Source organism: Mycobacterium sp. E3305 (genome assembly GCF_001666785.1).
GTDB lineage: Bacteria > Actinomycetota > Actinomycetes > Mycobacteriales > Mycobacteriaceae > Mycobacterium.
Genome location: NZ_LZJA01000159.1, coordinates 1 through 44046 on the forward strand (window position 1 = coordinate 1; position 44046 = coordinate 44046).

Here is a 44046-nt window from a genome sequence, read left to right on the forward strand (position 1 = left end):
GGCAATCCGCTCTGAGCGCAATGGCCTGGTCAGAGGGCTGCCTGACGCCGGCTCCGCGACACTTGTCGGTGCGCGGTTCTAACCTGGTGGCATGGCTTTCGCCACGGAACATCCCGTAGTCGCACATTCGGAATACCGCGCGGTCGACGAGGTCGTGCGCGTCGGCGGCCACTTCGAGGTCGTCAGCCCGCACGCGCCCGCCGGCGACCAGCCGGCCGCCATCGACGAGCTGGAACGCCGCATCAGGGCGGGCGAGCGCGACGTGGTGTTGCTCGGCGCCACCGGTACCGGGAAGTCGGCCACCACCGCCTGGCTCATCGAGCGGCTGCAACGGCCCACGCTGGTCATGGCGCCGAACAAGACGCTGGCCGCCCAGCTTGCCAACGAGTTGCGAGAGATGTTGCCGCACAACGCGGTCGAGTACTTCGTCTCGTACTACGACTACTACCAGCCGGAGGCGTACATCGCCCAGACCGACACCTACATCGAGAAGGACAGCTCGATCAACGACGACGTGGAGCGGCTGCGGCACTCCGCGACGTCGTCGCTGCTCTCGCGGCGCGACGTGGTCGTGGTGGCCTCGGTGTCGTGCATCTACGGCCTGGGCACCCCGCAGTCGTACCTGGACCGCTCCGTGGAACTCAGCGTCGGCACCGAGGTGCCCCGCGACGCGCTGCTGCGGTTGCTGGTCGACGTGCAGTACACCCGCAACGACCTGTCCTTCACCCGGGGCTCGTTCCGGGTGCGCGGCGACACGGTCGAGATCATCCCGTCCTACGAAGAGCTGGCGGTGCGCATCGAGTTCTTCGGCGACGAGATCGAGGCGTTGTACTACCTGCACCCGCTGACCGGCGACGTGATCCGCCAGGTCGACTCGCTGCGGATCTTCCCGGCCACCCACTACGTCGCCGGTCCGGAGCGGATGGCCCATGCGATCTCGACTATCGAGGAGGAGCTGGCGCAGCGGCTGGCCGAGCTGGAGGGCCAGGGCAAGCTGCTGGAGGCGCAGCGGCTGCGCATGCGCACCAACTACGACATCGAGATGATGCGCCAGGTCGGTTTCTGCTCGGGAATCGAGAACTACTCGCGCCACATCGACGGCCGCGGCCCCGGCTCGCCCCCGGCGACCCTGCTCGACTACTTCCCCGAGGATTTTCTGCTGGTCATCGACGAGTCGCACGTCACGGTGCCGCAGATCGGCGGGATGTACGAGGGCGACATGTCCCGCAAGCGCAACCTGGTCGAGTACGGGTTCCGGCTGCCGTCGGCGTGCGACAACCGCCCGCTGACCTGGGAGGAGTTCGCCGACCGGATCGGGCAGACGGTGTACCTGTCGGCCACCCCGGGCCCCTACGAGCTGAGCCAGGCCGGCGGCGAGTTCGTCGAGCAGGTCATCCGGCCGACCGGCCTGGTGGACCCGAAGGTGGTGGTCAAGCCCACCAAGGGGCAGATCGACGACCTGATCGGGGAGATCCGCAAGCGCACCGACGCCGACGAGCGGGTGCTGGTCACCACGCTGACCAAGAAGATGGCCGAGGACCTCACTGATTACCTGCTGGAGATGGGCATCCGGGTGCGCTATCTGCACTCCGAGGTCGACACGCTGCGCCGGGTGGAACTGCTGCGCCAGCTGCGGCTGGGGGACTACGACGTGCTCGTCGGCATCAACCTGCTCCGCGAGGGCCTGGACCTCCCCGAGGTCTCGCTGGTGGCGATCCTGGACGCCGACAAGGAGGGCTTCCTGCGGTCCTCGCGCAGCCTGATCCAGACCATCGGCCGCGCAGCCCGCAACGTCTCCGGCGAAGTGCACATGTACGCGGACTCGATCACCGACTCGATGAAAGAGGCGATTGACGAGACCGAACGGCGGCGGGCCAAGCAGATCGCCTACAACGAGGCCCACGGCATCGACCCGCAGCCGCTGCGCAAGAAGATCGCCGACATCCTCGACCAGGTCTATCGCGAGGCCGACGACACGGAAACGGTGGGGGTCGGCGGGTCCGGCCGCAACTCCTCCCGGGGCCGGCGCGCCCAGGGCGAACCGGGCCGCGCCGTCAGCGCCGGGGTCTTCGAGGGCCGCGACACGACCAGCATGCCGCGCGCCGAATTGGCCGACCTGATCAAGGACCTCACCGAGCAGATGATGGCCGCCGCGCGAGACCTGCAGTTCGAGCTGGCCGCGCGCTTCCGCGACGAGATCGCCGACCTGAAGAAGGAACTGCGGGGGATGGACGCCGCCGGCCTGAAATGAGTTTGCTGGCAGCGCATCTCCGATTTGCACCCCTGAGGCACCCCATACGGTAGAAGGGTGACCGACACCGCGACCGTGACTGGCGGCTGGCGCCAGCTGCTGGGCGCCAGGTATCTGAGGACCTCCATCCTGCTGGCGGGTGGGGTGTGTCTTTACGCCACGAACGAGTTCCTGACCACCAGCTTGTTGCCGAACACCATCGCCGAAATCGGCGGCAGCCGGCTCTACGCCTGGGTCACGACCCTGTACCTCGTCGGGTCGGTGGTGGCGGCCGCGATGGTCAATCCGATGCTGCTGCGCGTCGGGGCGCGCTCGTGCTACCTGACCGGTCTCGCCGTGTTCGGCACCTCCAGCCTGGTTTGCGCGGCGGCGCCCAACATGGAGGTTCTGATAGCCGGGCGCGCCCTGCAGGGTGTCGCAGGCGGGCTGCTGGCCGGCCTCGGGTACGCGCTGATCAATTCCGCTCTTCCGCGCATGCTGTGGACGCGCGGCTCGGCGCTGGTGTCGGCGATGTGGGGCGTGGCGACGGTGGTCGGCCCGACGACGGGCGGCCTGTTCGCCCAGCTGGGCCTGTGGCGGTGGGCCTTCGTGGCGATGGCGGTGCTGACCGCCCTGATGGGCCTGCTGGTGCCCGTCGCGCTGGCCCGCGTCGAGCACACGCCCGTCGTGGCGCCGATGAAGGTCCCGGTGCGGTCGCTGCTGCTGATCGGTGCCGCCGCGCTGGCGGTCAGCGTCGCCCAGATTCCGAGCAACACGCTGGCGACGTTCGCCCTGCTCGCCGTCGGCGTCGCCCTGGTGGGAGCGTTCGTGCTCGTCGATTGGCGGACGCACGCGGCGATCCTGCCGCCCAGCGTCTTCGGCCCCGGCCCACTGAAGTGGATCTATCTGACCATGGGCGCGCTGATGGGCGCCGCGATGGTGAACACCTACGTGCCCCTGTTCGGCCAGCGGCTGGCGCACCTGACCCCGATAGCGGCCGGATTCCTGGGGGCCGCGCTGGCGCTGGGCTGGACGGTCAGCGAGATCCTCAGCGCGTCCCTCGAGAGCCCCCGCACGATCGCGCGGGTCATCGTGGCGGCACCGATCGTGGCCGCCTCCGGCCTGGCCCTGGCCGCGGTCGCCCGCCGCGGGGACACGTCCCCGTGGACGGCCGCGCTGTGGGCGATCGCGCTGCTGGTGGCGGGCACCGGGATCGGGATGGCCTGGCCGCATCTGTCGGCGCGCGCGATGTCCTCGGTCGACGACCCGGCCGAAGGCGGCGCCGCCTCGGCGGCGATCAACACCGTCCAGCTGATCTCCGCGGCCATCGCCGCGGGTCTGGCCGGCGTGGTGGTGAACACCGCCAAGGGCGGCGACGGGATGGCGGCGCACTGGCTGTTCACGGTGTTCACCGCGCTCTGCGCGGCCGGGGTGGCAGTGTCTTACGGCGCGACCCGCCCGCGCCAGGTGCAACCCGTCGGCTGACCCGCGGCGGCGTCAGTCCGGGTCGTCGTCGGCCTGGAAGACGGCCACCACCCCGTCGACGTCGCCCAACACCTGTCGCGCGCTCGCGATCCTGGTGCCGGACAACGTCATCGCCACCCGCACCTCGCCGTCGTCGATGTCGTGCGCGTCCGCGTCGAGCTCGGCCAGCTGCCAGTTCTGCTGCCCGCAGATGCGCAGCACCTCCCGCAGCATGCCGCGACCGTTCTCGTAGATGATCTGCACCCGGACGGTGCCCCGCAGCTGGGCCGTCAGGTGGCCCTCGACCGCCTTGAAGACGAGCGCGCTGACGAAGTGCAGGGCCACGACGGCGCTGGCGAGCAGCAGCAGGCCGGCGCCCACCGCCATGCCGACCGCGGCCGATTCCCAAACCGCGGCCGCCGTCGTGAGCCCGTGCACGGCACCACGCCGGGTGATGATGATGCCGGCCCCCAAAAAGCCGACGCCGGAAACGATTTGGGCCGCGACGCGGGATGGGTCCAGTGCGACCGCGCCGGGCGACAGGACGTCGGCGAAGCCGTACTTGCTGACCAGCATGATCAACGCCGCCGACGTCCCGACGATCGTCTGCGTCCGCAGCCCGGCGCTCTTGCCCTGGATGGTGCGTTCGAAGCCGATGAGCGCGGTCAATCCGAACGCGGCGAACAGCTCGACCAGGTGTCGGAGACCCTGCACGTTGCCGCCCAGCAGCGGTGCGGCCAGCGAGCTTTGCATACCCCGTCAACTACCCAACAAATGGCGGTTCATGCCGCCGGCAAAGCGCGAATCAGCGCGTGGACTTCACCACCTGCGAGTAATGGAACTGCCAGCGTTCGACAATGCGGAACCCGAGGTAACTCGGGAATCGATAGGCCGGGGCGCGGCCGAATGCGGGCCCGGGTGGCAATGACGCCCCGGATTGGTGGTCGGGCAGCGACGTTTCCTTATTGGTAATGGTCCAGATCGCGGGGCATTTGTTGATTTTTGCGGTGGTGAGCCACACGGCGACGTGCCCGTCCCACAACGACCCGACCTTCGGCCCGTACGCGCCCCGTTCGACGTCGATCAGGGACCGGAAGGCCGCCGGCCGGGTGGCCAGCAGGGCGCGGATCGGGCCGGGCCGCCACGGCACGGTGTTGTCGACCATCAGGCAGTCACCGGGGGCGGCGTGCGAGCTGATCAGATCGGCGACCTGGCTGTAATCCCAGCCCTCCTTGGCGTACGGCCACCGCTGGACGAACAGGTAGTTCGGCACCGCGGCCACGGCGCAGACCAGCACCACACCGGCGATCGGCCAGGGTTTGCGGGCGAGCGTGACGATGCACACGGCCAGCACGACGGCCATCGCGGGCGCGGTGAAGATCAGGTAGCGCGGGTAGTAGATCGGTTCGCTGACGGCCGAATAGACGACCACGAGCGCGGTGGGAATGACCAGCCAGGCCGAGCAGGCGATCAACAGGCGGCGCACGTCGCCGGCCGGTGGCCGGACCCCCGCCAGCCGGGCGGCGATCGCCGCCACGACGAGGACCGCGGACAGGATCGCGAACGGAACGCTGTGGTCGAAATACTGGCGCAGGACGATGTCGAACGCGTAATGCCAGCTGACCGGGTAGATCCAGTTGACCTGCCAAACCTGGGCGTGGGCGAACAACATGAACGGCGTCATGGCAGCGACCGCGACGGTCGAGCTGCCCGCCCACCAAATCAGCGGGGATTTGCGCGCTTTCTCGGGCGCCAGCAGAGGCACCATTACCGCATAAACCGGCACCAACAGCACCATGTTCAGATTCAGCAGAATCGACAGCATTAACGCCAGCGCGTAGCAAATCCACAATCGCGGTCTGTTGCGCCGGACGGCGGCGACGAGCAATACGGTGAGCCAGACCGCCGCGGCGGCCGCGAAGGCGTAGGGTCGCGCCTCCATGCCCGCCCAGGTGGTGCGCGGCAAGATGGCGAACACGACGCCCGCGCACACGGCGACCGGCCGGGTGGAGAACCGTCTGGTGAACACCGTGACACCCGCGGCGGCGGCGCCGATCGCGAGGGCGCTGGGCGCCCGCGACCAAAATTCGGTCGGCGGAAAAACGGCGAACCAGCCGTGCATCAGCAGGTAATACAGCCCGTGTACGGCGTCGATGTGGCTCAGCAGGCGCCACAGCTCGGCCAGAGTCCGGCTCGCCGCGGCCGAGATGGTCGCCCCCTCGTCGAACCACAGCGAGGGCCGGCAGGCCCAGGCGCCGCTGACGACGGCCGCGAAGACGGCGATGGCCCACGGGTCGAGCAATCTCCCGGGCGGACGCGCGGGTGCGGGCTCCTCGACGTGGTCCGCGACGCGCTGCTCGACGGTGGGCATTGACATGATGCTTGTCACTGTAAAGCGGAATCGCCGGGACGGGTCACAATACCGCCCCGGGCTATTCGACCCCGCCGTGCGCATTCCACGAAAAGCGGCGTTATGCAACGCTTTCCGCCGCCGGCCAGAGCATTTGAATGTTTTGTCATCGGCGATATTCTCCGTTGCCGCGGCGCGACGCCGCAAATTGTCGACACGCCCGGCCATGTGGTGTCGCTAATCTCTTCCCTGTGCAACGGGCAAACGCGATAGTGTCTTGGGTTGGCTGACCAACCGAATCAGGGAGGGTAAATGGGCGCCTATCGGACTGTGGTGGTGGGAACCGACGGCTCGGACTCGTCAATGCGCGCGGTAGACAAGGCGGCGCAGATCGCGGGGCCGGACGCCAAGCTGCTCGTCGCGTCGGCATACCTGCCCCAGCATGAGGACGCCCGGGCGGCGGACGCCCTGCGCAACGAGAGCTACAAGGTGTCCGGCACCGCGCCCATCTACGCGATCCTGCAGGATGCCAAGGAGCGGGCGCACAAGGCCGGGGCCAAGAACGTCGAGGAGCGCCCGATCGAGGGCGCCCCGGTCGACGCGCTGGTCAAGCTCGCCGAGGACGAGAAGGCCGACCTGCTGGTCGTCGGAAACGTCGGCCTGAGCACGATCGCCGGCCGGTTGCTGGGATCGGTGCCCGCCAACGTCTCACGCCGGGCCAAGGTCGACGTGCTGATCGTCCACACCACGTCCTAACGCAGGGCCGCCCTACCAGCCCCGCTCGCGCCATTCCGCCAGGTGGGGACGCTCGGCGCCCAGCACCGTGTCGTCACCGTGACCGGGGTAGATGACGGTCGAATCGTCGTACACGTCGAACACCCGCGTGGTGACGTCGTCGAGCAGCTGGGTGAAATCGCCAGGCTGCCACGTCTTGCCGACGCCGCCCGGGAACAGGCAGTCGCCGGTGAACAGCTGCGTGACCCCGCCCGTCGCGGGCCCGTCGAGGGCGAGCGCGACGGAGCCCGGCGTGTGGCCGCGCAGGTGGATGACCTTGAACTGCAGCTCGCCGATTTCGACGGTGTCGCCGTCGGCCAGCAAACGATCCGGTTTGACCGGCAACGGCTCGGCGTCGATCTCGTGGGCTGCGGTCGGTGCGCCGGTGGCCTCGGCCACGGCCTGAAGCGCGTGCCAGTGGTCGAAATGCTGATGGCTGGTCACGATCAGCGCCACCTTGGGGGCGTTCTGCCGGATCAGGTCGATCAGGACGTCGGCGTCGTTGGCGGCGTCGATCAACAACGTTTCGCCCGTGGCGGAACAAGTCACCAAATACGCATTGTTGTCCATGGGGCCCACCGACGCCTTTAGGATCGTGGCGCCGGGTAGGGTCCGGCGGGCCGCGGTACCAGGGTCGACGTGTCCGGTGTAGTTGTCGTCCAGGGCAGTCATAGCGGCCACGTTACTGGTCAAACGTTGCTTGTCGGTATGGGCACATAGCATGGAATGCGCCGTGCGCATCTACGGCTACAGCACGTCAAAGATTCACTGAAAGAAGGCAGCGTGGCTGACCGCCTGATCGTCAAGGGCGCCCGCGAACACAACCTGCGCGGCGTCGACCTCGACCTGCCGCGCGACGCGCTGATCGTCTTCACCGGGCTGTCGGGATCGGGCAAATCGTCGCTGGCTTTCGACACCATTTTCGCCGAGGGCCAGCGCCGGTACGTGGAGTCGCTGTCGGCCTACGCCCGCCAGTTCCTGGGGCAGATGGACAAGCCCGACGTCGACTTCATCGAGGGCCTCTCCCCGGCGGTGTCCATCGACCAGAAATCGACCAACCGCAACCCGCGGTCGACGGTCGGGACGATCACCGAGGTCTACGACTACCTCCGGCTGCTCTACGCGCGCGCCGGAACGCCGCACTGCCCGGTCTGCGGCGAGCGGATCGCCCGGCAGACGCCCCAGCAAATCGTCGACCAGGTGCTGGCGATGCCAGAAGGCACCCGGTTCCTGGTGCTCGCCCCGGTGGTGCGCACCCGCAAGGGCGAGTTCGCCGACCTGTTCGAGAAGCTGAACGCGCAGGGCTACAGCCGGGTCCGGGTCGACGGCGTGGTGCACCCGCTGACCGACCCGCCCAAGCTGAAGAAGCAGGAGAAGCACGACATCGAGGTGGTGGTCGACCGCCTCACCGTCAAAGCCAGCGCCAAGCAGCGGCTCACCGACTCGGTGGAGACCGCACTGAACCTGGCCGACGGCATCGTGGTGCTGGAGTTCGTCGACCACGAGCACGACGCGCACAACCGCGAGCAGCGGTTCTCCGAGAAGCTGGCTTGCCCCAACGGGCACTCGCTGGCGGTCGACGACCTCGAGCCGCGGTCGTTCTCGTTCAACTCGCCCTATGGCGCCTGCCCCGAGTGCACCGGCCTGGGCATCCGCAAGGAGGTCGACCCCGACCTGGTGGTGCCCGATCCGGAGCGCACGCTCGCCGAGGGCGCGGTGGCGCCGTGGTCGACGGGCCACACCGCGGAGTACTTCACCCGGATGATGGCCGGCCTCGGCGACGAGCTGGGCTTCGACGTCGACACGCCCTGGCGCAAGCTGCCGGCCAAGGCGCGCAAGGCGATTCTCGAGGGCTCCGACCACCAGGTGCACGTGCGCTACCGCAACCGGTACGGCCGAACCCGTTCCTACTACGCCGATTTCGAGGGCGTGCTGGCGTTCCTGCAGCGCAAGATGGCGCAGACCGAGTCCGAGCAGATGAAGGAGCGCTACGAGGGCTTCATGCGCGACGTGCCCTGCCCGGAGTGCGAGGGCACCCGGCTCAAGCCCGAGATCCTGGCGGTGACGCTGGCCGCGGGGCGGCACGGCAAGAAGTCCATCGCCGAGGTGTCCGAGCTGTCGATCTCGGACTGCTCGGACTTCCTGAACGCGCTGACTCTGGGCCCCCGCGAGCAGGCGATCGCCGGGCAGGTGCTCAAGGAGATCCAGTCGCGGCTGGGCTTTCTGCTCGACGTGGGGCTGGACTATCTGTCGCTGTCCCGCGCCGCGGCCACGCTGTCCGGCGGTGAGGCCCAACGCATCCGGCTGGCCACCCAGATCGGGTCCGGACTGGTGGGTGTCCTGTACGTGCTCGACGAGCCGTCCATCGGGCTGCACCAGCGCGACAACCGTCGGCTCATCGAAACACTCACGCGGCTAAGGGATTTGGGCAACACGCTGATCGTCGTCGAGCACGACGAGGACACCATCGCCCACGCCGACTGGATCGTCGACATCGGCCCGCGGGCGGGCGAGCACGGCGGCCAGATCGTGCACAGCGGCACCTACGCCGAGCTGCTGGCCAACACGGAGTCGATCACCGGGGCCTTCCTGTCGGGCAAGGAGGCCATCGAGATGCCGGCGATCCGGCGTCCGATAGACCGCAAGCGTCAGCTCACCGTGGTGGGCGCGCGCGAGCACAACCTGCGCGGCATCGACGTCTCGTTCCCGCTCGGGGTGCTCACCTCGGTGACCGGCGTGTCCGGATCGGGCAAGTCGACGCTGGTCAACGACATCCTGGCCACGGTGCTGGCCAACCGGCTCAACGGCGCCCGGCTGGTCCCGGGCCGGCACACCCGGGTGACGGGCCTGGACCACCTCGACAAGCTGGTCCGCGTCGACCAGTCGCCGATCGGTCGCACGCCGCGGTCCAACCCGGCCACCTACACCGGCGTGTTCGACAAGATCCGCACGCTCTTCGCGGCCACCACGGAGGCCAAAGTCCGTGGCTACCAACCGGGCCGGTTCTCGTTCAACGTCAAGGGCGGCCGCTGCGAGGCGTGCACGGGCGACGGCACGATCAAGATCGAGATGAACTTCCTGCCGGACGTGTACGTGCCCTGCGAGGTCTGCCACGGCGCACGGTACAACCGGGAAACCCTGGAAGTGCACTACAAGGGCAAAACGATCTCCGAAGTGCTGGACATGTCGATCGAGGAGGCGGCGGAGTTCTTCGAGCCGATCACCGGCATCCACCGTTACCTGCGCACGCTGGTCGACGTCGGCCTGGGCTACGTCCGGCTGGGCCAGCCCGCCCCCACGCTGTCCGGTGGTGAGGCGCAGCGCGTCAAGCTGGCCGCCGAGCTGCAGAAGCGTTCGACGGGGCGGACCATCTACATCCTCGACGAGCCCACCACCGGGCTGCATTTCGACGACATCCGCAAGCTGCTCACCGTCATCAACGGGCTGGTGGACAAGGGCAACACGGTCATCGTCATCGAGCACAACCTGGACGTCATCAAGACGTCCGACTGGATCGTCGACATGGGTCCCGAGGGCGGCGCCGAGGGCGGAACCGTTGTCGCCGAGGGCACCCCGGAGGACATCGCCGCCGTGCCGGAAAGCTACACCGGAAAATTCCTCGCCGAGGTGATCGGCCGCGCCGCCCCGCCGCAACGGTCGAAGCGGCGACGCAAAGTCACCGCCTGATTCTCAGCCGGGGATCTTGGTCGCCATCTGGTTGGCGATCAACCTGGCCTGGTTGATGATTTCGGGCCCGCACACGTCGACATCGAGGACCACATTCGACACCGCCTCCAGGACGTGCTGGCACACCACCGGGCTGTTGGCCAACGTGTGCTGCAGCGCGATGTTGGGCGGATTGCCGCTGACTTGCCCGAAGGTCCATTCGAATGGGGCTTTGTCGCTGGGCTGGGTCACGGTCTTCCCGCCGCAGTCCCGCCATTGCGGCCATTGGTTGTTCACGAATCCCCGGGCCTGGTCGGCGGACGCGAAGATCACCGCACCCTGAACGACGACGTATCCGGGGTGGCTCGGCGGTTTGTTCATCAGCTGGGCCAGCATCGCGGTGTAGCCGCTGCTCTTGTACGTCCGGGTTTGGAAACCGATGAACGCCCCGGTGCACTTGTCGTCGGACACGGTGCTGGCCGGGTCGGGGTCCGTCATCTCGCCCGTGCTGCCGTCGACGATGATGCCGGTGGTGCCGACGAGGGTGTTGATCTGGTCGACGGGAAGCAGCAGCGAATCCAGTTGTGCGGGAGCCACCGTGGGGGAGGCGCTGGTCGTCACCGCGCTCGTGGTCGAGGGCGCGGCGGTCGCGCCGGTGGTGGGGCTCTCGGGTTGTGCGGCCCCGGACTTGTCGACCGCCAGCCACACCCCGGTGCCCGCGATCACCGCGATGACGAGCGCGAGGGCGCCGATCACCAGCCCCAGCCTGCGCCGCGGCGGCGCGGGCGGCGCCCACGGCGGGGCGGGCGGAGGCGCGAACCACGCCGGGTGCTGCGGCGCGGGCTGGGCGGCAAAGGGTTCCACGCGCGGCGGCGGCGCGAAATGTTGGCTGTGCTGGATCAATTCGGTCGCCTCGCGTTGGTCCGGCGTGCTCAGCGCGTGCAGGGCCGCCTTCGCCAGATCGCCCGCGGTGAGGTAGCGGTCGTTTGGGTCTTTGGCCATCCCGCGCGCGATGACCTCGTCGAACGCGGCGGGGACGGCGGGATTGCGCCGGCTCGGGCGCGGCACCGGTTCCACCAGGTGTGCCGCCATCAGGCTGCTGAGGCTGGTGCTCTGGAAAGGCCTTGTGCCCGTGAGGCATTCGAAAAGGAGACAGGCCAGGGCGTAGATGTCGACGCGGTAGGTGGGGTCGTCGTTCCCGAAGCGCTCGGGCGCCATGTAGTTCCAGCTGCCGATGGCGGCGCCGGTCTTGGTCACCCGCTCGTCGGTGGCCGCGGCGGCGATGCCGAAGTCGACCAGGTAGGCGAAGTCGCCCCCGGCGAGCAGGATGTTCTCGGGTTTGATGTCGCGGTGGATGACCCCGGCGCGGTGCGCGGCATCGAGGGCGGCGGCGACCTGCTCGACGATCGCGACCGCGCGCGGTGGCGGTAGCGGCCCGGTGCGGCTGAGCACCGTCCCCACGTCACGCCCCTCGATGAGGCGCATGTCGATGAACACCTGACCATCGATTTCGCCGAAATCGTGTATCGGCACGATGTGCGGTTCCTGAAGCCGGCCCGCGGTCCGGGCCTCGCGTTGCATGCGCCGCCGAAAGGAGTCATCGGAGCTCACCTGCTCGGACATCAGCTTCAGCGCCACCACGCGGTCCTTGACGGTGTCGTATGCCTCGTAGACCTCGCCCATCCCGCCGCGACCCAGCAGTCGCCGTAACTGGTATGGCCCGAACCGGCTCCCGATCCGCGGACCGGGCTGCGTTTCACTCATCGACGTCCCCCCGACGCCAAGCCGCTTCCCTAGCCCTCGTCCGCGCGCATCGACTCGCGGATCTGGGCCAACCGCTCGGCGGCGGCGCGCTCGCGCTCGTCGTATTGCTCGGCGACGGAACGGCCCTCGGGGGAGTCGGCGTCCAATTCCGCGTCACCCAGGGACGTCGCGTAGCGGTTTTCGATCTTCTCGCGCACGGACTCGAAGGTCGGCACGCCGGCGCTGTCGTACCCGGGATCAGGCGGGGTTGGTTCGTCGGGCATGGTCGTTACGCTACTGAAGCCCCGGCCGGTCCCGCCGCTCCCGCTCCCAATAGCGCACCATTTGCTGCCAGTACACCAGCGTCAACGTCATCTGCACCCCAGCGGCGATCGCCGCCGGCCGCGCCCGGCGGCGCCAGGCGGCCACGACGGCAACGACCGCGGCCACCGATGTCAGCGCGCTGACCGCCATCGCGCCATCGCGCGGGCGGCGGCTGATCCACAGCTCCTCGCCCAGCATGGCCCGCGTCGACCACGCCCGCTGGTGACCCGGCGCGCCGAACACGAACGGGTTCACGGCCAGCCACAGCGCGATCCACGCCGCGTGGCTCCAGCGCCGCGTCCACGGCGGCACCAGGATCAGCGGGGTGCTCGCCCAGCGGGTCCAGGCGCTCCACGGATTGCAGTGCCGCGCAAAGATCGCGCGCCGAACCCGGGCAATGGAAGGCACCCGCGGCTACCGCCGGGCGGGACTGGAGTGGTCGGCCGGAACGACGACCGGGGCGGCGGCCGCGGGCGGGGCGGCGGCGCCGGGCAACGGGGTCCGCGGAATCCCAGGCGTGCCCAGCCGGCCGGCCAGCCACGGCAGCGCGGCGGCGAAGGCCCGGTCGGCGAACGGCCAGTCATGCTTGCCGGGCTGCGCCAGCACCGCGCAGTCGATGCCGTTGGCACGGCCGAGCGCGCACAGCGAATAGGCGGCCGCCGTCTGGTTGCCTGGGTCGGCGGCGGCCTCCCGGCCGGCGAGCCGAATCGCGCCGCTGTCGGTCATCAGCGGGTCATGGCGCCCGGCGGGCGGCCCGTCGGAGGAGATCGCGAACCAGCCGGCCACGTCCCGGTACGGCCCGTGCCGGCCGATCACCGTCGTCGGGTCGAACGCGGCCCAGGCGTCGGCGTTTCCGCCGAAGAGCCGCGCGATGGTCTGGGCCTTGTTTCCGGCGTTCGGGAAGAAGTCGCCGGCGACGTCGACGAACGCACTGAACATGTCGGGGTGCATCACGGTCAGGTCCACGGCGCAGGTCCCGCCCATCGACCAGCCGGCGACGCCCCAGTTCGACCGGTCCCGACTGACGCCGAATTTGGAAACCAGGTACGGCACAACGTCTTTGGTCAGGTGGTCGGCCGCGTTGCCGCGGACGCCGTTGACGCACTCGGTGTCGTTGTTGAAGGCCCCGCCGGAGTCGACGAACACCAACACCGGGGCCTTGCCGTTGTGCGCGGCCGCGAAGTCGTCGATCGTCTTGACCGCGTTGCCCGCCCGGGTCCAGTCCGCCGGGGTGTTGAACTGGCCCCCGATCATCATGACCGTCGGCAGCGCCGGCGGCGGGCTGCTGGTGAACCATTCGGGCGGCAGGTAAACCAACTCACCCCGGTGCTTGAAATGCGATCCGTCGGAGGGGATCACCACCGGAACCACGCTGCCGTGCGGCGGCCGCGTCCGCTTGGCCACCATCGCGGTGACGGTGGCCGGGTCGGTCTGGTCGGGCAGCGGGCCGGAGGTGAGCTGGTTCCACGCCGCCTGCACGGTGGGGAAGTAGCCGACCCAGAGGTTGAGCACCAGGGCGGCGCACAGCGCGCACAGGGGTATGGCCAGCAGCCCGGCGCCGCGCCGCCAGCCGCGGGCGCTGCGCCATCCCAGGATCAGCACGGCGACCGCCGTGCCGGTCAGCGTGATCCAGAGCCACAGCGCGGCCGGCGCGGGCTCGTCGGACAGGCCGCGGTCGACGACGTACCAGTGCGTCAGGTAGGCGACGGCAGCGCCGGCCGAGGCGGCCGCCGGCAGCCACACCGTCCGCCAGCGGCGCGATCGCCAGCCGACGGCCAGCGCCAGCACCACGGCGGCCACCGCCTGGGTGGTGATGGGCACCCAGCCGTGCATCAGGGACGTGTGACTACTTGCCAGCAACTGCGTCGTGGCGTTGGTCGTCGACGCTGTCACGGCATTCATTGTGATCGATTGTTAACCGGCCTGGAACATATTCACCGAATGTTCGCCGTCGGCCACCCACGTGTCGTGGGCCGGGTCAGTGCGGCTTGGCCAGCGGGAATGGCAGCGTCTCGCGGATGCTGCGGCCGGTTATGAGCATGACGAGCCGATCGATGCCCATGCCGAGCCCGCCGGTGGGCGGCATCGCGTACTCCATGGCCTGCAGGAAGTCCTCGTCGAGCTCCATCGCCTCGGGGTCGCCGCCGGCGGCCAGCAGCGACTGTTCCTGCAGGCGGCGGCGCTGCTCGACCGGATCGGTGAGCTCGCTGTAGGCGGTCCCCAGCTCGACCCCCCACGCCACCAGGTCCCACCGCTCGGCGACGCCGCGCCGGCTGCGGTGCGGCCGGGTCAGCGGCGACACGGACGTCGGGAAGTCGATGTAGAAGGTCGGTCCCTCGGTGCGGTCCTCGACCAGATGCTCGTAGAGCTCCAGCACCACGGCGCCGGCGTCCCACTGCGCGCGGTACGGGATCCGGGCGGCGTCGGAAAGCTTGCGCAGCACGGGCAGGGGCGTGTCGGGATCGATGTGCTCCCCGAGCGCCTCGGACACCGCATCGTGCACCGTCTTGACCGGCCAGTCCCCGGAGATGTCGACGGGATGCAGCCCGCCGTCGGCGCCGTCACCCCGGGGCCGCAGAACGGTCTGCTCACCGTGGGCTGCCTGCGCGGCGTTCTGGATGAGCTCGCGGCAGCCGTCGATCCAGACGGTGTAGTCGGCGTGCGCCTGGTACGCCTCCAGCAGCGTGAACTCCGGGTTGTGGCTGAAATCGACGCCCTCGTTGCGGAAGGCCCGGCCCAGCTCGAAAACCCGCTCCACGCCGCCGACGCACAGCCGCTTGAGGTAGAGCTCCGGCGCGATGCGCAGGAACAGGTCCATGTCGTAGGTGTTGATGTGGGTGACGAACGGCCGGGCGGTGGCCCCGCCGTGGATCTGCTGCAGGATCGGCGTCTCGACCTCGATGAAACCCTTGGCGAACAACGTCTCCCGGACGGAGCGCAGCACGCTGCTGCGGGCCGTGATCAGCTCGCGGGATTCGGGATTGACCGCCAGGTCCACGTAGCGCGTCCGCACCCGCGCCTCCGGGTCGGTCAGCCCGTTCCACTTGTTCGGCAGCGGCCGCAGGCACTTCCCGATCATCCGCCAGTCGCGCACGATCAGGGAACGGGTGCCGTTCTTGGAGAAGCCCATGTGCCCGGTCATCTCGACCAGGTCGCCGAGATCGATCGCCGCGGTGAAATCCGCGGTGCGGCCCCGCTCCAGGCGCGAATTGTCCAGCAGCATTTGCAATTCGCCCGACCAGTCCCGCAGCTGGGCGAACAGCACGCCGCCGTAGTCGCGAATCCGCAAGATCCGGCCCGACACCGAGACGGTCTCCTGGTCGTCCGCGTCCAGCGCCCGCGAGACCGTGTGGCTGGGCGGGGAGCCGACCGGGTAGGCGTCAATGCCCTTGCGCCGCAGGATCTTCAGCTTGGCCAGCCGGACCCGGACCTGCTCGGGCAGGCGGGCCCTCGACTCTTCCAGTTCCACGGCGTCGCGTCGCTGCTGCAGCTCGCTCACGTCGGGCGCCGATCCGTCGTGATGCAACAGGCCCGATTCCGCCAGCCGGGCGGGCACCGCGGGGTGATGGCCGGTGTGCACCCTGTCGCGTCGGGTGAAGGGCAGCACGAGGAAGCCCTCCGCGATCACCGAGGCGACGCCCACCCGGGGGATCAGGCGCGCGTCCTCGTAGCAGGCGTAGCGCGGCACCCATTCGGGTTGGTACTTCATGTTCGAGCGGTACAGCGTCTCCAGCTGCCACCACCGCGAGAAGAACAGCAGCAGCCCCCGCCACAATCGCGCGACCGGGCCCGCGCCGAGCTGGGCGCCCTGCTCGAACGCCGAGCGGAACATCGCGAAGTTCAGCGAAATCCGGCTGATGCCAAGGGTTTCGGCGGTCAAGGCGAGCTCGCTGACCATGAGCTCGATGGTGCCGTTGGGCGATTGCGGGGAACGCCGCATCAGGTCCAGGGAGACGCCCGTGGTCCCCCACGGGACCAGCGACAGCATCGCCACGACGGCGCCGTCCCGGTCCAGCGCCTCGACCAGCAGGCAATCCCCGTCCGCGGGATCGCCGAGCCGGCCCAGCGCCATGGAGAAGCCGCGCTCGGTCTGGGTGTCACGCCAGGCGTCGGCGCGGGTGATGGTCTCGGACATCTCCTCGGCCGCGATGTCCCGGTGCCGCCGGATGCGCACGGTCAGCCCGGCCCGGCGGGCCCGGGTCACGGCTTGGCGCACCCCGCGCATGTCGGGACCCGACAGCCGGAAGTCGGCGGTCCGCAGGATCGCCTCGTCGCCCAACTCGAGCGCGTTCAGCCCGGCTTCCCGGTACACGCGCGCCCCCTGCGTGCTGGCGCCCATCACGCCCGGCGCCCAGCCGTAGGTCTGGCACAGCCCCAGCCAGGCGTCGATGGCCTGCGGCCAGGCCCGGGGCTCGCCGATCGGGTCGCCGCTGGCCAGGCACACGCCGACCTCGACGCGGTAGGTGATCGCGGCGCGGCCGCTGGGCGCGAACACCACCGACTTGTCGCGGCGGGTCGCGAAGTAGCCCAGCGAGTCGTTCTTGCCGTACAGCTCGAGCAGCCCGCGGATGGCCGACTCGTCCTCGCCCGTCAGCGCGTTCTCGGCCCGCTGGGACTGAAACAGCACGATGGTCGCCATGATCAGCGCCAGCGCGCCGAACAGACCGAAGATGGCGTTGAGGAACACGTGCGGCTTGCCGGTGAACAGGTCCGGATCGGCCAGGGCGAAGCCGACCACCCGGTTGGCGACGTAGCCCAGGCGGTCCTGGCGGGCCAGCGTTCCCGGCCACAACTCGACCAGACCCCAGGACACCAGGATGCCGATCACGTCGCCGGCGACGAGCACGGCGGCGGCCTTGACCAGCGCGCCCTTCCTGACCTTGGCCCAGAATTCCCGGTAGGCCAGCACCAGCAGCACGATCGCGACGATGTGCACCGCGAACCCGAGGTTCTCCCCGAAGGTCTCGGCGGCGGTGTTGTCGCCCGCGGCGATGTCGGCGGCGTTCAGCGCGGCGGCAAGGATCATCTGGCCCAGCAACACCAGCCAGGCGATCCGTTTCCGCGCGGTCAGGGCCGCGGCCAGCAACGCCAGCACGAACGACCACGCGATGCTGGTGTCGGGGAAGTTGAACAGGTAGTCGTTGATGAACTCGCGGGGGACCTTGATCAGCCAGCGGAGCGCCGGCGACACGCTGGCCAGCAACGAGACGGTGGCGATGACGCCCACGATCCACCCGGCCGCCGCCGGTACCCAGCGATACCGGGAATGCGACCGGCCGCGGGCCCCCGAACGGCGCCCCGAACGAGATGAAGCGAGTGTCACAGACCGCGAGGATATGCCCTCAATCCGTGAAAAGCTTGGCGAAGCGCTAAGAGTGGCTAGCAATAGTTCGTCCGGTTGCGCAGCGGCGCCGGACGGGGCCGGGGGCGAAGTGCAAAATGCCGCCCCGTGGCTGCTAAACTGGCGATCGCGACCATCCCGGCGAAGGCCAGGAAACAGTAAGTGGAGTCCCACTCCCACCGCGAGCCACGAGATTTCTTCAAGGCTTGGCGGTCCGGTCACAGGCATCGCGCATGTCTGTTCCGCGAGCGACGCGGGCGGCTTGATCATTGGCAAGCCTCGATCGGTCGGCATTGGGCCCTGCTATTGCAGGGCTTTTCTGCTGGTGGTGTGGTGTTTCCGCCGCTGGCTCCCGACCCAGACCCGGCCGTGGATCGCAGCATATCTACAAGCCCAACAAGGGAGGCCCCATCAGCACTGAGACCCGCGTCAACGAGCGCATCCGCGTACCTGAAGTCAGATTGATCGGCCCCGGGGGAGAGCAGGTAGGCATAGTGCGCATCGAAGACGCACTGCGCGTCGCTGCGGACGCCGATCTCGACCTTGTCGAAGTCGCCCCCAATGCCAGACCCCCGGTCTGCAAGATCATGGACTACGGCAAGTTCAAATACGAGGCGGCGCAAAAGGCGCGCGAATCCCGCCGGAACCAGCAGCAGACCGTCGTCAAAGAGCAGAAGCTGCGACCCAAGATCGACGATCACGATTACGAGACCAAAAAGGGTCACGTGATCCGCTTTCTGGAGGCGGGTTCGAAGGTGAAGGTCACCATCATGTTCCGCGGACGTGAGCAGTCGCGGCCCGAACTGGGCTACCGCCTGCTGCAGCGGCTGGGCGCGGACGTCGCCGAATACGGCTTCGTCGAGACGTCCGCCAAGCAGGACGGCCGCAACATGACGATGGTGCTGGCCCCGCACCGCGGCGCGAAAACCCGCGCCAGGGCGCGGCACCCCGAAGGACCCGGGGAGGGCGCGGCATCGGACGCCGATGCGGGCGCCGACACCAACCCTTCACCCAACTGACCCGGCACGAAACGAAGAATCAGAGGAAACATGCCCAAGGCCAAGACCCACAGCGGGGCTTCGAAGCGGTTCCGGCGCACCGGAACCGGCAAGATCCTGCGCGAGAAAGCCAATCGTCGGCACCTGTTCGAGCACAAGCCGTCCACCCGGACGCGTCGCCTGGAAGGCCGCACCGCCGTGTCGGCCAACGACACCAAGCGGGTCAACAAGCTGCTGAACGGCTGACCGACAAGAAGCCGAGCGCCGGCGCCGCTGCCGGCACCCGACCATTTACTTAGAGAGTAGGAACACCCATGGCACGCGTGAAGCGGGCGGTCAACGCCCAAAAGAAGAGGCGCAGCATTCTGAAGGCCTCGAAGGGCTATCGCGGCCAGCGCTCGCGGCTCTACCGCAAAGCCAAAGAGCAGCAACTGCATTCGTTGAACTACGCCTACCGCGACCGCCGCGCGCGCAAGGGCGAGTTCCGGAAACTGTGGATCTCGCGGATCAATGCGGCGGCGCGCGCCAACGACATCACCTACAACCGGCTGATCCAGGGTTTGAAGGCCGCCGGGGTGGAGGTGGACCGCAAGAACCTCGCCGACATCGCGATCACCGACCCCGCGGCGTTCACTGCGCTGGTCGACGTCGCCCGGGCCGCGCTGCCCGAGGACGTGAACGCCCCGTCGGATTCCGGAGAGGCCGCCTAGCCCCTGCTGACCGAACGTTCGGCCCGCGTCGCCGCGGCGGTCAAACTGCATCGGCACGTCGGCCGGCGGCGGGCGGGCCGATTCCTGGCCGAGGGCCCCAACCTGGTCGAGGCCGCGGCCGCCCGCGGTCTGGTCCGCGACGTCTTCGTCACCGAAGCCGCCGCGCAACGGTATGCGGGTTTACTTGCGGCGCAAGGTGATTCGGTCCAGCTGGTCACCGAGCGGGCGGCAAAGGCGCTGTCGGACACCGTCACCCCTACCGGGCTGGTGGCGGTGTGCGAGATGCCGTCGACCCGGCTGGCCGACGTGCTGGCCGGCCCGCCCCGGCTGGTCGCGGTCGCCGTCGGGATCGGCGAGCCCGGCAACGCCGGCACGGTCATCCGCATCGCCGACGCCATGGGGGCCGACGCCGTGATCCTCGGCGGGCACAGCGTGGACCCGTACAACGGCAAGTGCCTGCGCGCCTCGACCGGCAGCATCTTCTCGATCCCGGTCGTCGCCGAGCCCGACGCCCCCGCGGCGCTGGGCGCCCTGCGTGAGGCGGGGTTGCAGGTGCTGGCCACCACGGTCGACGGCGAGACGCGGCTGGACGAGGCGGCCGATCTGCTCGGCAGGCCGACGGCGTGGCTGCTCGGGCCCGAATCCCACGGCCTGCCAAGCGAAATCGCGGCGGCGGCCGACCACCGCATGCGCATCCCGATGGCCGGCGGGGCCGAGAGCCTGAACGTGGCCTCCGCCGCGGCGATCTGCCTCTACCAGAGCGCGCAGGCGCTGGGGGTGTTCAGGCGGCCCTGACGCGTCCCCGGGCGGGCCGCAGACCCGCCAGCGACAGCGTCCCGTGCACCAGCGAACCGGCGCGTTCCATCAGCGCCTTGGCCGGGTCGAGGGGCGAGCGAAGAGCCGGGCGGGAATGGGGAGGGAAGTAGTGCATCGGCAGCCCGCGACGGTCGCGGGGCGGCGCCATGAACGTCGGCGCCTCCACCAAGGGCGCGTCGGTGGGCAGCCGGCCCTCGGCCCGGCGGTAGGCGGCCAGCGCGCGCGGGTGCAGCCGGATCTCGTCGGGGACCGCCAGGAAGGCCAGCTCGACGAGCTTGCCGAACAGGCGCAGCAGCACCTCGTCGCCCGGTGTCCAGCGCATCCCCGCCTTCTCGCGCACCGCCGGCTCGAACAGGCCCGCCGCGATCCAGCGCTGGCCGGCGACCAGCGGCTTGAACATCTGGTCCCAGATCGGCGTGGGCATCAGCACGAATTTCGGTTTGGGGATCCGGATTTGGAAGATGTCCAGCGTCGCCTGGTTGATCTCGAGTTCGTCGCGGCAGACCCGTTCCCAGTACTCGCAGAATTCCTCCCAGGAGCCGGGCACCGGGCGCATGCTCATCCCGTACATCCGGTACCACCGCACGTGCTCGTCGAACAGCTGCCTTTTCTCGGCCTCCGTAAGGCCGCCGCAGAAGTATTCGGCCACCTTGATCACCAGCATGAAGAAGGTCGCGTGCGCCCAGTAGAACGTTTCCGGGTTCAGGGCGTGATACCGGCGGCCGGAGGCGTCGACGCCCTTGATGGTGTGGTGGTAGCTCTTGATCTGCCGCCCGGTCGCCGCCGCGCGGTCACCGTCGTAGACGACGCCCATGATCGGGTACACCGAGCGGGCCACCCGCTGCAGGGGCTCGCGGAGCAGGATCGAATGCTGCTCGACGCCCGCGCCCAGCTCGGGATACATGTTCTGGATGGCGCCGATCCACACGCCCATCATTCCTGTGCGGAGATCGCCGAAGTACTTCCAGGTGAGGGAATCCGGTCCCAGCGGATCGTCGGATGTCGTTGGAATGGCAGTCATCTCGGCCTCCTGCGCTCACGATAACTTTGACAACGTGCGTTGTCTACGATTTCGGCCGCGCGTGCCCGCGGGTGTTATCGACCGTCGACAGCGGCGTGCCGCCGTCGTGACCAGCGGCTGCGTTGCGAGCTGCGCCACACCCGCGCGACCCTTCATTGCCCGCCTCCCGCGCGAGGAAATAACCTGGCCAGGTGGAACTCGCGCGTCGCGATTCGGATTCGGGCGGGCCCGAGGAATTGACGGCGCCCGATCCGCCGCGGCGCTCTTCGGTCCCGGTGCACAACGCGACGCAGTGGTTGCACAACCGCAACCGCAGCCCCGGCGCGGTCGCCTTCATCCGCCGGGCCCGACGACTGCTGCCCGGCGATCCCGAGTTCGGTGACCCGCTCTCAACGGCCGGCGACGGTGGGCCCCGCGCCGCGGCGCGCGCCGCCGACCGGTTGCTGGGGGATCGCGACGCGGTGTCGCGCGAGGTCGGCCTCGGGCTGCTGCAGGTATGGCAGGCGCTGACCGAGTCGGTGTCCCGGCGGCCGGCCAACCCGGAGGTCACCCTGGTGTTCACCGACCTGGTCGGCTTCTCGTCCTGGTCGTTGCAGGCGGGTGACGACGCGGCGCTCACCCTGCTGCGGCAGGTGGCTCGGGCCGTCGAGCCGCCGCTGCTGGACGCCGGTGGCCACATCGTCAAACGGATGGGCGACGGGCTGATGGCGGTGTTCGGCGATCCGACGGTCGCGGTGCGGGCGGTGCTGGCGGCCAAAGAGGCGTTGAAGTCCGTCGAGGTGGCCGGCTACACGCCGCGGATGCGGGTCGGGATCCACACCGGCCGGCCCCAGCGGATGGCGGCGGACTGGCTCGGGGTCGACGTCAACATCGCCGCGCGGGTGATGGAACGGGCCACCAAGGGCGGGGTGATGGTGTCAGGTTCGACACTCGACCTGATCGCCCAGAGCGAACTGGACGCGATGGGTGTCGTCGCCAAACGTGCACGTAAACCGGTTTTCGCCCCGAAGACGACCGGAGTCCCGGCGGATTTATCGATATATCGTTTGCGGACTCATAGGGAGTTGACAGCGTCCGATCACACTTCAGAAACAAATTAGCCGACATACTGGATGCAATGTTTGGGGGCATCCTTGCCCGGCTCGCCCGGGTCCAGTTCACGGTGGGGTACGTGGCGGCGCTGCTTGCCGTCAGCGGCGCCATCGTGTCGCTCGGCCCGCACGCGCACGACGTGCTGGTCGAGCGGGCCAGCACCAACCTGCACAACCTGGCCCACGGCCACGTGGGCACGCTGCTGGGCAGCGCGCTGGTGGTCGACGCCGGTCCGCTCTACTTCTGGCTGCCCTTCCTCACCTGCCTGCTCGCGCTCGGCGAGCTGCACCTGCGCACCATCCGGCTGGTGGTCGCGTTCCTGATCGGACACATCGGCGCGACGCTGCTGGTGGCCGCGGCCCTGGCGGCGGCGGTCGAGTTCGAGTGGATGCCGGTCTCGATCACCCGGGCCAGCGATGTCGGGATGAGCTACGGCGCCTTGGCCGTGCTCGGCGCGATGACTGCGGTGATCCCCCAGCGCTGGCGCCCCGCCTGGGTCGGCTGGTGGGTGTCGGCCGGCATCGCGTCGGCGATCATCGGCGGCGATTTCACCGACGCCGGTCACACCGTCGCCGTGGTCCTGGGCGTGCTGGTGTCCGCCCGCTTCCGCCAGCCCATCCATTGGACGCCGGTGCGCATGCTGATGCTGGCCGCCTCGTCGGGCTTCGGCTTCCTGCTGCTGGCCCACCACTGGGGGACCATGGCCGGAGCGCCCGTGTTCGGCCTCCTGGGCGCCCTGGCGGCCCACAAGCTCGTGCAGTTCGCCACCGCGCGCGGCGGGGCCGTGGACGACGAGGCGCTGCGCAGCCCGCAGCCGGTCACCGCGGGCTAGGCGGCCCGCCGGTCATCCCCGCAAAGCACGCGCCAAGCGGCGTGCTCAGATCACTTATGATCGGCACTTGCCGCTGGGCAACTTTCTCCCAGCCCCTCATCAGCAAGGAGAGTGTCGCCGCGTGGGTGCTCAGCCCGTCGACCTGTCACCGGACGCCTTGGCCAAGGCGGTCGAAGCCGCCCGGGAGGCGATCGCGCGCGCCGGCGATCTCGAGGCGCTGGCACGCGTCAAGACCGAGCACCTCGGCGACCGCTCGCCGCTGGCGCTGGCCCGGCAGGCGCTCGGCGGCGTCCCCAAGGACGAGCGCGCCGACGCCGGCAAGCGGGTCAACTCCGCGCGGACCGAGACCCAGCGCAGCTACGACGAACGGCTGGCGGTGTTGCGCGCCGAGCGCGATGCGGCGGTGCTGGCCGCCGAGGGCATCGACGTCACGCTGCCGTCGACCCGGCAACCGGTCGGCGCCCGGCACCCGATCACCCAGCTGGCCGAGCACATCGCCGACACCTTCGTCGCGATGGGCTGGGAATTGGCCGAGGGTCCCGAAGTCGAGACGGAACAATTCAACTTCGACGCCCTGAACTTCCCGGCCGACCACCCGGCGCGCAGCGAGCAGGACACGTTCTACATCGCGCCGGACGATTCCCGGCAGCTGCTGCGCACCCACACCTCGCCGGTGCAGGTGCGCACCCTGCTGGCTCACGAGCTGCCGGTGTACATCATCTCCATCGGCCGCACGTTTCGCACCGACGAACTCGACGCCACCCACACGCCCGTCTTCCATCAGGTCGAGGGGCTGGCGGTGGATCGCGGGCTGTCCATGGCGCACCTGCGGGGCACCCTCGACGCGTTCGCCCGCGCGGAGTTCGGCCCCGAGGCCCGCACCCGGATCCGGCCGCACTTCTTCCCGTTCACCGAACCCTCCGCCGAGGTCGACGTCTGGTTCGTCGGCAAGAAGGGCGGCGCGGGCTGGGTCGAATGGGGCGGCTGCGGCATGGTGCACCCGAACGTGTTGCGGGCCGCGGGGATCGACCCCGAGGTGTACTCCGGGTTCGCGTTCGGGATGGGCCTGGAACGCACCCTGCAGTTCCGCAACGGCATCCCCGACATGCGCGACATGGTCGAGGGCGACGTCCGGTTCTCCCTGCCCTTCGGGGTGGGTGCCTGATGCGCATCCCCTACAGCTGGTTGCGGGAGATCGTGGCAGCCGGCGCCCCGGACTGGGACGCCGCCGCCGCCGACCTCGAACAGACGCTGGTGGGCATCGGCCACGAGGTCGAGGAGGTCGTCACGCTCGGCCCCGTCGACGGGCCGCTGACCGTCGGACGGGTGGCCGGCATCGAGGAGCTGACCGGGTTCAAGAAGCCGATCCGCGCTTGCCGGGTGGACGTCGGCGAGTCCGAGCCACGCGATATCGTTTGCGGTGCAACGAATTTCGTCGTCGGCGACCTGGTGGTTGTGGCGCTGCCGGGCACCACGCTGCCCGGCGGGTTCGCCATTACGGCGCGCAAGACCTACGGCCGCGAGTCCGACGGCATGATCTGCTCGGCGGCCGAATTGGGTTTGGGCGCCGACCATTCCGGCATCCTGGTGTTGCCGCCGGGCACCGCCGACCCGGGCGCCGACGGCGCCGCGGTGCTGGGGTTGGACGACGTGGTTTTCCACCTGGCGATCACCCCCGACCGCGGCTACTGCATGTCGGTGCGCGGGCTGGCCCGCGAGATCGCCTGCGCCTACGGCCTCGACTTCGTCGATCCCGCAGACGTGAAGCAGTTGCCCGCCAACGGCGAGGCCTGGCCGTTGACCGTGCAGCCCGAAACCGGTGTCCGCCGGTTCGCCCTGCGCCCGGTGACCGGCATCGACCCCGCCGCCGTGTCGCCCTGGTGGCTGCAGCGGCGGCTGTTGCTGGCCGGCATCCGCGCGGCCTCCCCGGCGGTGGACGTCACCAACTACGTGATGCTCGAGCTCGGCCACCCGATGCACGCGCACGACCGCGACCGCATCTCCGGGGGCCTCGGCGTGCGGTTCGCCCGCCCCGGCGAGACCGTCGTCACCCTCGACGACGTCGAGCGCCGGCTCGATCCGGCCGACGTCCTCATCGTCGACGACCGGGCGACCGCGGCGATCGGCGGCGTGATGGGCGCGGCGAGCACCGAGGTCCGCGCCGATTCCACGAACGTGCTACTGGAGGCCGCCGTGTGGGACCCGGCCGCCGTCTCGCGCACGCAGCGCCGTCTGCACCTGCCCAGCGAGGCGGCCCGGCGCTACGAACGCGGGGTGGACCCGGCGATCTCGGTCGCCGCCCTGGACCGCTGCGCCGCGCTGCTCGTCGACATCGCCGGGGGAGCGGTGTCGGACGAGTTGACCGATTGGCGGGGCGAGCCGCCGACCGACGACTGGTCGCTCCCGCCGATCCGGATCCCCGCCGACCTGCCCGACCGCGTCGCCGGGGTCGCCTACCCGCCGGGTACCGCGGCGCGGCGGCTGGCGCAGATCGGGGCCTCGGTGAGCGATGACGGCGAAACGCTGATCGTGACGCCGCCGAGCTGGCGGCCCGACCTGGTGCAGCCCGCCGATCTCGTCGAGGAGGTGCTGCGCCTGGAGGGGCTGGAAGCCATCCCGTCGGTGCTGCCCGCCGCTCCGGCGGGCCGGGGCCTCACCGCGAGGCAGAAGCGTCGCCGCGCCATCGGCAGATCGCTCGCCCAGTCCGGCTACGTCGAGATCTTGCCGACGCCGTTCCTGCCCGCCGGCGTGTTCGACCTGTGGGGCCTGCCGGCCGACGATCCCCGGCGCTCGACCACCCGGGTGCTCAACCCGCTGGAGGCCGACCGCCCGCACCTCGCGACCACACTGCTGCCCGCGCTGCTGGAAGCGTTGGTGCGCAACGTGTCCCGCGGTCTGGTGGACGTCGCGTTGTACGCGCTGGCGCAGGTTGTGCAACCGACCGAGCAGACCCGCGGCGTCCAGCCGATCCCCGTGCACCGGCGGCCCACCGACGAAGAGGTCGCCATGCTGGACGCCTCGTTGCCCCGGCAACCGCAGCATGTGGCCGTGGTGCTGGCGGGACTGCGGGAGCGGCGCGGCCCGTGGGGTCCCGGCCGCCGGGTCGAAGCCGCCGACGCGTTCGAGGCGGCCCGCATCATCGCCCGCGCCAGCGGGGTCGAGGTGAGCCTGCGGGCGGCCCAGCACCTGCCGTGGCACCCCGGCCGCTGCGCCGAGGTGCTCGTCGGGGAGACGGTCGTCGGCCACGCCGGCCAGCTGCACCCGGCGGTCATCGAGCGCTCCGGACTGCCCAAAGGCGCCTGCGCTGTCGAGCTCGACCTCGACGCGATCCCGATCGTCGAGGCGCTGCCCGCACCCAGGGTGTCGCCCTTCCCGGCCGTCTTCCAGGACGTCAGCCTGGTGGTGCCCGCGCACGTGCCGGCTCAGGCGGTGGCCGACGCCGTCCGGGAGGGCGCCGGTGAGCTGCTGGAAGACCTGCAACTCTTCGACGTCTTCACCGGCCCGCAGGTCGGGGAGGACCGCAAATCGCTGACCTTCGCGCTGCGGTTCCGGGCGCCGGACCGCACCCTGACCGAGGACGACGCCAGCGCGGCCCGCGACGCCGCGGTGCGCCGCGCCGCCGAGGCGGTCGGCGCCGAGTTGCGGGCCTGACCCCCTGGTAATGGATTTGCAAAGCATTGCATAACCATGCAGAATCGGCGGAATGGCCGACGTATTGAGGGTGGCGGTTGCCGGGGCCAGCGGCTATGCGGGCGGTGAGATCCTGCGGCTGCTGCTGGGGCATCCGGCCTACGCCGACGGACGCCTCGTCATCGGGTCGCTGACCGCCGCGACCAGCGCGGGCAGCCCGCTGGGCGAGCACCACCCGCATCTCACGCCGCTGGCGCAGCGGGTGGTCGAGCCCACCGAACCCGCGGTGCTCGCCGGCCACCACGTGGTGTTCCTGGCCCTGCCGCACGGGCACTCGGCCGCGCTGGCCGAACAGCTCGGCCCCGACACCGTGATCATCGACTGCGGCGCCGACTTCCGGCTCACCGACGCCGCCGCCTGGGAGCGGTTCTATGGGTCCCCGCACGCCGGCAGCTGGCCCTACGGGCTGCCGGAGCTGCCGGGCGCGCGGGACCGCCTGCGCGGCGCCCGCCGCATCGCGGTGCCGGGCTGCTACCCGACCGCGGCGCTGCTGGCGCTGCTCCCCGCGGTCGCCGAGGACCTGATCGAGCCCGCCGTCACCGTCGTCGCCGTCAGCGGCACCTCGGGTGCGGGCCGGGCCGCCAAGACCGACCTGCTGGGCTCCGAGGTCATCGGGTCCGCCCGCGCCTACAACATCGCGGGGGCGCATAGGCACACCCCCGAGATCGCCCAGGGCCTGCGGGCGGTCAGCGACCGCGACGTCACCGTGTCGTTCACCCCGGTGCTGATCCCGACGTCGCGCGGCATCCTGGCCACCTGCACCGCGCGCACCCGCGCGCCGCTGTCGCAGCTGCGCGCCGCCTACGAAAAGGCGTACGACGCGGAGCCTTTCGTCTACCTGCTGCCCGAGGGCCAGCTGCCCCGCACCGGCTCGGTGATCGGCAGCAACGCGGCGCACATCGCCGTCGCGGTGGACGAGGCCGCCGAGACGTTCGTGGCCATCGCCGCCATCGACAACCTGGTCAAGGGCACCGGCGGCGCGGCCGTGCAGGCGATGAACTTGGCGCTGGGTTGGCCGGAGGCGCAAGGCCTTTCGGTGGTCGGGGTCGCGCCGTGACCCACACAGCCGAGGCGCGCTTGGTGCGCGAACAGGGCGTCACCGCGCCGGCCGGGTTCCGGGCCGCGGGGATCGCCGCCGGCATCAAGGCGTCGGGCAACCGCGACCTGGCCCTGGTCTTCAACGAGGGACCCGACTACGCGGCCGCCGGCGTGTTCACCCGCAACAAGGTCAAGGCCGCGCCGGTGCTGTGGACCCAGCAGGCGCTGACCACCGGCGCCTTGCGCGCGGTGATCCTCAACTCCGGCGGCGCCAACGCCTGCACCGGCCCGGGCGGCTTCCAGGACACCCATGCCACCGCCGAGGCGGTCGCGGCCGCATTGTCGGACTGGGGAACCGAGACCGGGGCCATCGAGGTCGCGGTGTGCTCCACCGGGCTGATCGGTGACCGGTTGCCGATGGACAAGGTGCTGGCCGGGGTCCGGGCGATCGTGCAGGACATGGCCGGCGGGCTGAGCGGCGGCGACGAGGCCGCGCGCGCGATCATGACCACCGACACCGTGCCGAAACAGGTTGCGCTGCACCACGCCGGCAACTGGACCGTCGGCGGGATGGCCAAGGGCGCCGGCATGCTGGCGCCGTCGCTGGCCACCATGCTCTGCGTGCTCACCACCGACGCGGCCGTCGAGCCGGCCGCGCTCGACCGGGCGCTGCGCCGGGCCACCGCGCGCACCTTCGACCGGCTGGACATCGACGGCAGCTGTTCGACCAACGACACCGTGCTGCTGCTGGCGTCCGGGGCCAGCGAAATCGCCCCGACCCAGGCCGATCTGGACGACGCCGTGCTGCGCGTGTGCGACGACCTGTGCGCGCAGCTGCAGGCCGACGCCGAGGGCGTCACCAAACGCGTCACCGTGACCGTGACCGGGGCCGCCGCCGAGGACGACGCGCTGACCGCCGCGCGGGTGATCGCCCGCGACAGCCTGGTCAAGACCGCGGTCTTCGGGTCCGACCCCAACTGGGGCCGGGTGCTGGCCGCCGTCGGCATGGCGCCGGTGACGCTGGATCCGGATCGAATCACCGTGTCGTTCAATGGATTTGCCGTGTGCGTCGACGGGGTCGGGGCGCCGGGCGCGCGCGAGGTGGACCTGTCCGGCGCCGACATCGACATCACCGTCGACCTGGGGGTGGGCGACGGCACCGCCGCCGTCCGCACCACCGACCTCTCGCACGCCTACGTCGAAGAGAACTCGGCCTACAGCTCATGACGGTCAACACTCACGAGTTGTCCACCGCCGTCAAGGCCCAGGTGCTGGCCGAGGCGCTGCCCTGGCTCAAGCAGCTGTACGGCAAGGTCGTCGTCATCAAGTACGGCGGCAACGCCATGACCGACGACACGCTGCGGCACGCGTTCGCCGCCGACATGGCCTTCCTGCGCAACTGCGGCATCCTGCCCGTCGTCGTGCACGGCGGCGGCCCGCAGATCACCGCCATGCTGCGCCGCCTCGGGATCGAAGGCGACTTCAAGGGCGGATTCCGGGTCACCACACCGGAAGTGCTCGACGTGGCGCGGATGGTGCTGTTCGGCCAGGTGGGCCGCGAACTGGTCAACCTGATCAACGCGCACGGGCCGTACGCCGTCGGCATCACCGGGGAGGACGCGCAGCTGTTCACCGCCGTGCGGCGCAGCGTCACCGTGGACGGAGTGGCCACCGACATCGGGCTGGTGGGCGACGTCGAGCGGGTCAACACCGCCGCGGTGCTGGATCTGATTACGGCGGGCCGCATTCCGGTGGTGTCGACGCTGGCCCCGGACGCCGAGGGTGTGGTGCACAACATCAACGCCGACACCGCGGCGGCGGCCCTCGCGGAGGCCCTGCGCGCCGAAAAGCTGTTGATGCTCACCGACGTCGAGGGCCTCTACACCAGCTGGCCCGATCGCGGTTCGTTGGTCAGCGAGATCGACACGGCCACACTCTCGCAACTGCTCCCCACGCTGGAGGCGGGCATGATCCCCAAGGTCGAGGCGTGCCTGCGGGCCGTCACGGCGGGCGTGCCGAGCGCGCACGTCATCGACGGGCGGGTCGAACACTGTGTGCTGGTGGAGCTTTTCACGGACGCGGGCACCGGCACCAAGGTCGTGAGCGCGTGACTTCGCCGGCGACGATGCGGAACGCAGTGACGGGGAGGAGCGGCGTATTACTGAAGGGGATGTGATGCAGCAGCGCTGGGAAGCCGTGATGATGAACAACTACGGCACCCCGCCGCTGGCATTGGCCAGCGGTGACGGCGCCGTTGTCACCGACGTGGACGGCAACACCTACCTGGATCTGCTCGGGGGCATCGCCGTCAACGTCCTGGGCCATCGCCACCCCGCGGTCATCGACGCCGTCACACACCAGATGGCGACGCTGGGCCACACCTCCAACCTGTACGCGAGCGAACCGGGCGTCGCGCTGGCCGAGGAGCTGGTGAACCTGCTGGGCGCCTCCGACGAAACCGGGGCGCCGACGCGGGTGTTCTTCTGCAATTCGGGGACCGAGGCCAACGAGGTGGCGTTCAAGCTGTCGCGGCTGACCGGACGCACGAAACTGGTTGCGGCGCAAGGCGGTTTCCACGGCCGCACCATGGGCTCGCTGGCGCTGACCGGTCAGCCGAGCAAGCAGGCGCCGTTCGAGCCACTGCCGGGATACGTCACGCACGTGCCCTACGGGGACGCCGACGCGCTGGCCGCCGCGGTCGACGACGCCACCGCCGCGGTCTTCCTCGAGCCGATCATGGGGGAGGGCGGCGTCGTCGTCCCGCCCGAGGGTTACCTGACCGCCGCCCGCGACATCACCTCGCGGCATGGCGCGCTGCTGGTGCTCGACGAGGTGCAGACCGGAATGGGCCGCACCGGAGCCTTTTTCGCCCATCAGCACGAAGGCATCACACCCGACGTCGTCACCATGGCCAAGGGGCTCGGCGGCGGCCTGCCGATCGGCGCCTGCCTGGCCGTCGGGTCGGCCGCCGAGCTGATGACCCCCGGCCTGCACGGCAGCACCTTCGGCGGCAACCCGATCTGCGCGGCTGCGGCGCGGGCGGTGCTGCGGGTGATCGCGGACGAGGACCTGACCCGGCACGCCGAGGTGCTGGGCAAGTCGGTGCGGCACGGCATCGAATCGCTGAATCACCCGCTGGTCGACCACGTCCGCGGCCGTGGGTTGCTGCAGGGCATCGTGCTGACCGCGCCGCGGGCCAAGGAGGCCGAAAGCGCCGCGCGCGCGGCCGGGTTCCTGGTCAACGCCGCCGCGCCCGACGTCATCCGGCTGGCGCCGCCCCTGATCGTCACCGAATCCCAGCTCGACGGCTTCGTCGCGGCCCTGCCGGGCATCCTGGACAGGGCCGCGGCATGACACCGCGCCATTTCCTGCGCGACGACGACCTGTCCCCCCAGGAGCAGGCCGAGGTGCTGCAGCTGGCCGCCGAACTCAAGAAGGACCCGTTCGGCTGGCGCCCGCTGGAGGGGCCGCGCGGCGTCGCGGTGCTCTTCGACAAGAACTCCACCCGCACTCGGTTCTCCTTCGAAGTGGGCATCGCCCAGCTCGGCGGGCACGCCGTCGTCGTCGACGCCCGCAGCACCCAGCTGGGCCGCGACGAGACGCTGGGCGACACCGCGCGGGTGCTGTCCCGCTACGTCGACGCGATCGTGTGGCGGACCTTCGAACAGGGCCGGCTCGAGGCCATGGCCGAGGCGGCGACGGTGCCGGTGGTCAACGCGCTCTCCGACGACTTCCATCCCTGCCAGGTGCTCGCCGACCTGCAGACCATCACCGAACACAAGGGATCGCTCGCGGGACTGCGGATGTCCTACCTCGGCGACGGCGCCAACAACATGGCCCACTCGCTGCTGCTGGGCGGGGTCACCGCCGGCGTGCACGTCACGATCGCCGCGCCGGACGGCTTCGCCCCCGCCCCGGCCTTCGTCGCGGCCGCGACCCAACGCGCCGAATCCACCGGCGCCTCGGTCACCCTCACCGCCGACGCCGACGCAGCCGCGCGCGGCGCCGACGTCCTGGTGACCGACACCTGGACGTCGATGGGGCAGGAGGGCGACGGGCTCGACCGCCTCACACCGTTCCGGCCGTTCCAGGTCACCGAGCGGCTGCTGGACCTCGCCGACCCGGAAGCCATTGTGCTGCATTGCCTTCCGGCCCACCGCGGTGACGAGATCACCGACGCCGTGATGGACGGGCCGGCCAGCGTGGTGTGGGACGAGGCCGAGAACCGGCTGCACGCCCAGAAGGCGCTGCTGGTGTGGCTGCTGGAGCGGGCGCAATGACCCGCTCGAAGGCCACCGCCGAAATCACCCGGGCCGGCCGGCAGGACCGCATCGTCGCGATCCTGTCGTCGGCGTCCATCAGCAGCCAGAGCGAGCTGGCGGCCCGGCTGGCCGACGAGGGCATCGAGGTCACCCAGGCCACGCTGTCACGCGACCTCGAGGAGCTGGGCGCGGTGAAGCTGCGCGGCGCCGACGGCGGCGTCGGGGTCTACATCGTTCCCGAGGACGGCAGCCCGGTGCGCGGGGTGTCCGGCGGCACCGCGCGGCTGTCCCGGCTGCTGAGCGAGCTGCTGGTGTCGGCCGACGCCAGCGCCAACCTTGCGGTGCTGCGCACCCCGCCGGGCGGCGCCAACTATTTGGCCAGCGCGATCGACCGCGCGGCGCTACCGTACGTCGTCGGCACCATCGCCGGTGACGACACCGTCTTCGTGGCCGCCCGAGAGCCGATGACCGGCGCCGAGCTGGCCCGCACCCTGGAAGAGCTCACCTAAAACTAAGGAGATTGGTTCATGTCAGATCGCGTCATCCTGGCGTATTCCGGCGGGCTGGACACGTCGGTCGCGATCAGCTGGATCGGCAAGGAGACCGGCCGCGAGGTGGTGGCCGTGGCGATCGACCTCGGCCAGGGCGGCGAGGACATGGAGGTCGTCCGCCAGCGCGCCCTGGACTGCGGCGCGGTGGAGGCCGTCGTCGTCGACGCCCGGGACGAGTTCGCCGAGGGCTACTGCCTGCCCACCATCCTGAGCAATGCGCTCTACATGGACCGCTACCCGCTGGTGTCGGCCATCAGCCGACCGCTGATCGCCAAGCACCTGGTGGCGGCCGCCCGCGAGCACGGCGGCACCACCGTCGCGCACGGCTGCACCGGCAAGGGCAACGACCAGGTCCGGTTCGAGGTCGGATTCGCTTCGCTGGCACCGGATTTGGAGGTGCTGGCGCCCGTCCGCGACTACGCGTGGACCCGGGAGAAGGCGATCGCGTTCGCCGAGGAGAACGCCATCCCGATCAACGTGACCAAGCGCTCGCCGTTTTCCATCGACCAGAACGTGTGGGGCCGCGCCGTGGAAACCGGCTTCCTGGAACACCTTTGGAACGCGCCCACCAAGGACATCTACGCCTACACCGAAGATCCCACGATCAACTGGAACACACCCGACGAGGTGATCGTCGGGTTCGAGCGCGGGGTCCCGGTGTCCATCGACGGCAAACCGGTGTCGGTGCTGGCCGCCATCGAGGAGCTCAACCGCCGCGCCGGCTGCCAGGGGGTCGGTCGGCTCGACGTGGTCGAGGACCGGCTCGTGGGCATCAAGAGCCGCGAGATCTACGAGGCTCCCGGCGCGATGGTGCTGATCACCGCGCACACCGAGCTCGAGCACGTCACGCTGGAACGCGAACTGGGCCGGTTCAAGCGGCACACCGACCAGCGCTGGGCCGAGCTGGTCTACGACGGACTTTGGTACTCGCCACTGAAGACCGCGCTGGAAGCCTTCGTCGAAAAGACCCAGGAGCACGTCACGGGCGAGATCCGAATGGTGTTGCACGGCGGGCACATCGCCGTCAACGGCCGGCGCAGCGCGCAGTCGCTCTACGACTTCAACCTGGCCACCTACGACGAGGGCGACTCCTTCGACCAGTCGGCCGCCAAGGGCTTCGTCTACGTGCACGGGCTGTCGTCGAAGATCGCGTCCCGGCGGGACCTGGCGGCCGACGAAGCGTGAGCACGCGCGAGGGCTCGCTGTGGGGCGGCCGGTTCGCCGACGGCCCGTCGGACGCGCTGGCCGCCCTGAGCAAGTCCACTCACTTCGACTGGGTGCTGGCCCCCTACGACATCGTCGCCTCGCGCGCCCACACCGTGATCCTGTTCCACGCCGGGCTGCTCACCGAAGAGCAGCGCGACGGGCTGCTGGCCGGGTTGGACAGCCTGGCCGAGGACGTGGCCGACGGCAGCTTCACCCCGCTGGTGACCGACGAGGACGTGCACGCCGCGCTGGAGCGCGGGCTGATCGACCGCGTCGGCCCCGACCTGGGCGGCCGGCTGCGGGCCGGGCGGTCGCGCAACGACCAGGTGGCCACGCTGTTCCGGATGTGGCTGCGCGACGCGGTGCGCCGGGTCGCCGACGCGGCGCTGGAGGTGGTGGCCGCGCTCGCCGCCCAGGCCGCCGCGCACCCGACGGCGATCATGCCGGGCAAGACGCACCTGCAGTCCGCCCAGCCGGTCCTGCTGGCCCACCACCTGCTCGCCCACGCGCACCCGCTGCTGCGCGACGTCGACCGCATCGTGGACTTCGACAAGCGGGCCGCGGTGTCCCCGTACGGCTCCGGGGCGCTGGCCGGCTCGTCGCTGGGGTTGGACCCGGACGCGATCGCCGCCAAGCTGGGTTTTGCGGAGGCCGCGGACAACTCCATCGACGCGACCGCGGCCCGGGATTTCGCCGCCGAGGCCGCGTTCGTGTTCGCGATGATCGCGGTGGACCTGTCGCGGCTGGCCGAGGACATCATCCTGTGGAGCTCGACGGAGTTCGGCTACGTCCGGCTGCACGATTCGTGGTCCACCGGCAGCTCGATCATGCCGCAGAAGAAGAACCCCGACATCGCCGAGCTGGCCCGCGGGAAGTCCGGGCGGCTGATCGGCAACCTGGCCGGGCTGCTGGCGACGCTGAAGGCGCAGCCGCTGGCCTACAACCGTGACCTGCAGGAGGACAAGGAGCCGGTCTTCGACTCGGTGGCCCAGCTGGAGCTGGTGCTGCCGGCGATGGCGGGCCTGGTGGCCAGCCTGACGTTCGACGTCGAGCGGATGGCGGCGCTGGCCCCGGCCGGGTACACGCTGGCCACCGACATCGCCGAATGGCTGGTGCGCCGGGGGGTGCCGTTCCGATCCGCACACGAGGCCGCCGGGGCCGCCGTGCGCGCGGCCGAGGGGCGCGCCGTCGGGCTCGACGAGCTCACCGACGACGAATTGGCCGCCATCAGCCCCGAGCTGACGCCCGAGGTGCGCGAGGTGTTGACGATCGAGGGCTCGGTGTCCTCGCGCGACCGGCGGGGTGGGACCGCCCCCGCCCGGGTCGCCGAGCAGCTCGAAGCCGTCCTGGCCGAGTGTGAGCAGCTCAGAGCGCGGCTCGGCGACGGGGCATGAGATGACGTCGATTTACGCGCCGGTAAATTTGAACCGGACTAGAATTCCCGCTCAAGCGATGCGGCTGAACCTGTCGGGCCAGAACTTCGTCACCAAGGGGTGGGACCAATGAGCGTCGTTGCCGGCGTATTCGGTGCCTTGCCGCCGTATCGCTACTCCCAGCGCGAGCTCACGGACTTCTTCGTCAGCATCCCCGAATTCGAGGGCTACGAGGACATCGTCCGGCAGTTGCACGCCAGCGCCAAGGTCAACAGCCGCCACCTGGTGCTGCCGCTGGAGCGCTATCCCGCGCTGACCGACTTCGGCCAGGCGAACCGCATCTTCATCGAAAACGCCGTCGACCTCGGCTGCGAGGCCCTCTCGGGCGCCCTCGACGAGGCCGGCATGCGGCCGCAGGACCTGGACGTGTTGATCACGACGACGGTCACCGGCCTCGCGGTGCCGTCCCTGGACGCCCGGATCGCCGGGCGGCTGGGCCTGCGCGACGACGTGCGCCGCGTGCCGCTGTTCGGCCTCGGTTGTGTGGCCGGCGCCGCGGGCGTGGCCCGGCTGCACGACTACCTGCGCGGGGCGCCCGACGCCGCCGCGGCCCTGATCTCGGTCGAGCTCTGCTCCCTGACCTATCCGGGATACAAGCCGTCGCTGCCCGGCCTGGTCGGCAGCGCGCTGTTCGCCGACGGGGCGGGCGCGGTGGTCGCCGTCGGCGAGCGGCGCGCGGAAAAGGTGGCCGCGGGCGGGCCCAGCATCCTGGACTCGCGCAGCACGCTCTACCCCGATTCGCTGCGCACCATGGGCTACGACGTCGGCGCGGCCGGGTTCGAGCTGGTCCTGGCCAAGGACCTGGCCGAGGTGGTCGAGGAGCACATTGAGCAGGACGTCACCGGCTTCCTCGGCGCCCACGGGCTGACGACGACCGACATCGGCGCCTGGGTCAGCCATCCCGGCGGCCCGAAGATCATCGACGCCATCAACGCGAGCCTGAGCCTTCCGCCTGACGCGCTTGAACTGACCTGGCGCTCGCTGGGTGAGATCGGCAATCTTTCGTCGGCCTCGGTGCTGCACGTGCTGCGGGACACGCTGGCCAAGCCGCCGCCCAGCGGGAGCCCCGGCCTGATGATCGCGATGGGTCCGGGATTCTGCTCCGAACTCGTGTTGCTGCGCTGGCACTGAACTAAGGCGTTGCTTCCTGTGCCCCCCACACCTTCAGTGCTGTCATGACCGCCGACCCCGAGGAGCTCGTTAAGGCCCTCCGCGCCTCGCTCAAGGAAAACGAGCGGCTGAAGCGCGAGGCCCGCGAATACCTCGCCGCGGCAACCGAACCCGTGGCGGTGGTGGGGATGGGTTGCCGGTACCCGGGTGGGGTGGATTCGCCGGAGGCCCTGTGGCGGATGGTGGCCGAGGGCCGCGATGTGGTCTCGGACTTCCCGGCCGACCGCGGCTGGAACCTGGTTGGCCTGTTCGATCCCGACCCCGACGCGGTGGGCAAGTCCTATGCCCGCTGCGGCGGCTTCCTGGCCGACGTGGCCGACTTCGACGCCGCGTTCTTCGGCATCGCGCCCAGCGAGGCGCTCGCGATGGACCCGCAGCAACGGCTGTTGCTGGAGGTGTCCTGGGAGGCGTTGGAGCGGGCCGGGATTGACCCCGTCACCCTGCGCGGTTCGGCCACCGGCGTGTTCGCCGGCATCTTCCACGGCTCGTACGGCGGCCAGGGCAGGGTGCCGGGCCACCTGGAGCGCTACGGGCTGCGCGGTTCGACGCTGAGCGTGGCATCGGGCCGGGTTGCCTACGAACTGGGCCTGGAGGGCCCGGCCATTTCCGTCGACACGGCCTGCTCGTCGTCGTTGGTGGCCATGCACCTGGCGGCGCGATCGCTGCGGGCCGGCGAGTGCGACCTGGCGCTGGCCGGCGGCGTGACGGTGATGGCCACCCCGGCGATGTTCATCGAGTTCAGCCGGCAGCGTGCGCTGGCCGCCGACGGGCGGTGCAAGGCGTACGCGGGCGCCGCCGACGGCACCGGTTTCTCCGAAGGCGTCGGCGTGCTGGTGCTGGAACGGTTGTCCGACGCGCAGCGGTCGGGGCATACCGTGCTGGCGCTGCTGCGCGGATCCGCGGTCAACCAGGACGGCGCCTCGAACGGGCTGGCGACGCCGAACGGGCCGTCGCAGCAACGGGTGATCCGCGCCGCGCTGGCCGACGCGCGCCTGCGGGCGGCGGACGTGGACCTGGTGGAGGGACACGGGACGGGCACCACCCTCGGGGATCCGATCGAGGCGCAGGCGGTCTTGGCGACGTACGGGCAGGACCGGTCCGAGCCGCTGTGGCTGGGGTCGATCAAGTCCAACATGGGTCACACGTCGGCGGCGGCCGGCGCCGGCGGGGTGATCAAGATAGTGCAGGCGATCCGCCACGGGGTGATGCCCAAGACGTTGCACGTGGATGTGCCTACGCCGCACGTGGATTGGTCGGCGGGGGCGGTGTCGCTACTGACCGAGGCGCGGGACTGGCCGGCGCGGGACCGGCCTCGCCGCGCGGGGGTGTCGTCCTTCGGGATCAGCGGCACCAACGCCCACGTCATCATCGAGCAGCCGCCGCCCGAAAGCCCCGCGCCGGCGGGTGATGACGCCCCCGCGCCGTGGGTGCTGTCGGCCCGATCGGCCGACGCGCTGGCCAACCAGGCGTCCCGGCTGCTGGCCCGGGTGAACGACGACCCGGGTCTGCGGGTGGTCGACGTGGCGTGGTCGTTGGTGTCGACGCGGTCGCGTTTCGAGCACCGCGCGGTGCTGGTGGGCGCCGACCGCGAGCGTCTGGCCGCGGGGCTGGCCGAGGTGGCGGCCGGCGAACCGGGTGCGGGCGCGGCGGTGGGCCGGGCGCAGCCGGTCGGCAAGACGGTGTTCGTGTTCCCGGGGCAGGGGTCGCAGTGGGCCGGCATGGGAGCCGAATTGCTGGACAGCTCGGCCGTTTTCGCCGAACACCTGCAGCGTTGCGAGAAGGCGCTCGCCGAACACGTCGACTGGTCGCTGGTCGACGTGATCCGCGGTGCGCCCGGCGCGCCGGGCTTGGACCGGGTGGACGTGGTGCAGCCGGCGCTGTGGGCGGTGATGGTGTCGCTGGCCGAGTTGTGGCGCTCGGTGGGCGTCCTCCCCGACGCGGTGATCGGTCACTCCCAGGGCGAGATCGCGGCGGCGTATGTGGCCGGCGCCCTCTCGCTGGAGGACGCGGCCCGGGTGGTGGCGCTGCGCAGCCGGCTGCTGGTGGAATTGTCCGGTGCGGGCGGCATGGTGTCGCTGGCATGCGGGCTGGGCCGGGCCGAGGAATTGATCGCCGGATGGGGCGAGCGGTTGAATGTCGCTGCCGTCAACGGGGTTTCGGCGGTGGTGGTGTCCGGTGAGGTGGGCGCCCTCGACGAGTTGATGGTCCGTTGTGAGGCCGACGGCGTGCGCGCCCGCCGCATCGACGTGGACTACGCCTCCCACTCCCGGCACGTGGACGCGATTCGTCCGGCGCTGGCCGAGGCGCTGGCCGGCATCGCGCCGCGAACGTCCTCGGTCGCGTTGTTCTCCACCGTGACCGGCGAACTGCTCGACACCGCCGCCCTGGACGCCGACTACTGGTACCGCAGCATCCGGCAGACCGTCCAGTTCGAGCGCGCCGTGCGCAACGCGTGCGGCGCCGGGTACGGGGTCTTCGTCGAATCCAGCCCGCACCCGGTTCTGCTGGCCGCCGTCGAGGACACCGTGACCGACTGCGGCGCCGGCGCTTTGGTGGTCCCGTCGCTGGGGCGCGACGACGGTTCGCTGCAACGGTTCTGGCTATCGGCGGGCCAGGCCCACGTGGCGGGCGTGCCCGTGGACTGGCGCGCCGCGATCGCCGGTTTGGGCGGCCGTCGCGTCGACCTGCCCACGTACGGCTTTGCGCGGCAGCGCTTCTGGCTGCCGGGCGGCTCCACCGGTTCGGGCGACGTGGCCACCCTGGGCCTGGCCGGCGCCCGGCACGCGCTGGTCGGCGCGGTGGTGCAGCGGCCCGACTCCGGCGGGGTGGTGCTGACCGGCCGGCTGTCGACGGCTGCTCAGCCGTGGCTGGCCGACCACGCGGTCGGCGGCACCGTGTTGTTCCCCGGCGCGGCGTTCGTGGAGCTGGCCATCCGCGCCGGCGACGAGGTCGGATGCGGGGCGATCGAGGAGCTGACGTTGTCGGCCCCGTTGGTGCTGCCGGCGACCGACGGCGTGCAGGTGCAGGTGGTGGTCGGCGCGCCCGCCGCGTCGGGGGAGCGCGAGCTGTCGGTGTATTCGGCGGGCGCGCAATCGGAGTGGGTGCTGCACGCGCACGGCTCGGTGCGCCCGGCGGCGGTCGCGCCGTCCGCCGGCCTGTCGGTGTGGCCGCCGGCGGGGGCGACGCCGGTGGACGTGGCCGACGGCTACGCGCGGCTCGCGGATCGCGGCTACGAGTACGGCCGGTCCTTCCGTGGGCTGCACGCGATGTGGCGGCGGGGGGACGAGATCTTCGCCGACGTCGCCGTGCCGGACGAGGCAGGCGGTCAGGACGGCGGCTTCGGGATACATCCGGTGTTGCTGGACGCGGCGCTGCACGCGATGGGCGTCGCCGCCGAACAAGGGCAAACCGTGTTGCCGTTCTCCTGGCAGGGGGTGTCGCTGCACGCGGGCGGCGCCTCGCGGGCGCGGGTCCGGATAGCGCCGTCCGGCACCGGGGCGGTGTCGGTCGAATTGGCCGACGGGTCCGGGCTGCCGGTGTTGTCGGTGCGATCGCTGGCGATGCGCCCGGTCTCGGCCGGGCAGCTGGCCGCGGCCGCCGCGCCCGCCGAGGGGCTCTTCGAGGTGGCCTGGTCGCCGATACCGTTGAGCGACAAGGGCTCCGACGCCACGCTGTGGGAGCCGGGCGCGCACGGCGCCCACGCGGTCCGGTCCGTGCACGCGGCCACCACCGAGGCGCTCGGCGTCCTGCAGTCGTGGTTGGCCGATCCGGAGTCCGGGACGCTGGCGGTGCAGACCCGCGGGGCGGTCGCGCTCGCCGGTGAGGACGTGGCGGACCTGGCCGGTGCGGCGGTGTGGGGGCTGGTCCGCTCGGCGCAGGCCGAGCAGCCGGGCCGGGTGGTGCTGATCGACTCCGACGGCTCGTTGGACGCCCGCGCCGTGATCGGTTGCGGCGAGCCGCAATTGGTGGTCCGCGCGGGCGTGGCCTACGCGGCCCGGATGCGGCAGGCCCGCGGCGGATCGGTGTTGCGGCTGCCGCCCGGTGACTGGCGGCTGGACGCGGGCGGCGGGGGCACGCTGGAGGACCTGGTGGTGGCCCCGAGCCCGCGGGTGGAACTGGAGGCCGGGCAGGTTCGCGTGGCCGTGGCCGCGGTGGGCGTGAACTTCCGGGATGTGTTGGTGGCCTTGGGCATGTACCCGGGCGGCGGACAGTTGGGGGCCGAGGGCGCCGGCGTGGTCGTCGAGGTCGGTCCGGGCGTCGAGGGCCTGGCGGTCGGCGATGCGGTGATGGGGCTGCTTGGCGTGGTCGGTTCCGAGGCGGTGGTGGACCGGCGATTGGTCACGGCGGTGCCGCAGGGCTGGTCGCTGGTCACGGCCGCGGGTGTCCCGGTGGTGTTTCTCACCGCGCTCTACGGGTTGTCGGTGCTGGCCGGCCTGCGGGCCGGCGAGCGGGTGCTGGTGCACGCCGCCACCGGTGGGGTTGGCATGGCCGCGGTCCAGCTGGCGCGGCACTGGGGCGCGGAGGTGTTCGCGACCGCGAGCCGCGGCAAGTGGGACACCCTGCGCGCCATGGGGTTCGACGACGACCACATCGGCGATTCGCGGACGCTGGACTTCGCGGAGAAGTTCTCGGCGGCCACCGGCGGGGCCGGGGTCGACGTGGTGCTCAACTCGCTGGCCGGTGAGTTCACCGACGCGTCGCTGCGGCTCTTGGCCCCCGGCGGGCGGTTCATCGAGATGGGCAAGACCGACGTCCGCGACCCGCGCGTCGTCGCCGGGGAGCATCGAGGCGCGCGGTACCAGGCCTTCGACCTGCTGGAGGCCGGGCCCGACCGCACCGCGGCGATGCTGGCCCAGATCGTGGAGCTGATGCGCGATGGCGCCGTGACACCGTTGCCGCTCAAAACCTTCGACGTCCGCTGCGCTTCGGCGGCGTACCGGTTCGTCAGCCAGGCCCGGCACATCGGCAAGGTCGCGCTGACCATCCCGTCCGGGCCCGGCGCCGTGCTCAGCGGCTGTGGCGGGCTGGCCGGCGGCAGCGTGGTGATCACCGGCGGCACCGGCATGGCCGGTTCGGCGCTGGCCCGCCACCTCGTCGACCGCTACCGCGTCGGCCACGTGATGCTGGCCAGCCGGGCCGGCGCGGGGGCCGCGGGGGTCGCGGAGCTGGTGGACGAGTTGCGGGAGGCGGGCGCCGAGGTGTCGGTGGTCGCCTGCGACGTCGCGGACCGAGACGCCGTCGCGGCGATGCTGGCCCAGGTTCCGGCGCGGTATCCGCTGCGCGGTGTGGTGCACGCGGCCGGCGTCCTCGACGACGGGCTGATCGCCTCGCTGACCCCGGACCGGGTGGACGCGGTGCTGCGGGCCAAGGTCGACGGGGCCTGGCACCTGCACGAGCTGACCCGGGACCTGGATGTGTCGGCGTTCGTGGTGTTCTCGTCGATGGCCGGCATCGTCGGCACCCCGGGCCAAGCCAACTACGCGGCGGCCAACAGCTTCCTCGACGGCCTGTGCACCCACCGGCGGGCGCACGGGCTCGCGGGCCTGTCGCTGGCCTGGGGCCTGTGGGAGCAGGCGTCGGCGATGACGGCGCACCTCGGCGAGCGCGACAAGGCCAGGATGAGCCGGCTCGGCATCGCGCCACTGTCCACCCAGCAGGCGCTGGAATCCTTCGACGCCGGCATGCTGCTCGAGGCCCCGGTGCTGATGGCCGCCCGCCTGGATCGGATCGCCCTGTCCGACAACGCCGCCGCGCTGCCGCCGCTGCTGAGCGAGCTGGCCACCCGCACCACCCGCCGCGTCGTCGACGACGCCGACGCGACCGCCCTGCTGACCGGTCTCGCCGCGCGCCTGCACGGCCTGACCCCCGAGGCCCGCCACCGCGAGCTGGTCGACCTGGTCCGCGCGAACGCGGCGACCGTGCTGGGCCTGCCCAACCCCGCCGACATCGACCCGGGCCGCGCCTTCGGCGACCTCGGCTTCGATTCGCTCACCGCGGTCGAACTGCGCAACCGGCTGAAAACGGCTACCGGCCTTACCCTTTCGCCCACGCTGATCTTCGACTACCCCACGCCGGCCGCGCTGGCCGGGCACCTCGACGGCCACCTGTCCGCCGACCCGGTTGACGACCAGCCCGACCTGATGGCCCGCTTCACCGACATCACCCGCGAATTGCAGGCGTTGCTCGGCCGGACCGACTGGGACCCATCCGACAGGGCGGCGCTGCGGGCCCGCCTGCAGACTCTGCTCGCGGCCGTGGGCCCCGCCGATCACCTCGACCCCGAGGGCCTTGACGCCGACCTCGACGCCGCCACCGAAAGCCAACTCTTTGCCATCCTCGATGAAGAACTCGGCCGCTGAGACCGCGATGCCGGATACCACGCAGCACGTCGACTACCTGAAACGCCTGACGGCGGATCTCCGTCGGGCGCGGCGACGCGTAGCGGAGCTGGAAGGCAAGCTGTCCGAACCGATCGCGGTGGTGGGCATGGCGTGCCGGTACGCCGGCGGGGTCGATTCGCCGGAGGCGCTGTGGGAGCTGGTGAACGACGGCCGCGACACGGTGTCGGACTTCCCGGCGGATCGCGGCTGGGATGTCGAGGGGCTCTACGACCCGGATCCCGACGCGGCCGGGAAGATGTACACCCGCCAGGGCAGCTTCCTGCGCGACGCCGCGGCCTTCGACGCGGGCTTCTTCGGGGTGGGCCCCAGCGAGGCCCTGGCGATGGATCCCCAGCAGCGGTTGATGCTGGAGATCTCCTGGGAGGCGTTGGAGCGGGCGGGGATTGACCCGCTGGCCTTGCGCGGCTCGGCGACCGGCGTGTTCGCCGGGGTCATCCACGCCGGCTACGGCGGCGAGGTGAAGGGGGAGCTGGAGGGCTACGGGCTGACCGGTTCGACCCTGAGCGTGACCTCGGGGCGGGTGTCGTACGTGCTGGGGCTGGAAGGCCCCGCGGTGTCGATCGATACGGCGTGTTCGTCCTCGCTGGTGGCCATGCATTTGGCGGCACAGTCGCTGCGCTCGGGGGAGTGTGACCTGGCGCTCGCCGGAGGCGTGACGGTGATGGCCACCCCGGCCGCGTTCGTGGAATTCAGCCGGCAACGGGCGCTGGCCCCCGACGGCCGGTGCAAGGTTTACGCCGGCGCCGCGGACGGCACGTCGTGGTCGGAGGGCGCGGGCGTCCTGGTGCTGGAGCGCCTCGCCGACGCGCGACGGCTGGGGCATCCGGTGGTCGCGGTGCTACGCGGTTCGGCGGTCAACCAGGACGGCGCCTCCAACGGGCTGACCGCACCGAACGGGCCGTCCCAGCAGCGGGTGATCCGGGCGGCCCTGGCC

At 70.8% G+C, this 44046-nt stretch carries 31 protein-coding genes and 1 pseudogene; 23 read left to right on the plus strand and 9 right to left on the minus strand.

Features of this window, described 5'->3' with window-relative positions:
* Nucleotides 1-91 precede the first annotated feature (91 nt).
* The gene (gene uvrB / locus A5701_RS14920; protein WP_067754825.1) at nucleotides 92-2251 is read left to right on the plus strand and encodes an excinuclease ABC subunit UvrB; all 2160 of its coding nucleotides are present in this window, start codon (nucleotides 92-94) and stop codon (nucleotides 2249-2251) included.
* Nucleotides 2252-2308: 57 nt separating this feature from the next.
* Nucleotides 2309-3715, plus strand: coding sequence for an MFS transporter (locus A5701_RS14925; RefSeq protein ID WP_067754828.1), 1407 nt, complete (start codon nucleotides 2309-2311; stop codon nucleotides 3713-3715).
* A 12-nt stretch (nucleotides 3716-3727) separates the two neighbouring features.
* On the opposite strand, the gene A5701_RS14930 is transcribed toward A5701_RS14925, so the two are convergent.
* On the minus strand, nucleotides 3728-4447 hold the full coding sequence (locus tag A5701_RS14930; protein WP_067754831.1) for an MgtC/SapB family protein: 720 nt from the start codon (nucleotides 4445-4447) through the stop codon (nucleotides 3728-3730).
* Nucleotides 4448-4499: 52 nt separating this feature from the next.
* Entirely contained in the window at nucleotides 4500-6071 is a 1572-nt protein-coding gene (locus A5701_RS14935) for a glycosyltransferase family 39 protein (protein WP_067754912.1), read from the minus strand.
* A gap of 285 nt (nucleotides 6072-6356) precedes the next feature.
* Here A5701_RS14935 and A5701_RS14940 point away from each other — a divergent pair, with 285 nt between their 5' ends.
* Nucleotides 6357-6800, plus strand: a complete 444-nt coding sequence (locus A5701_RS14940; RefSeq protein WP_067754834.1) for a universal stress protein — start codon at nucleotides 6357-6359, stop codon at nucleotides 6798-6800.
* A 12-nt stretch (nucleotides 6801-6812) separates the two neighbouring features.
* Here the strand turns inward: A5701_RS14940 and A5701_RS14945 are convergent, their stop codons facing one another.
* The gene (locus tag A5701_RS14945; protein WP_067754837.1) at nucleotides 6813-7490 is read right to left on the minus strand and encodes an MBL fold metallo-hydrolase; all 678 of its coding nucleotides are present in this window, start codon (nucleotides 7488-7490) and stop codon (nucleotides 6813-6815) included.
* 111 nt (nucleotides 7491-7601) lie between these two features.
* Between A5701_RS14945 and uvrA the strand changes: the two genes are divergently transcribed.
* A complete protein-coding gene (gene uvrA, locus A5701_RS14950) occupies nucleotides 7602-10505 on the plus strand; it encodes an excinuclease ABC subunit UvrA (protein WP_067754840.1) in 2904 nt (967 codons plus the stop codon).
* A gap of 3 nt (nucleotides 10506-10508) precedes the next feature.
* On the opposite strand, the gene A5701_RS14955 is transcribed toward uvrA, so the two are convergent.
* From A5701_RS14955 to lysX, 5 genes are all read right to left on the minus strand, one after another.
* On the minus strand, nucleotides 10509-12248 hold the full coding sequence (locus A5701_RS14955; RefSeq protein ID WP_067754843.1) for a serine/threonine-protein kinase PknH/PknJ: 1740 nt from the start codon (nucleotides 12246-12248) through the stop codon (nucleotides 10509-10511).
* Between the two features lie 29 nt (nucleotides 12249-12277).
* Entirely contained in the window at nucleotides 12278-12511 is a 234-nt protein-coding gene (locus A5701_RS14960; protein WP_067754846.1) for a hypothetical protein, read from the minus strand.
* A 10-nt stretch (nucleotides 12512-12521) separates the two neighbouring features.
* Complete coding sequence (locus A5701_RS14965) at nucleotides 12522-12959, minus strand: DUF6653 family protein (RefSeq protein WP_231972831.1); 438 nt, start codon at nucleotides 12957-12959, stop codon at nucleotides 12522-12524.
* A 6-nt stretch (nucleotides 12960-12965) separates the two neighbouring features.
* The gene (locus A5701_RS14970) at nucleotides 12966-14453 is read right to left on the minus strand and encodes an alpha/beta hydrolase family protein (protein ID WP_197504986.1); all 1488 of its coding nucleotides are present in this window, start codon (nucleotides 14451-14453) and stop codon (nucleotides 12966-12968) included.
* 76 nt (nucleotides 14454-14529) lie between these two features.
* Nucleotides 14530-17874, minus strand: coding sequence for a bifunctional lysylphosphatidylglycerol synthetase/lysine--tRNA ligase LysX (lysX, locus tag A5701_RS14975; RefSeq protein ID WP_082950064.1), 3345 nt, complete (start codon nucleotides 17872-17874; stop codon nucleotides 14530-14532).
* A gap of 428 nt (nucleotides 17875-18302) precedes the next feature.
* Between lysX and infC the strand changes: the two genes are divergently transcribed.
* From infC to A5701_RS14995, 4 genes are all read left to right on the plus strand, one after another.
* Nucleotides 18303-18911: a translation initiation factor IF-3 gene (infC, locus tag A5701_RS14980; protein ID WP_082950068.1), complete on the plus strand. Its 609-nt coding sequence runs from the start codon at nucleotides 18303-18305 to the stop codon at nucleotides 18909-18911.
* Between the two features lie 30 nt (nucleotides 18912-18941).
* Nucleotides 18942-19136: a 50S ribosomal protein L35 gene (gene rpmI / locus A5701_RS14985; protein ID WP_067754855.1), complete on the plus strand. Its 195-nt coding sequence runs from the start codon at nucleotides 18942-18944 to the stop codon at nucleotides 19134-19136.
* Nucleotides 19137-19204: 68 nt separating this feature from the next.
* The gene (gene rplT, locus A5701_RS14990) at nucleotides 19205-19600 is read left to right on the plus strand and encodes a 50S ribosomal protein L20 (protein WP_067281580.1); all 396 of its coding nucleotides are present in this window, start codon (nucleotides 19205-19207) and stop codon (nucleotides 19598-19600) included.
* A gap of 3 nt (nucleotides 19601-19603) precedes the next feature.
* Nucleotides 19604-20395 carry an RNA methyltransferase gene (locus A5701_RS14995; RefSeq protein WP_067754857.1) on the plus strand — a complete coding sequence of 264 codons (792 nt, stop codon included), beginning with the start codon at nucleotides 19604-19606 and terminating at the stop codon, nucleotides 20393-20395.
* On the opposite strand, the gene A5701_RS15000 is transcribed toward A5701_RS14995, so the two are convergent.
* Nucleotides 20382-21437 carry an oxygenase MpaB family protein gene (locus A5701_RS15000; RefSeq protein ID WP_067754860.1) on the minus strand — a complete coding sequence of 352 codons (1056 nt, stop codon included), beginning with the start codon at nucleotides 21435-21437 and terminating at the stop codon, nucleotides 20382-20384. The two genes, A5701_RS14995 and A5701_RS15000, sit on opposite strands and share 14 nt — an antisense overlap.
* A gap of 191 nt (nucleotides 21438-21628) precedes the next feature.
* On the opposite strand from A5701_RS15000, the gene A5701_RS15005 reads away from it, so the two are divergent.
* The 15 genes and pseudogenes from A5701_RS15005 to A5701_RS15075 form a co-directional block, all read left to right on the plus strand.
* Nucleotides 21629-22537, plus strand: coding sequence for an adenylate/guanylate cyclase domain-containing protein (locus A5701_RS15005; protein ID WP_067754863.1), 909 nt, complete (start codon nucleotides 21629-21631; stop codon nucleotides 22535-22537).
* Nucleotides 22538-22554: 17 nt separating this feature from the next.
* Nucleotides 22555-23361, plus strand: coding sequence for a rhomboid-like protein (locus A5701_RS15010; protein WP_067754866.1), 807 nt, complete (start codon nucleotides 22555-22557; stop codon nucleotides 23359-23361).
* 121 nt (nucleotides 23362-23482) lie between these two features.
* Nucleotides 23483-24526: a phenylalanine--tRNA ligase subunit alpha gene (gene pheS / locus A5701_RS15015; RefSeq protein WP_067754869.1), complete on the plus strand. Its 1044-nt coding sequence runs from the start codon at nucleotides 23483-23485 to the stop codon at nucleotides 24524-24526.
* Nucleotides 24526-27012 (plus strand): phenylalanine--tRNA ligase subunit beta, encoded by a 2487-nt coding sequence (pheT, locus tag A5701_RS15020; protein WP_067754871.1) that lies wholly within the window; start codon nucleotides 24526-24528, stop codon nucleotides 27010-27012. Before pheS ends, pheT begins: the two co-directional genes overlap by 1 nt.
* A 36-nt stretch (nucleotides 27013-27048) precedes the next feature.
* Nucleotides 27049-28108 (plus strand): annotated as a pseudogene (gene argC / locus A5701_RS15025) (N-acetyl-gamma-glutamyl-phosphate reductase).
* The gene (gene argJ / locus A5701_RS15030) at nucleotides 28105-29316 is read left to right on the plus strand and encodes a bifunctional glutamate N-acetyltransferase/amino-acid acetyltransferase ArgJ (protein WP_067754877.1); all 1212 of its coding nucleotides are present in this window, start codon (nucleotides 28105-28107) and stop codon (nucleotides 29314-29316) included. The pseudogene argC and the gene argJ overlap by 4 nt, the downstream one beginning before the upstream one ends.
* Complete coding sequence (gene argB / locus A5701_RS15035; RefSeq protein ID WP_067754887.1) at nucleotides 29313-30200, plus strand: acetylglutamate kinase; 888 nt, start codon at nucleotides 29313-29315, stop codon at nucleotides 30198-30200. The genes argJ and argB overlap by 4 nt, the downstream gene beginning before the upstream one ends.
* Before the next feature lie 64 nt (nucleotides 30201-30264).
* Nucleotides 30265-31443, plus strand: a complete 1179-nt coding sequence (locus A5701_RS15040) for an acetylornithine transaminase (protein ID WP_082969759.1) — start codon at nucleotides 30265-30267, stop codon at nucleotides 31441-31443.
* Complete coding sequence (argF, locus tag A5701_RS15045; protein ID WP_067754893.1) at nucleotides 31440-32369, plus strand: ornithine carbamoyltransferase; 930 nt, start codon at nucleotides 31440-31442, stop codon at nucleotides 32367-32369. Before A5701_RS15040 ends, argF begins: the two co-directional genes overlap by 4 nt.
* Nucleotides 32366-32860, plus strand: coding sequence for an arginine repressor (locus tag A5701_RS15050; RefSeq protein WP_067754896.1), 495 nt, complete (start codon nucleotides 32366-32368; stop codon nucleotides 32858-32860). The genes argF and A5701_RS15050 overlap by 4 nt, the downstream gene beginning before the upstream one ends.
* Nucleotides 32861-32878: 18 nt before the next feature.
* Nucleotides 32879-34087: an argininosuccinate synthase gene (locus tag A5701_RS15055; protein WP_067754900.1), complete on the plus strand. Its 1209-nt coding sequence runs from the start codon at nucleotides 32879-32881 to the stop codon at nucleotides 34085-34087.
* On the plus strand, nucleotides 34084-35502 hold the full coding sequence (gene argH / locus A5701_RS15060; RefSeq protein WP_067754904.1) for an argininosuccinate lyase: 1419 nt from the start codon (nucleotides 34084-34086) through the stop codon (nucleotides 35500-35502). The genes A5701_RS15055 and argH overlap by 4 nt, the downstream gene beginning before the upstream one ends.
* A 108-nt stretch (nucleotides 35503-35610) precedes the next feature.
* Nucleotides 35611-36672 carry a type III polyketide synthase gene (locus A5701_RS15065; protein WP_067754907.1) on the plus strand — a complete coding sequence of 354 codons (1062 nt, stop codon included), beginning with the start codon at nucleotides 35611-35613 and terminating at the stop codon, nucleotides 36670-36672.
* Nucleotides 36673-36716: 44 nt separating this feature from the next.
* Entirely contained in the window at nucleotides 36717-43070 is a 6354-nt protein-coding gene (locus tag A5701_RS15070) for a type I polyketide synthase (protein WP_067754909.1), read from the plus strand.
* A 7-nt stretch (nucleotides 43071-43077) separates the two neighbouring features.
* Nucleotides 43078-44046: beta-ketoacyl synthase N-terminal-like domain-containing protein (locus A5701_RS15075; RefSeq protein ID WP_197504987.1), on the plus strand; the 969-nt coding region annotated here is incomplete at its 3' end.

What these genes read in the sequence shown, in the direction of transcription:
- uvrB (WP_067754825.1), top strand. Translation starts at nt 92, where the DNA reads ATGGCTTTCGCCACGGAACATCCCGTAGTCGCACATTCGGAATACCGC.
- A5701_RS14930 (WP_067754831.1), bottom strand. Translation starts at nt 4,447, where the DNA reads ATGCAAAGCTCGCTGGCCGCACCGCTGCTGGGCGGCAACGTGCAGGGT.
- A5701_RS14935 (WP_067754912.1), bottom strand. Translation starts at nt 6,071, where the DNA reads ATGTCAATGCCCACCGTCGAGCAGCGCGTCGCGGACCACGTCGAGGAG.
- A5701_RS14940 (WP_067754834.1), top strand. Translation starts at nt 6,357, where the DNA reads ATGGGCGCCTATCGGACTGTGGTGGTGGGAACCGACGGCTCGGACTCG.
- A5701_RS14945 (WP_067754837.1), bottom strand. Translation starts at nt 7,490, where the DNA reads ATGACTGCCCTGGACGACAACTACACCGGACACGTCGACCCTGGTACC.
- A5701_RS14955 (WP_067754843.1), bottom strand. Translation starts at nt 12,248, where the DNA reads ATGAGTGAAACGCAGCCCGGTCCGCGGATCGGGAGCCGGTTCGGGCCA.
- A5701_RS14960 (WP_067754846.1), bottom strand. Translation starts at nt 12,511, where the DNA reads ATGCCCGACGAACCAACCCCGCCTGATCCCGGGTACGACAGCGCCGGC.
- A5701_RS14970 (WP_197504986.1), bottom strand. Translation starts at nt 14,453, where the DNA reads ATGAATGCCGTGACAGCGTCGACGACCAACGCCACGACGCAGTTGCTG.
- rpmI (WP_067754855.1), top strand. Translation starts at nt 18,942, where the DNA reads ATGCCCAAGGCCAAGACCCACAGCGGGGCTTCGAAGCGGTTCCGGCGC.
- rplT (WP_067281580.1), top strand. Translation starts at nt 19,205, where the DNA reads ATGGCACGCGTGAAGCGGGCGGTCAACGCCCAAAAGAAGAGGCGCAGC.
- A5701_RS15000 (WP_067754860.1), bottom strand. Translation starts at nt 21,437, where the DNA reads ATGACTGCCATTCCAACGACATCCGACGATCCGCTGGGACCGGATTCC.
- A5701_RS15010 (WP_067754866.1), top strand. Translation starts at nt 22,555, where the DNA reads ATGTTTGGGGGCATCCTTGCCCGGCTCGCCCGGGTCCAGTTCACGGTG.
- pheT (WP_067754871.1), top strand. Translation starts at nt 24,526, where the DNA reads ATGCGCATCCCCTACAGCTGGTTGCGGGAGATCGTGGCAGCCGGCGCC.
- argB (WP_067754887.1), top strand. Translation starts at nt 29,313, where the DNA reads ATGACGGTCAACACTCACGAGTTGTCCACCGCCGTCAAGGCCCAGGTG.
- A5701_RS15040 (WP_082969759.1), top strand. Translation starts at nt 30,265, where the DNA reads ATGCAGCAGCGCTGGGAAGCCGTGATGATGAACAACTACGGCACCCCG.
- argF (WP_067754893.1), top strand. Translation starts at nt 31,440, where the DNA reads ATGACACCGCGCCATTTCCTGCGCGACGACGACCTGTCCCCCCAGGAG.
- A5701_RS15050 (WP_067754896.1), top strand. Translation starts at nt 32,366, where the DNA reads ATGACCCGCTCGAAGGCCACCGCCGAAATCACCCGGGCCGGCCGGCAG.
- A5701_RS15055 (WP_067754900.1), top strand. Translation starts at nt 32,879, where the DNA reads ATGTCAGATCGCGTCATCCTGGCGTATTCCGGCGGGCTGGACACGTCG.
- A5701_RS15065 (WP_067754907.1), top strand. Translation starts at nt 35,611, where the DNA reads ATGAGCGTCGTTGCCGGCGTATTCGGTGCCTTGCCGCCGTATCGCTAC.
- A5701_RS15070 (WP_067754909.1), top strand. Translation starts at nt 36,717, where the DNA reads ATGACCGCCGACCCCGAGGAGCTCGTTAAGGCCCTCCGCGCCTCGCTC.